General features: G+C 71.1%; 51 protein-coding genes (1 of these 51 cut by a window edge). 19 read left to right on the plus strand and 32 right to left on the minus strand.

All coding sequences use genetic code 11. From position 1 onward, the window contains the following. Positions 1 to 326: 326 nt before the first annotated feature. Entirely contained in the window at positions 327 to 1,424 is a 1,098-nt protein-coding gene (locus tag AB0O28_RS36765; protein WP_363647208.1) for an AI-2E family transporter, read from the plus strand. Between the two features lie 142 nt (positions 1,425 to 1,566). After that, positions 1,567 to 1,977, plus strand: a complete 411-nt coding sequence (locus AB0O28_RS36770; RefSeq protein ID WP_363647209.1) for a hypothetical protein — start codon at positions 1,567 to 1,569, stop codon at positions 1,975 to 1,977. A 33-nt stretch (positions 1,978 to 2,010) separates the two neighbouring features. Here the strand turns inward: AB0O28_RS36770 and AB0O28_RS36775 are convergent, their stop codons facing one another. From AB0O28_RS36775 to AB0O28_RS36790, 4 genes are all read right to left on the minus strand, one after another. After that, entirely contained in the window at positions 2,011 to 3,384 is a 1,374-nt protein-coding gene (locus AB0O28_RS36775; RefSeq protein WP_363647210.1) for a hypothetical protein, read from the minus strand. Between the two features lie 388 nt (positions 3,385 to 3,772). Further along, complete coding sequence (locus AB0O28_RS36780) at positions 3,773 to 5,245, minus strand: carbohydrate-binding protein (protein ID WP_363647211.1); 1,473 nt, start codon at positions 5,243 to 5,245, stop codon at positions 3,773 to 3,775. A gap of 49 nt (positions 5,246 to 5,294) precedes the next feature. Continuing rightward, complete coding sequence (locus tag AB0O28_RS36785) at positions 5,295 to 6,767, minus strand: carbohydrate binding domain-containing protein (RefSeq protein WP_363647212.1); 1,473 nt, start codon at positions 6,765 to 6,767, stop codon at positions 5,295 to 5,297. Between the two features lie 510 nt (positions 6,768 to 7,277). Then, positions 7,278 to 8,492 (minus strand): glycosyl hydrolase family 18 protein, encoded by a 1,215-nt coding sequence (locus tag AB0O28_RS36790; RefSeq protein ID WP_363647213.1) that lies wholly within the window; start codon positions 8,490 to 8,492, stop codon positions 7,278 to 7,280. A 354-nt stretch (positions 8,493 to 8,846) separates the two neighbouring features. On the opposite strand from AB0O28_RS36790, the gene AB0O28_RS36795 reads away from it, so the two are divergent. Genes AB0O28_RS36795 through AB0O28_RS36805 form a run of 3 tightly spaced genes read left to right on the plus strand, consistent with a single transcriptional unit; the run spans position 8,847 to position 12,345 of the window. Further along, positions 8,847 to 9,788, plus strand: coding sequence for an ATP-binding cassette domain-containing protein (locus AB0O28_RS36795; RefSeq protein ID WP_363647214.1), 942 nt, complete (start codon positions 8,847 to 8,849; stop codon positions 9,786 to 9,788). Positions 9,789 to 9,847: 59 nt separating this feature from the next. Continuing rightward, on the plus strand, positions 9,848 to 10,633 hold the full coding sequence (locus AB0O28_RS36800; protein WP_363647215.1) for an ABC transporter permease: 786 nt from the start codon (positions 9,848 to 9,850) through the stop codon (positions 10,631 to 10,633). Then, positions 10,630 to 12,345, plus strand: a complete 1,716-nt coding sequence (locus AB0O28_RS36805) for a CocE/NonD family hydrolase (RefSeq protein ID WP_363647216.1) — start codon at positions 10,630 to 10,632, stop codon at positions 12,343 to 12,345. Before AB0O28_RS36800 ends, AB0O28_RS36805 begins: the two co-directional genes overlap by 4 nt. Here the strand turns inward: AB0O28_RS36805 and AB0O28_RS36810 are convergent. The 3 genes from AB0O28_RS36810 to AB0O28_RS36820 all read right to left on the minus strand — a co-directional run bounded on the left by AB0O28_RS36810 (position 12,279) and on the right by AB0O28_RS36820 (position 18,138). Then, positions 12,279 to 15,710, minus strand: a complete 3,432-nt coding sequence (locus tag AB0O28_RS36810; protein WP_363647217.1) for a BTAD domain-containing putative transcriptional regulator — start codon at positions 15,708 to 15,710, stop codon at positions 12,279 to 12,281. The genes AB0O28_RS36805 and AB0O28_RS36810 overlap by 67 nt on opposite strands. 428 nt (positions 15,711 to 16,138) lie before the next feature. After that, a complete protein-coding gene (locus AB0O28_RS36815; RefSeq protein WP_363647218.1) occupies positions 16,139 to 16,738 on the minus strand; it encodes a hypothetical protein in 600 nt (199 codons plus the stop codon). Further along, the gene (locus AB0O28_RS36820; RefSeq protein WP_363647219.1) at positions 16,735 to 18,138 is read right to left on the minus strand and encodes a selenium-binding protein SBP56-related protein; all 1,404 of its coding nucleotides are present in this window, start codon (positions 18,136 to 18,138) and stop codon (positions 16,735 to 16,737) included. The genes AB0O28_RS36815 and AB0O28_RS36820 overlap by 4 nt, the downstream gene beginning before the upstream one ends. A 111-nt stretch (positions 18,139 to 18,249) precedes the next feature. Between AB0O28_RS36820 and leuE the strand changes: the two genes are divergently transcribed. Beyond that, a complete protein-coding gene (gene leuE / locus AB0O28_RS36825) occupies positions 18,250 to 18,921 on the plus strand; it encodes a leucine efflux protein LeuE (RefSeq protein ID WP_363647220.1) in 672 nt (223 codons plus the stop codon). 3 nt (positions 18,922 to 18,924) lie between these two features. Here the strand turns inward: leuE and AB0O28_RS36830 are convergent, their stop codons facing one another. Beyond that, positions 18,925 to 19,770 carry an LLM class F420-dependent oxidoreductase gene (locus tag AB0O28_RS36830; RefSeq protein WP_363647221.1) on the minus strand — a complete coding sequence of 282 codons (846 nt, stop codon included), beginning with the start codon at positions 19,768 to 19,770 and terminating at the stop codon, positions 18,925 to 18,927. 285 nt (positions 19,771 to 20,055) lie between these two features. Between AB0O28_RS36830 and AB0O28_RS36835 the strand changes: the two genes are divergently transcribed. Then, positions 20,056 to 20,697: a VC0807 family protein gene (locus AB0O28_RS36835; RefSeq protein ID WP_363647222.1), complete on the plus strand. Its 642-nt coding sequence runs from the start codon at positions 20,056 to 20,058 to the stop codon at positions 20,695 to 20,697. On the opposite strand, the gene AB0O28_RS36840 is transcribed toward AB0O28_RS36835, so the two are convergent. Further along, positions 20,694 to 21,155: a nuclear transport factor 2 family protein gene (locus AB0O28_RS36840; protein WP_363647223.1), complete on the minus strand. Its 462-nt coding sequence runs from the start codon at positions 21,153 to 21,155 to the stop codon at positions 20,694 to 20,696. The two genes, AB0O28_RS36835 and AB0O28_RS36840, sit on opposite strands and share 4 nt — an antisense overlap. Before the next feature lie 44 nt (positions 21,156 to 21,199). On the opposite strand from AB0O28_RS36840, the gene AB0O28_RS36845 reads away from it, so the two are divergent. Further along, positions 21,200 to 21,925 (plus strand): SDR family oxidoreductase, encoded by a 726-nt coding sequence (locus tag AB0O28_RS36845; protein WP_363647224.1) that lies wholly within the window; start codon positions 21,200 to 21,202, stop codon positions 21,923 to 21,925. 75 nt (positions 21,926 to 22,000) lie between these two features. Continuing rightward, on the plus strand, positions 22,001 to 22,873 hold the full coding sequence (locus AB0O28_RS36850; RefSeq protein ID WP_363647225.1) for an aryldialkylphosphatase: 873 nt from the start codon (positions 22,001 to 22,003) through the stop codon (positions 22,871 to 22,873). A gap of 24 nt (positions 22,874 to 22,897) precedes the next feature. On the opposite strand, the gene AB0O28_RS36855 is transcribed toward AB0O28_RS36850, so the two are convergent. The 10 genes from AB0O28_RS36855 to AB0O28_RS36900 form a co-directional block, all read right to left on the minus strand. Then, the gene (locus AB0O28_RS36855; RefSeq protein WP_363647226.1) at positions 22,898 to 24,274 is read right to left on the minus strand and encodes a GH1 family beta-glucosidase; all 1,377 of its coding nucleotides are present in this window, start codon (positions 24,272 to 24,274) and stop codon (positions 22,898 to 22,900) included. Next, a complete protein-coding gene (locus AB0O28_RS36860) occupies positions 24,271 to 25,122 on the minus strand; it encodes a carbohydrate ABC transporter permease (protein WP_363647227.1) in 852 nt (283 codons plus the stop codon). The genes AB0O28_RS36855 and AB0O28_RS36860 overlap by 4 nt, the downstream gene beginning before the upstream one ends. A gap of 1 nt (position 25,123) precedes the next feature. Next, a complete protein-coding gene (locus AB0O28_RS36865; RefSeq protein WP_363647228.1) occupies positions 25,124 to 26,050 on the minus strand; it encodes a sugar ABC transporter permease in 927 nt (308 codons plus the stop codon). An 80-nt stretch (positions 26,051 to 26,130) separates the two neighbouring features. Continuing rightward, positions 26,131 to 27,408: an ABC transporter substrate-binding protein gene (locus tag AB0O28_RS36870; protein WP_363647229.1), complete on the minus strand. Its 1,278-nt coding sequence runs from the start codon at positions 27,406 to 27,408 to the stop codon at positions 26,131 to 26,133. Positions 27,409 to 28,178: 770 nt separating this feature from the next. Further along, positions 28,179 to 29,573, minus strand: coding sequence for an FAD-dependent oxidoreductase (locus AB0O28_RS36875; protein WP_363647230.1), 1,395 nt, complete (start codon positions 29,571 to 29,573; stop codon positions 28,179 to 28,181). A 55-nt stretch (positions 29,574 to 29,628) separates the two neighbouring features. Continuing rightward, positions 29,629 to 30,414, minus strand: coding sequence for an ABC transporter permease (locus tag AB0O28_RS36880; protein ID WP_363647231.1), 786 nt, complete (start codon positions 30,412 to 30,414; stop codon positions 29,629 to 29,631). Then, a complete protein-coding gene (locus AB0O28_RS36885) occupies positions 30,411 to 31,274 on the minus strand; it encodes an ABC transporter permease (RefSeq protein ID WP_363647232.1) in 864 nt (287 codons plus the stop codon). The genes AB0O28_RS36880 and AB0O28_RS36885 overlap by 4 nt, the downstream gene beginning before the upstream one ends. Further along, entirely contained in the window at positions 31,271 to 32,530 is a 1,260-nt protein-coding gene (locus AB0O28_RS36890) for a spermidine/putrescine ABC transporter substrate-binding protein (RefSeq protein WP_363647234.1), read from the minus strand. Before AB0O28_RS36890 ends, AB0O28_RS36885 begins: the two co-directional genes overlap by 4 nt. 45 nt (positions 32,531 to 32,575) lie before the next feature. Then, complete coding sequence (locus AB0O28_RS36895; RefSeq protein WP_363647235.1) at positions 32,576 to 33,724, minus strand: ABC transporter ATP-binding protein; 1,149 nt, start codon at positions 33,722 to 33,724, stop codon at positions 32,576 to 32,578. 53 nt (positions 33,725 to 33,777) lie between these two features. Then, complete coding sequence (locus AB0O28_RS36900) at positions 33,778 to 35,211, minus strand: gamma-aminobutyraldehyde dehydrogenase (protein WP_363647236.1); 1,434 nt, start codon at positions 35,209 to 35,211, stop codon at positions 33,778 to 33,780. 224 nt (positions 35,212 to 35,435) lie between these two features. Here AB0O28_RS36900 and AB0O28_RS36905 point away from each other — a divergent pair, with 224 nt between their 5' ends. Continuing rightward, positions 35,436 to 35,927 carry an Lrp/AsnC family transcriptional regulator gene (locus AB0O28_RS36905; protein ID WP_363647237.1) on the plus strand — a complete coding sequence of 164 codons (492 nt, stop codon included), beginning with the start codon at positions 35,436 to 35,438 and terminating at the stop codon, positions 35,925 to 35,927. A gap of 19 nt (positions 35,928 to 35,946) precedes the next feature. Here the strand turns inward: AB0O28_RS36905 and AB0O28_RS36910 are convergent, their stop codons facing one another. From AB0O28_RS36910 to AB0O28_RS36925, 4 genes are all read right to left on the minus strand, one after another. Next, a complete protein-coding gene (locus AB0O28_RS36910; protein ID WP_363647238.1) occupies positions 35,947 to 37,116 on the minus strand; it encodes a GRAS family protein in 1,170 nt (389 codons plus the stop codon). A 113-nt stretch (positions 37,117 to 37,229) separates the two neighbouring features. Further along, a complete protein-coding gene (locus AB0O28_RS36915; RefSeq protein ID WP_363647239.1) occupies positions 37,230 to 37,961 on the minus strand; it encodes a cyclase family protein in 732 nt (243 codons plus the stop codon). Positions 37,962 to 38,049: 88 nt separating this feature from the next. Next, positions 38,050 to 38,316, minus strand: coding sequence for a hypothetical protein (locus AB0O28_RS36920; protein WP_363647240.1), 267 nt, complete (start codon positions 38,314 to 38,316; stop codon positions 38,050 to 38,052). Then, positions 38,276 to 38,563: a nitrilase-related carbon-nitrogen hydrolase gene (locus AB0O28_RS36925; protein ID WP_363647241.1), complete on the minus strand. Its 288-nt coding sequence runs from the start codon at positions 38,561 to 38,563 to the stop codon at positions 38,276 to 38,278. The genes AB0O28_RS36920 and AB0O28_RS36925 overlap by 41 nt, the downstream gene beginning before the upstream one ends. Positions 38,564 to 38,710: 147 nt before the next feature. Between AB0O28_RS36925 and AB0O28_RS36930 the strand changes: the two genes are divergently transcribed. After that, complete coding sequence (locus AB0O28_RS36930) at positions 38,711 to 40,234, plus strand: PucR family transcriptional regulator ligand-binding domain-containing protein (RefSeq protein WP_363647242.1); 1,524 nt, start codon at positions 38,711 to 38,713, stop codon at positions 40,232 to 40,234. 43 nt (positions 40,235 to 40,277) lie between these two features. Here AB0O28_RS36930 and AB0O28_RS36935 read toward each other — a convergent pair whose 3' ends face one another. After that, the gene (locus AB0O28_RS36935; protein ID WP_363647243.1) at positions 40,278 to 41,759 is read right to left on the minus strand and encodes an MFS transporter; all 1,482 of its coding nucleotides are present in this window, start codon (positions 41,757 to 41,759) and stop codon (positions 40,278 to 40,280) included. A 100-nt stretch (positions 41,760 to 41,859) separates the two neighbouring features. Here AB0O28_RS36935 and AB0O28_RS36940 point away from each other — a divergent pair, with 100 nt between their 5' ends. From AB0O28_RS36940 to AB0O28_RS36950, 3 genes are all read left to right on the plus strand, one after another. After that, positions 41,860 to 42,351, plus strand: coding sequence for a MarR family transcriptional regulator (locus AB0O28_RS36940; protein WP_363647244.1), 492 nt, complete (start codon positions 41,860 to 41,862; stop codon positions 42,349 to 42,351). Positions 42,352 to 42,434: 83 nt separating this feature from the next. After that, the gene (locus tag AB0O28_RS36945) at positions 42,435 to 43,193 is read left to right on the plus strand and encodes an ATP-binding cassette domain-containing protein (protein ID WP_363647245.1); all 759 of its coding nucleotides are present in this window, start codon (positions 42,435 to 42,437) and stop codon (positions 43,191 to 43,193) included. After that, complete coding sequence (locus AB0O28_RS36950; protein WP_363647246.1) at positions 43,190 to 43,861, plus strand: hypothetical protein; 672 nt, start codon at positions 43,190 to 43,192, stop codon at positions 43,859 to 43,861. Before AB0O28_RS36945 ends, AB0O28_RS36950 begins: the two co-directional genes overlap by 4 nt. Positions 43,862 to 43,898: 37 nt before the next feature. On the opposite strand, the gene rlmN is transcribed toward AB0O28_RS36950, so the two are convergent. Next, positions 43,899 to 45,014 carry a 23S rRNA (adenine(2503)-C(2))-methyltransferase RlmN gene (gene rlmN, locus AB0O28_RS36955; RefSeq protein WP_346229861.1) on the minus strand — a complete coding sequence of 372 codons (1,116 nt, stop codon included), beginning with the start codon at positions 45,012 to 45,014 and terminating at the stop codon, positions 43,899 to 43,901. Positions 45,015 to 45,118: 104 nt separating this feature from the next. Between rlmN and AB0O28_RS36960 the strand changes: the two genes are divergently transcribed. After that, positions 45,119 to 46,153, plus strand: a complete 1,035-nt coding sequence (locus tag AB0O28_RS36960; protein WP_363647247.1) for a suppressor of fused domain protein — start codon at positions 45,119 to 45,121, stop codon at positions 46,151 to 46,153. Between the two features lie 25 nt (positions 46,154 to 46,178). Here AB0O28_RS36960 and AB0O28_RS36965 read toward each other — a convergent pair whose 3' ends face one another. The 6 genes from AB0O28_RS36965 to AB0O28_RS36990 form a co-directional block, all read right to left on the minus strand. Next, positions 46,179 to 47,054: a phosphatidate cytidylyltransferase gene (locus AB0O28_RS36965; protein ID WP_363647248.1), complete on the minus strand. Its 876-nt coding sequence runs from the start codon at positions 47,052 to 47,054 to the stop codon at positions 46,179 to 46,181. 152 nt (positions 47,055 to 47,206) lie between these two features. Then, the gene (gene frr / locus AB0O28_RS36970; protein WP_079320643.1) at positions 47,207 to 47,764 is read right to left on the minus strand and encodes a ribosome recycling factor; all 558 of its coding nucleotides are present in this window, start codon (positions 47,762 to 47,764) and stop codon (positions 47,207 to 47,209) included. A 9-nt stretch (positions 47,765 to 47,773) separates the two neighbouring features. Beyond that, the gene (gene pyrH, locus AB0O28_RS36975; RefSeq protein WP_111701993.1) at positions 47,774 to 48,544 is read right to left on the minus strand and encodes a UMP kinase; all 771 of its coding nucleotides are present in this window, start codon (positions 48,542 to 48,544) and stop codon (positions 47,774 to 47,776) included. Positions 48,545 to 48,597: 53 nt separating this feature from the next. Further along, a complete protein-coding gene (tsf, locus tag AB0O28_RS36980) occupies positions 48,598 to 49,431 on the minus strand; it encodes a translation elongation factor Ts (protein WP_363647249.1) in 834 nt (277 codons plus the stop codon). A 193-nt stretch (positions 49,432 to 49,624) separates the two neighbouring features. Next, positions 49,625 to 50,524, minus strand: a complete 900-nt coding sequence (gene rpsB, locus AB0O28_RS36985) for a 30S ribosomal protein S2 (RefSeq protein WP_363647250.1) — start codon at positions 50,522 to 50,524, stop codon at positions 49,625 to 49,627. A 209-nt stretch (positions 50,525 to 50,733) separates the two neighbouring features. Next, positions 50,734 to 52,227, minus strand: coding sequence for a CoA transferase (locus AB0O28_RS36990; protein WP_363647251.1), 1,494 nt, complete (start codon positions 52,225 to 52,227; stop codon positions 50,734 to 50,736). 347 nt (positions 52,228 to 52,574) lie between these two features. On the opposite strand from AB0O28_RS36990, the gene AB0O28_RS36995 reads away from it, so the two are divergent. The 4 genes from AB0O28_RS36995 (at position 52,575) to AB0O28_RS37010 (ending at position 56,945) form a co-directional block, all read left to right on the plus strand. Next, positions 52,575 to 52,928: a YraN family protein gene (locus AB0O28_RS36995; protein WP_363647252.1), complete on the plus strand. Its 354-nt coding sequence runs from the start codon at positions 52,575 to 52,577 to the stop codon at positions 52,926 to 52,928. A gap of 1 nt (position 52,929) precedes the next feature. Next, on the plus strand, positions 52,930 to 54,504 hold the full coding sequence (locus tag AB0O28_RS37000; protein WP_363647253.1) for a YifB family Mg chelatase-like AAA ATPase: 1,575 nt from the start codon (positions 52,930 to 52,932) through the stop codon (positions 54,502 to 54,504). After that, positions 54,504 to 55,733 carry a DNA-processing protein DprA gene (gene dprA, locus AB0O28_RS37005; RefSeq protein WP_363647254.1) on the plus strand — a complete coding sequence of 410 codons (1,230 nt, stop codon included), beginning with the start codon at positions 54,504 to 54,506 and terminating at the stop codon, positions 55,731 to 55,733. Before AB0O28_RS37000 ends, dprA begins: the two co-directional genes overlap by 1 nt. Positions 55,734 to 56,024: 291 nt before the next feature. Beyond that, positions 56,025 to 56,945 (plus strand): tyrosine recombinase XerC, encoded by a 921-nt coding sequence (locus AB0O28_RS37010; RefSeq protein ID WP_363647255.1) that lies wholly within the window; start codon positions 56,025 to 56,027, stop codon positions 56,943 to 56,945. Between the two features lie 72 nt (positions 56,946 to 57,017). Here AB0O28_RS37010 and AB0O28_RS37015 read toward each other — a convergent pair whose 3' ends face one another. Continuing rightward, positions 57,018 to 57,028: the 3' end of a M23 family metallopeptidase gene (locus AB0O28_RS37015; RefSeq protein ID WP_363647256.1), read on the minus strand. 655 nt of this gene lie beyond the right edge of the window; the window shows 11 of its 666 coding nt (coding positions 656-666); its start codon lies off the right edge, out of view; it ends in the stop codon at positions 57,018 to 57,020.

The raw sequence follows: 57,028 nt of genomic DNA on the forward strand, positions 1-57,028 counted from the left end.
AGAAGCACCGGCGACCAGCCCGCACACACAACACAACCACCGAAGTGATCGAGAAGGAGTGCGCCGAACCGCGCCGACACCAGAAGATTACCAGGCCCTGCCGGCGGCTTGGCCCGGCTAAGCTCCAACGCATCCGCACGGAAACCTATTCCCCCAGGTCATCGACCAGATGGAAGTTCCGCGCGAGTGCCGGTCCGTCGTACGGCGCATGGCCCGGCTTCATTCCCGTCACGACTCGCCCGCGCGGACAAGGGTAGAGGCCGGAGGGTGTTAGGACTTGATCCAACTTGCGCAGCCTTTGTAGGGAGAAGGGGTAGGAACGGGACGTGACTCGACAGGGGTTCCCTCGCGCCCTGATCGTGCTGGTCGGTGCCGCCGCCGCAGTGATCACTCTCGCCGGCGTCCAGGCGGTCGGCTCGATCGTCGGCCCGGTCGTCCTGGCGCTGACCCTCGTCATCGCCGTCTCGCCGATACGCGGCTGGCTGGCCCGCCGCAGAGCGCCGATGTGGCTGCAGGTGGCCGTCCCCCTCGCCGTGGTGCTGCTGGTCCTGCTCGGCATGGTCGCGGTGCTCAGTCTCGCCGCCGCTCAGCTCGCCATCCTGGCCCCGACGTACTCGGTTCAGTTCAACGCGATGGTGGCCGACCTGCAGCACTGGGCGGCGGGCCTCGGATATGGGAGCGACCAGCTCAACAAGGCGCTGTCGTCGCTCGATCCCGGCAAGTTGATCGGCCTCGCCCAGAGCGTGTTGAGCAGTCTTCTGGGCGTGCTGTCGAGCCTGTTCCTGATCGCCGTACTGCTGCTGGCCATGAGTCTCGACGCCCCCGTGTTCGCCCGGGTCGTGGACGCCGCCTCGGCCGAACGGCCGGCGCTCGCCCGCGCTCTCAAGACTTTCACGTACAGGACCCGCCGCTACCTGATCGTCTCGACCGTCTTCGGCCTCATCTGTTCGGTCCTGGACGTCACCGCGTTGTACGTGCTGAGCGTTCCGCTGCCGCTGCTGTGGGGAGTGCTCGCCCTCATCACGAACTACATCCCGAACATCGGGTTCGTCCTGGGCCTCATTCCGCCGGCACTGCTCGGGCTGCTGGAGGGCGGCCCCAAGACCATGCTGCTGGTGATCGTGGCGTACATCGCGATCAACGTGGTCATCCAGTCGTTCATTCAGCCGAAGTTCCTGGGTGACGCCGTGGGGATGTCCACCACGGCCACGTTCCTCTCGCTGATCGTCTGGGCGTGGGTGCTCGGCCCGCTCGGCGCGCTGCTGGCGATCCCGCTGAGCCTGCTGGCCCGCGCCCTGCTGGTCGACAGCGATCCGGACGCCACCTGGGCCGCGGCGCTCATCTCCGGCCGGTTGCCGGAACGCGCCCCGGCGTCACGCCCCGAACCACAGCCGAAACAGTCCGAACAGTCCGAGCGCCGGTGAGGCTCTCCGGCCGTACGGCGCAGGGGAACCCCGACGGCCATGGGTGACATTCGGGACGAGGCGTGGCCAGGGCCGCCGGGACGGCCCTCGACACGGGACGTTTCGCGCGGTGAGGCGCGGCGCTCCGGCTTAGGGTCGGATCATGCGGCGATGGGACGACGACGAGCGGTTCACCGGGATCGCGGACGCCTCGGCGATGGAGCCGCAGGTCTCCGCCCTGCTCGAAGCGATGACGCGAGACGGGTGGGTGACGGAGCTGCCCGAGGCGCACCTGCTCCCCCATCTGCGCCGGGCATGCGGGTCGGAGTGGCTGCTGACCGGTGAGCGCCTGCTCGCCGACGGGGTCTACGAGGTGACGGTTTCGCTGGCGGGCGACAGGGAGGGCGTCCATGTGCACCGGGACGTGATCCGGCTGCTGTCGGCGATCGCCGAGAGCGTCTTCTTCGTACGGCAGGCCGCGCCCGGCGTGTTCGAGTGCGTGACCGGGATGCTCGACGGCGACCCGTCCGGCTACGCGAGCCACGGCCACATGGTCCGCCTCATCGTCACCTGAGCGCCCCTGTCCCTGACGGAAGGGGCAGCGGGCTCAGGTGGCGGGAACGGTCTCCTTCTCCCCCGGAACCGGCGCCGGTGCGGTCTCCGCGAGCCTGCGCCGCCACGGGATGGCCGCGATCAGCAGGGGGAACAGCACCAGCGAGCTGATCGCCCAGGGCGCGTGCAGCTCGCCCCATTCGGTCCCGTGAAACTGGGTGAGCACGATGTATCCGATCGCCGCCCAGAGCGAGCTCCCGAGGATCGCCGGCCAGGCCCAGCGGGTGGGCCGGGCGACCAGGAACGGCATGAACCACAGCAGATACTGCGCGCCGAGACGCGGCGTGAAGATCATGAAGGACAGCAGGATCGCGATCGTGACGTCGACCGGGTCGGCCCTGCGCCACCAGATCAGACAGGCGACGATCGCGGCGTAAATCATGTACTGGCCGATCCTCGCCGGGGTGGGGTCGAGGTTCCAGTTGCCGCCGCTGACCAGGGCCGTCCAGCCCCAGTCGCCCGTGATCGGGCGGACGTCGCTGGGCCGCAGACCGATGGTGTTGAGCACCTCGGGCAACTGCCGCCACTCGGTCCAGCCGCCGATGGGCAGCGTCAGCAGGAAGAAGACCGGCGAGACGCCGGTGGCGACCAGCGTGACCAGGCGGCTGCGCAGCCCCGGCAGGAACATCAGCAGAGCCGGCACGAGGATCACCGGCCAGCTCTTCGCACAGAGCGCGAGCCCCATGAGCAGCCCGGCCCACACCGCCCGGCCCGTCGCCGCGCGGTCCTCGTCCGACGGACGGACGATGCGCCGCACGATCTCGCCCGGCGGGATCCAGGGGAGCGGCAGGTCACGGTTCGCGAGCCGCAGACGGGCCCATGGCAGCGGCTCCGGCCGCCGCCAGTCGCCAGGGCCGCGCGCCACGACGTACGCCGCGACTCCGAAGACCAGGGAGACCGGCTCGACCTGACCGTGCACCGAGGCGACGAGGATGGCGAGGGGGTTGCAGGCGTACTGGAAGGCGCGCAGCTTCTCGGTCCGCCCCCCGGCCAGCTTGCCGACCAGCGGGATCAGCACGACGTCGGACACGACGGTGACGATGCGACCGGCGTACTCCCATGGGATGCCCAGCCACAGCAGCAGGCCGTACATGTACGGGACCGTCGGGAGGAAGTGCCATCCGCCGTTGCTCTCGAGCACCGGATCGCGGTGATCCAGGATCGCCACGCCGGCGGGCTGGAAGCTGTTGACGTAGTCGACCGGCTGCCACTGGGTGTCCCGGGCCGACAAGACCATGATCAGCACGCGTACGGCGATGCCGAGCGTGAGCGTGACGGCCAGGGACGGCCGCCAGCCCTTCCACTGGGCGACGAGCGCGAGCACGACGCCGGCGACGAGAACGATGCTGGTGGGGATCGCGTATTCCATGACGATGCCAAGCCTGCCCGACGAACGGCAAAACCGGCGACTCGATCGAGCATTCGGCGGACCGGCCGTCGCGGTCCGTTACGTTTCGGGGTATTGTGACCACGGAGCGTTATATTCAGGAGACTTCGATGAAAATTCGCCTGTGGATCACCCTTGCCGTGGCCATGATCGTCGGGATGCTGATCGGCCTGCTCGCCCCGACGCATGGGGGCGACCGGTCCGGCGGGTAGGGGGGTCGTCCCCGCCGGACCGGCCGCCTGCTCAGCACCGCCGCACGCTCAGCGGACGCCGTGTGCGGGCGTTCGCGCGGAAACGGCACGAAACGGCACGCAAACGGCGAGGGATCCGGCCCGGCGGGCCGTGCCGGATCCCTCTGGCCCTCGCCGGATCAGAAGCCCGCGGTGATCCTGGTGAAGTCCCAGTCGTTCTGCGCGATGCCGCTGCAGTTCGACACCACGCCGCCGCCGGGGCAGCCGCGGTCGCGGTTGACCGACCAGAAGGCGAGCCGGCCCAGGCCCTTCGACTTGGCCCAGTCGCGGATCTGTGTCCAGGTGGCCACGGAAGTCAGCTCCTGCTGGTCGGACAGGCCGTTCATGCCCGAGATGCCCATGTGCGCGTACGCCTGGGCGTCGCTCCAGCCCCAGGCCGCCTTGAGCGCGTTCTTCAGGCCCTCGGACGCGTTGACCGTGTTCTGGTACATGTTCGCGCCGCCGCCGAAGTCGAACGGCATGATCGTGTAGTTGTCGACGGCGACGCCGAGCGCCTTCGACTGGTTGATCAACCGGGTGCCCCACCAGCTCGGGCCGGTCGTGCTGGTGCCGAAGGTGACGACGACCTTGACGTTCGGATTGTTCTGCTTGACGATCTTCAGTCCGCCGAGGATGCGGTCCTGGACGGCCTCGTTCTCGAACTCGTCGGTGTTCTCGATGTCGAAGTCGACCGCGGCCGGGTTGTAGGCGTTGACGACCTGCTGGACGGCCGAGGCGAAGGCGGACGAGCTGGAGCAGTTGGGGCCGAGCTTGTTGCCCTGCCAGCCGCCGAAGGAGATCTGGACGTTTCCGCCGGCGGCCTTGATCTGCGAGATCGCCGTGGCGTCGGGGCTGCCGGACAACGGGCGGGAACCGTCCCACGCCGGGGTGCAGCCGCCGCCGGAGAGCATGAAGGCCATCGTGAACTGCCTGACCCCGGTGGCGTTCATGACCGTGGCCGGGTTCGGCGGGTTGCCCCAGCCCTCGTACAGATAGGGCGCGCCGGGGAGCTTGCCGCCGCTCGTGGGGCAGCCCGTGGTCGTGCCGGTCGCCGAGCCGCTCGCCGCCGACTCGCCGTTCGAGTTGTACGCCTTGACCGTGTAGGTGTGGGTGGTGCAGGTGCCGAGGCCGGAGATCGTGGCGCTGGTGCCGCCGACGGTCGCCTTGACCGAGGTGCCCTCATAGACGCGATACCCGGTCACCGTGCCGCTGGACGCGGACCAGGACAGCGAGATCGACGAGTTCGTGGTACCGGTGACGCCGGGGTTGCCCGGTTTGCCCGGCGCGCCCGAAGGAGGCGTCGGCGACGGGCTCGGGTTGCCTCCGCCGCTGACCGGCTTCCACAGAGCGGGCACGATCGGCGGCTCCCAGCCGGTCAGGGACGTGTGCGCCTGGATGCACTCGTAGTCGGTGCCGTTGTAGGTCACCCGGGCGCCGACGGCGTACCAGGTGTTCGGGGCCCAGGCCGGGTAGGCCAGCATGACCACGGTGTTCGGGGCCGCGGAGGCGGACGCGGCCGTTCCCGCGACCAGCCCGGCGGCGGCCAGGAGGATGGAGGCGAGCAGGGCGACCAGCGCCCTGACGCGCCGGTCCGTACCGAAGCGAAGCTGCATTCTTCCTCGCAAAGGTGGGTTGGAGGGTGAGTGGGGGGTCGAGGAGGTGTCAGCCCGTGAAGGCCTTGAGGATGTTCGTGAACTCGTAGGCGGACTGGGAGACGCCGCTGCAGGTGGGCGAGAGGGTGCCGTTCGGGCAGCCGCCGTTGTCCCGGCCCACCGACCAGAAGCCGATCCGTCCCACGTGGTTGGCCTGTGCGTACGACAGGAGCGTGCGGGCGTCGGCCTGGTAGGTCACCTGGCCCGTGTCGTTCTTCCCGATCATCGGGGTGAGGCCGAGCATCCGCTTGATCTGCGCGTCGGTCCTCGACGGCCAGATCTGCTTCATCTGGGCCACAGTGGCGTTCGCCGCTCCGACCATCGCGGCGCCCCAGGCACCGGAGTAGCCGAAGTCCATCAGCATCGGGTTGACCAGGACGTTCAGGCCCCTGGCCGCCGCGTCCTGGAGGATCTGCACCGAGAACGGGTCGACGCCGTAGTCCTGGCCCTGCACCCGCAGGGTGTAGCTGATCACGGTGCCCCTCTCGGCCTGCAACTGCCTGAGCGCCGTGTTGACCTTGGCGGCGTCGATGGACGCCTCGACGTCCACGTCGAGGTAGTTGGTGCCGACCGTGTCCAGCACCTTCTTGTACGCCGCGAGCAGCGCCGCCGAGGTGCCGCAGGTGTGCTCCAGGTAGGGCCCCACGGCGCCTCCGGTTGCCACGATCACCTGACCGCCCCTGGCCTGCAGGGCCTTGACGTCGCCGACGATCCGGGCGTCGCCGATCGGGATCGTGCCGCCCCAGGCCGGGGTGCAGCCCGTGCTGTCCCCCAGCGCGAAGGCGAGGGTGTAGTTCTTCACCCCCGTCGCGGTGTACGCGCTCACCAGCGACGGCGTGGTCATCGTGACGTCGACGTACGGCGCGAAGGTGATGGCGCCCGGGTCGGGCGGCGGCCCGGAGGGCGACGGGCTCGCGCTCGGCGAGGGTGAGGGTGAGGGCGACCGCGACGGACTGGCCGAGGCCGACGGGGACGGCGAAGGAGACGGCGAGGGCGTGGTGCCCGGTCCGTCGAGGACGAGGTCGTCCGCGTAGTAGGCGCCCTGGCCGTACCATCCGTTGACGTAGACCGTCACGCTCGTCGTGGCGGATCCGGTGGTGAAGGACGTGGCCAGTCGCGACCACGCCGACCCCGGCGATGCCCACGTCTGGACCTCGACCGCGGCGCCGGTCGCGCCGAGGAAGACGTAGTCGCCCCGCACCCAGGCCGACAACGCGTACGTCGTGGACGGTTTCACCGCGATCGTCTGCCGGCACCGGGCGTAGTCGTCGCCGGTCGGCGTCGCCGACAGCGCCTTCGACCCGCCGTGCACCGCACTCGACACCACCTGCGCCGTCGGTGCACACGTCCAGCCCGTCAGGCCCGACTCGAAGCCCGGGTTGGCGGCGATGTTCGCGGCCCGGGCCGTTCCGGTGAAGCCCCCGGTGAGCAGGGCGGCGCAGGCGAGGGACGCCGCCGTGCCGATGCCGATGAGCTTTCTCATGCGCGCCGTCCCGGGTGCGCGGCGAAGATCGCCGGGTACGCGTGGCGCCGATTCGTGATCTGCATGGTCACAACCTCTGTGGGGGGTGAACGGGAGGTTGGTGGATCTCCGTACGACCGGCGCCTGACGGAGGCGGCCGATCGGACGACACCGGCCGTACGGAAGCCGGGAGCGCGACGGGACGCGGGAGGAGGAGACGTCAGGGAGGGGAAGAGGCCATGTCGGCTCCCGGGTCGTTCTCTTTTAGGAAAGTTTCCTAAGAGTTATACGGATCGTAGCCTCGTGGTCGCGGGTCCACAAGACCCAATTCGACAGCGTTCCTAACGAAGGCTGTCAGGCCGCGGGTCGAGGCCGCGCACGCGTTATGCGGAGCCGCCCCGGCCACGGTCGACGCCGAGCGCTTCACGGATCTCGCCGCCCGCGGCCGGTGCGCGCTGGAGGACGGCCGGGCGGGTCTCGGGGGCCGGGCCGCAGAGGTCTCGGGGGGCCGCAGAGGTCTCGGGGGGCGGTTCAGCGCAGGATCGCGCCCTCGCGAAGGGCGTGCCTGCCGTTGCTCTGGACGTTGACGAAGTCGACGAGGCCGACCAGCTTCTCCAGGTCGAACCCGGACTCGATGCGGTCCGGGTCGGCGGGGAGATAGACCGTGAGCAGATAACGGCGGCCGGTGGCCGCGCCGAGCGCGTCGAGTTGCGCGCGGAACTCGGCCAGCAGGGCCGTCAGGTTCCGTCTGTCGTCGAGGCCGGAGTGGTTGCCCAGGTGCCCCTCGCCGCCGGGCCACTCCCAGTCGACGTCGACGCCGTCGAAGACGCCCGCCGCGCTGCCCGGCCCGCCCCTGCCGTCGACGCCCGGAAGGTCTCCCCTGATGTACGCGTCGAGACACGACTTCACGAACCTCTGCCGGGTGGCGGTGGTCCGCGCGACGTCGGAGAAGTACTTGGAATACGTCCAGCCGCCGATCGAGACCAGCGCCTTCAGGCCGGGGTGGCGGGCCTTGAGCTTCTTCAACTGGTTGAAGTTGCCGGCGAGCGGCGCGTCCGGAGGGTCGGCCACGCCGTCCAGCGACTCGGCGGCCGTGAAGCCGCGCTGGTAGTCGGCCCAGGCGTCCCCCGCGCCGTCGCCCTGGTCGGGGTCGTTCGGGTCGGGCGCGAGCGGCCGGGTGACCCCGGTGAGACAGGTCAGCGAGCCGGGGTCGATGTTCGCGAAGGCGTACAGGACGTGGGTCAGCCTGCCCGCCAGCCCACTGGTGTGGAGATCGCGCACCGTTGACGTGGCGCCGTACGCGCCGCGCTGCGGGACGTACCCGACCCTGATGCGGCCGCCCGGTGAGGAGGACGGCGAGGGGGACGGCGACGGTGTGACGGTCACGGTGACCGTCACCTCCGGCACGGGAACGGCGGCGGCCGCCTGCGCTGCGGCGACTCCCTGCGCGGGAGCGGCAGCCTGCACGGCGGCGGCTCCCTGTGCTACGGCTCCCTGCGCGGCGACGGCCGCTCGCGCGGGGGCGACCGCCTGCGCGGGAGCGACCGCCTGCGCGGGAGCGACCGCGGCCCGCGCCGGTGCGGCGGCGGCCCGCGGCACCACGATGCGTGACCTGGCCTGCGTCCGCCTGATGGCCGTGGTGTCGGTCTCGGTGGCGCGGGCCGGGTCGTACCAGGCGACGAACAACGAGGACAGCAGGGCGCTCAGGACCACGACGGTGAAGGCGCCACGCGTGATCGCTCCCATGTGGGCTCCGAACAAGGATGAGCCTCCGCGACGAGCCGCGGAGGACGGAAGAGGAATGCCGCGGGAGCGTAGTGAGGTCGTCGCGTCGCGGACAAGGAGCGGAGTCTTAAGCCGGGATTATCCGCGACTCATGTCGCAGGCGGGCACGTTCCAGCGGCACCACCTGCGGTTATCGATGACGCCGCGCTTCTTTGCAAGTTTCACCCCCGCTGCCGGGCCGCGAGTCCGCAGGGCACCCCGCCGGCGCGCGCCGGTTCCTCCTCGCCGGTCTCGTGCCGACCCGGTGCCGGGCCGGTGCCGGCGCCGCCAGCGCCGTGCCAGCGCCGTGCCAGTGCGGGCGGCGACCGTCGGAGCATGACGTACGCGATTGAGGCCCACGGTCTCGTGAAGAGATACGGCGACAAGGCCGCGCTGGCCGGGATCGACCTCGCCGCGCCGCCGGGTTCGGTGCTCGGCGTGCTCGGCCCCAACGGCGCGGGCAAGACCACCGCGGTGCGCATCCTCGCCACGCTCATGTCTCCCGACGGCGGCCGGGCGATGGTCGGCGGGCACGACGTGGTGAAGGCGCCGGCCGAGGTGCGGAAGCTGATCGGCCTGACCGGCCAGTACGCGTCAGTGGACGAGAAGCTGACCGGGCGGCAGAACCTGGTGATGATCGGGCGGCTCCTCGGCATGAGCCGGACCACGGCCCGGAGCAGGGCGGCCGCGCTGCTCGCGGAGTTCGGGCTGGAGGACGCCGCCGACCGGGCGGCGGGGTCCTACTCGGGCGGCATGCGGCGGCGGCTCGACCTCGCCGCCAGCCTGGTAGGCCGGCCGTCGATCATCTTCATGGACGAGCCGACGACGGGGCTCGACCCGCGCGCCAGGGCGGACCTGTGGCGCATCGTGCACGAGCAGGTGGCGGGCGGGGCGACCGTGCTGCTCACGACGCAGTACCTGGAGGAGGCCGACCAGCTCGCCGACGAGATCGTGCTCATCGACCACGGCCTGGTGGCCGCCAGGGGCACGCCACGCGAGCTGAAGGCCAGGGCGGGCGACCGGCGGCTGGAGATACGGCCCGAGCGCGACGCGGAGAAGGCGGAACTGATCCTCGCCGAGGTTTCCGGCCTCGCACCGCACCGCGGGGAGGACGGGCTGCTCAGCGTTCCACTGCTGGACCCAGCGGTGAGCCATGCCGTGTTCCGGCGGCTGGAGGAGGCCGATGTCCCCCTTTCCGAGCACGCCGTGCGCCGGCCCACGCTCGACGAAGCGTTCCTCGCCCTCACCGGCGCCGCGACCACGGGGAGGACGCGATGACCGCCGCACCCGTCACGAGATCACCACGACGGACCGATGACGTCCGCGGGGAGAACGTGATGACCGCCATGCCGTCCACGTACGGGCGCCGGAGCGCGCTCGCGCAGGGCATGACCCTCGCCTGGCGGAGCCTGGTGCCGCTGAGGAACGAACCCGGCCGGCTCGTCCAGTTCCTGCTTCAGCCGATCTTCATGGTCGTGGTCTTCGTCCTGATGTTCGGGGCGATGTCCGGCGACCCCGAGCACGCCGCGCGCTATCTGATGCCCGGCGTGCTCACGCAGGTGGCCCTCATCTCGACGAACACCACGGGGATGAACCTCGCCGAGGACATCGTGAACGGCGTGTTCGACCGGTTCCGGAGCATGCCGATCGCCCGCTCCGCCCCGCTCGCCGGGCGGGTGACCGCGGACGCGCTGACGACGGCCGTGACCATCTCGGTGGCCCTGCTCGCCGGGATCGCGGCCGGATTCCGGATCACCGCCACGCCCCTGGAGGCGCTGGGCGGCCTGACCCTGCTGCTGGTGTTCACGCTGGCGCTGAGCTGGGTGTCGGCCTGGCTCGGGCTGAAGGCCAGGTCCGTCGCCTCGATGCAGGGCACGGCGACCGCCGTCCTGCTGCCGCTGACGTTCGGCAGCAGCGCGTTCATCCCCCCGGCCAACCTGCCGGGCGTGCTGCGCTGGTGGTCGTCGGTCAACCCGGTCTCGCACCTGGCCGACGCCGTACGCGCCCTGCTCACCGGCGCGCCCGTGGGAGCGCACGTCTGGGTCACCCTGGCGTGGGCCGCCGCCGTCACCGCCTGCTTCGTCCCGCTCGCCGTACGCGCCTACACCCGGAGGATCCGATGAACGCCCCGGCGATGAGCCCCGCGATCCCCGTCCCCGCACCCGGCTGGGCGGCGCATCTACCGCCCGGCCGGGACGTGTGGACGCCCATGCGCGACGGCGTACGGCTCGCCGCGACCGTCTGGCTGCCCGAGCCCGGCGGGCGGTATCCCGTCCTGCTGGCCCGGACTCCGTACGGCAGGGCGCCCTACGGCCCCGGCCTGCGGCTCGACGTCACCCGGCTGCTGTCGGCGGGCTACGCGGTGCTGGTGCAGGACGTGCGCGGCACCGGCGAGTCGGAGGGCGACCTGCGGTTCATCACCGGGGAGGCCGCCGACGGGCACGACACGGTGACCTGGGCCGCGCGCCAGTCGTGGTGCGACGGGCAGGTCGGCATGTTCGGCGACTCCTACCTCGGGATCGCCCAGCTTCTGGCCGCGAGCGAGCGGCCGGACGGGCTGCGGGCCGTCGCGCCCTCCGCCTGCCCCGCCGGGCTGCACGACGTGGTGTACGCCGGCGGCGTCCTCCGGCTGGGCGTCGTCCTCCCGGTCCTGGCGACCGTCATCGCGCCCCTGCAACGGGCACGCCGCGCCCGGCTCGATCCGGGAGAAAACGGTCACCCGGCCGCCCCGGCGACCCGGCTCGACGAGATGCTCCGGCGCCTTCCCGTCGGGGACCAGCCAGAGATCGCGGACCTCTTACCCTTCTATTCCGACTGGCTCGCGCACCCCGGCCCCTCGCACGAGCTGTGGCGGGACGCCGACCTGGAGGCGCGCTACGACAGGATCGAGGCGCCGGCACTGCTGCCGACCGGCTGGTACGACTACTTCCGCGACAGCACCATCCGCACCTACCACGCTCTGTGCGGCAGAGCCCGCCTCGTCGTCGGCCCGTGGACCCACGCGGTCCGCGAGCGGAGACTGGCGGGACGCGACCACGGCGAACACGCGAGCGGCGAGGCCGTCGACTGGACCGGCCTCCACCTCGACTGGTTCGGCCACTGGATGCGCGGCACGCCGCTGAGGGACGACGCGAGGGTCCGGGTGTTCGTCACGGGCGCCTGCGAGTGGCGGGCGATGGCCGGCTGGCCGCCGGAGGGGGAGTCCGTCCGCTACCACCTGGGAGACGGCGGCGCTCTCGGGCCGGAGACGGCGCTGCGCGCCTCCTTCCATTCCGACCCCGGCGATCCCGTTCCGACCATGGGCGGCGACGTGGTGGAGTTTCTGCCCCCGGGGCCCGGGCCGGTGGACCAGCGGCCGCTCGCCGGCCGGGCCGACGTGCTCCGTCACACGACCGCGCCGCTGCCGGCGCCGCTTGAGGTCATGGGGGCGGCCGAACTGGTGGTCACCATCGGGGTCGACGCGGCGCACCCGCCGGCCGACCGCCCTGTGGCGGCGGGCCGCGACGCCGCAGGTTCCGGTGACGCGCATTTCACCGTCACCGGCAAACTCGTGGACGTGTGCCCGGACGGCCGGGAGGAGATCCTCGTGGACGGCATCGCCGGAGTCGCGGGTGGCGGCGCGGGACCGGAGAGGGTACGCGTCGTCCTCGGCAATCTGGCCCACGTCTTCGGTGCGGGACACCGGGTGCGGGTGGAGGTCGCGGGCTCGAACTTCCCCAAGTACGCCCGGCACCCCGGCGAGGCGCTGATCACGGTCAGCGCGCCGTCCTACCTGGTGCTGCCGGTGGCGGGCAGGCCGAGGTCCTCACGCGACGCCGTACGGCCGCGCTCGTAGGCGGCGTCGAAGGCCGGGCCCGTCGCCTCGCGCGCCGCCGTCAGCGCCTCGGCGGCCCCGGCATCCGCCCGCAGGCCCGCATGAGCGGCGTCGGCCGCGCCGAAGAGCGACGCGGACCGCTCCGCGTCGCCTTCGGCCAGAGCGATCATGGCGAGCCCGGCCAGCACGGTCCCGAGCACGGGCAGGTCGGGGGTGGCGCCGAGGGCGCGCAGCGCCTCGTGGTGACGCGCCAGTGCGCCGTCGAGGTCGCCCTTGTCCAGCAGCGCCCTGCCGTACTCGGCGTACGCCGTCGCGAGCTGCTGCGGGACGGCGGGGGTGGCCTCCAGCACGGCCAGGGCCTCCTCGTGCGCCGCGACCGCGCCGTCGAGGTCGCCCCTGCTCCGCGCCACCTTCGCCTCACCCATGCTCACCTGGACGAGCGCGTAGGGCGAGACACCGGCGGACACCTGGGACCGGGCGGCGGCGACGTCCGCCGCCGCACCCTCGGCGTCGCCCGCCTGAAGGCGCAGCTCGGCCAGGCGGGTCAGCGTGGAGATCGTGTCGTCCGCGCTGACCCATCCGGCGGTCAGCCCCGCGATCTCGCCGATCAGATCCGCCGTCGGCGCGCCCCGGCGGGCGCGGAGTGTGGCCAGCGTGAGCAGGGCCTCGCTGAGCCCCCAGCGCTCCCCCAGCGCCCGGAACCCGCGCACCGCCTCCTCGACGTCCCGTTCGCCGTCGCCCGGCAGGCCGAGCGACCCGCCTCTGATCATCAGTGCCGAGCCGGCCAGCCAGGGATCGTCCGAGCCGGCGTACGCGTCGAGCATCGCGGCCGCCTCCTCCCTTCGCCCGGCCATCGCCGTCACGACCGCCCGCAGGATCGGCAGCATCGGATGCACCGGGCCCTCACGCAGGCCGGCCTCGACGAGATCGCCGAGTTCCCGGCGAATGTCCTCCAGCCGGGCGGGCTCCATCCAGATCGTGCCGAGCCGGGTGACCGTGACCGCGAACCGGCATCCGGCGTAGGCGCGCACCAGCCCGGCGGGCGGGCCCTCGGGGACGAGATCGAGCACCTGCCCGGCCCAGACGGCCGCCTGACCGCGATGCCCGCGCAGCCACCAGTACCAGCCCAGCGTGCCGCACAGGCGCAGCGCGGTCTCGGTCTCGCGGGAATCGACGGCCCAGCGCAGGGCGGCGTTCAGGTTGTCCTGCTCTGCGGTCAGCCTGGCCATCCACTCCAGCTGCCCGGCTCCGCGCAGGCGCGGCTCGGCCTCCTCGGCGAGCCGCAGGAAGTGGGCCGCGTGCCGGCGCCGGTAGCGGTCGAGCTCACCCGTGTCCGTCAGCCGCCGGAGCGCGTACGCGCGGATCGTCTCCAGCATCCGGAACCGGCCGTCGCCCGTCGTCTCCAGCAAGGACTTGTCGACCAGGGACGGCAGCACCGCCACCACGTCGAGGCCGTCGCCTCCGCAGACCGGCTCCGCGTCGTCGAGCGTGGCGCCGCCGGCGAACACCGCGAGCCGCTCCGCCAGCGTCCGCTCCTCGGGCGTGAGCAGGTCCCAGCTCCACTCGACCACCGCGCTCAGCGTCCGGTGCCGCGGCAGGGCCGTACGGCTCCCGCCGGTCAGCAGCCGGAACCGGTCGTCGAGGCGGGCCGCGAGCCGTTCCGGGCCGAGCGCCCTGATCCGCGCCGCGGCCAGTTCGATGGCGAGCGGCATCCCGTCGAGACGGCGGCAGATCGTGACGACGTGCGGGGTCGTGTGCTCGTCGAGGGCGAAGCCGGGGCTCACCGCGCGGGCGCGGTCCACCAGAAGGCGTACGGCCGGGTGCTCCCTCGCCTCATCGGGGGCGACCCCCTCCGGAGGCAGGGCGAGGGGCGGGATCGGGGCGAGCGCCTCCCCCGGCACTCCGAGCGGCTCGCGGCTGGTCGCCAGCACGCGCACGCCCGCGCAGCGGCGCAGCACGAGCTCGGCCAGGCCCGCCGCGGCGTCGATCACGTGCTCGCAGTTGTCCAGGATGAGCAGCAGCTCGCGCCCGGCGAGGGAGGCGACCAGGCGCTCGGCCGGGTCCGGCGGGTCGCGCCGCCAGTCCCCGCCCACCCGCGGCTCGGCGTCGGCGCCCAGCGCCGCGAGCACGGACCGTACGACGTCCGCGGGATCCGTCAGGGGGGCCAGCTCGGCAAGCCACGCCCCCTCGCCGTACCCGTTCCCGCTGTACCTGTTCCCGCCGTGCCCGATCTCGTCGTGCCCGCTCCCGCCGTGCTCGCTCCCGCCGTGCTCGCCCGGCCCGGAGCCGCCCTCTCCGGATTCCCCCTCCCCGGCGACGCCGTTTCCGGTGAGGCGCAGAGCGGTCTCGACGGCCAGGCGCGTCTTGCCCGCCCCGCCCGGCCCGACGATCGTGACCAGCCGGGATTCGCGCAGAAGGGCCGACAGGTGCGCGACTTCCTGCTCGCGGCCGACGAAGGTCGTCGGCGGCGCCCACATCCTGCCCGCGCGCCGGCCCGTGCCGCCGGTGGCGCTCCTGGCGGTGCCGTGGACGACGCCACTGGCCGTGTCACCGCCGGTGCCGCCGGCGGTGACACTGGCGCTGCCGAGGGTGGGACCTTGGGCACCGCCAATCGGCCGGGCGGGCGCAGCCGGGACCTGCCCGCGCAGCACGTCGAGTTGGGCGGCCCGCAGCTCCGGGCCCGGATCGACGCCGAGCTCGTCCGCGAGCGCCCGCCGGACCCGCTCGAACAGGGCCAGCGCCGCGGCCTGCCTGCCCGAGCGCGCGAGCGCGCGCATCGTCAGGGCCGACAGCCGCTCACGCAGCGGATGGGCGGCCACCTCGGCGGACAGGTCCACCTCACGGCCCAGCGCGAGATACGCGGCGGCGCGGGCCTCGACCACGGCCAGCCTCCGCTCCTCGAGCCGGGTCGCCGCGGCCGCCAGAGCGGGCACCGCGCGCAGGCCGGCCAGGGCGGGCCCGCGCCACAACGCCAGCGCCTCGTCCAGTTCCGCGCACGCGTCATGAAGCACCGCGTTCGGGGCTGCGGCGCCCGCCGCCCGGTCCGGCAGCGTGCCCGTCGCGTAGCGAAAGGTCATCGTGGTGAACACGTGGGCGTCGACCCGCGCCGGCTCGACGCCGAGCAAATAGCCGCCGTCGCGCCACACCACCGCGCCGGGCCGCCCGAACGCCGCGCGCAGGCGTTTCACCAGCGTCTGCAGGGCGTTCGCGGCGTTGGCCGGTGGTCCGTCCTCCCACAGCGCGTCCACGAGCCGGTCGGCCGGGACGAGGCGGCCGGGCTCCAACGCGAGCAGGGCCAGCAGCGCGCGCACGCGCGTGCCCGCGACGGCGACCGCAGCCCCGTCGTCGTCGACGACCTCGAGCGCGCCGAGGAGACGAACCCGCACGTCGGTCAATCCTGCCATGCGCCCGGGGCCGGGGCCCACCTGCCGGGCGCCGCCGAGGTCCTGCGGCGGGCGGCCGAGGCCGCGACCGCCACCCAGTGGCCGGAGCCCCGCGACGACCAGTACCTCCACTACGAACGGATCGCGTACGCGCGCAGCGAGAGCGGGATCCCCAATGTCGGGCCGCGCCACATCAACGGCGAGATCTGGGCATCCGTCGACGGCTCCCGCTGGGCGACCTGGGCCCCGGGGGCGCCGTCTCCCGCGAATCCCTCATCTTTCGACAAGGCCTCCTACGTCCTGCTCGGCGGCCAGGAACGCGTGCCGGGGTACGGGCGTGAACTCTGGTCCATCACCCGTCCGCGGATCACCGACGTGCTCCCGGACTGGTCCGCGTCTGTGAAGCGGAGAGACTGCGCCTGAGCCTTCGCTCAGACGGCGCCGACCAGGGTGATGACGCCCGCCCCCACCAGGGCGAACGCCCACATCCTGTCCAGGTTGAACCAGGCCCGGCGCAAGACGGCCACGCCGAGGAACTCGTACACCACGACGGCGACGACGGTCGCCGTGAGGAACATCGCGAGCGTGTGCACGCCGGCGACGAGCATGCCGCCCGACAGGACGTGCCCGTGGTGACTCGCCGGCATGCGGGTCAGCACGGGCAGCAGCATCAGGCCCGCGCCGTGCACCGACGACATCAGGAACGACCAGGCGGCCAGTTGCGGCAGCGACAGCCGCATGCCCACCCAGCGGAAGTGCCGCCGGGCGAGCAGGTGCCACAGGCCGAACCCGACGAGCACGACGCCCGCCCCGATCGACAGGGCCGTGGCCGTCACGATCGACCCGGTCGCCGACACGGCGAGCACCACGAGGGCCACCGAGGCGAGGTGGCCCAGCGCGATGACCGGCAGGGACTGCAGCAGCAGGTCGCGGCTGCGCTCCTGCAGCCCCCTGGCGACGGCGAACAGCCAGCCCATCGCGGGGTTGATCCCGTGGAAGGCGCCGAGCAGGATGACGGCGGTCAGCGTCACGGGTAGCAGTAGGAGTCGGAGGACGCGTCGCCGCCCTGAAGCCGGGTCTGGTGCGGGCGCAGGCCGCGGAAGTCGCCGCCGTGCGGGAAGAACCGCTCGTCCAGGGTGAACGACTCGGTGTCGATCTTCGCCATCCAGGCGCCGACGCCGTCGGGGTAGAACTGGTCGTCCCAGGCTCCGTACAGGGAGTTGGTGACGTAGACCCGGCGGCCGTCGCGGCTCACCTCGACCATCTGCGGCCCACCGGCGAGCCGCTCGTCCGGCGCGGCGGGGTGCGCCTCGCGCCGCACGATGCCGCCGAGGCGGATCGACCCCAGCTCGACCGGCTTGAACGGGTCGGACACGTCGTACTGCTTGAGCTCGCCGGTGCCCCAGCACGACACGTACAGGCGCTGGTCGTCCACCGACAGGTCGATGTCGGTGACCAGCGGCGGCACCGCGCCGAACGGCTTGAGCACGTCGGGCAGGTCGTCCGGCGAGGCGGGCTCGGCCGGGATGGTGATCACCTTCCGCGCCGCCCAGCGGGAGCCGTCCCCGTGCCTGACATCTCTGTGCCAGACCCACACGGAGGCCGACAGGTCCTCGACGCTGACGACGACCCCGGCGAAGCCGTAGGTCTTGGTGGGGTCGTGCGCGGGCCGCAGCTCCAGCGCCATCTGGTGCTGGTCGCCGAGGTCCACCTCCTGGAGGTGCTTCCGCTTGCGCAGGTCCCAGAAGTGCAGCTTGTGGCCATACTTGCGGCCCAGCAGCAGCTCGCCGACGACGCCGTCCTCGATCATCGAGGGCGTGCCCCACTCCGAGGTGATCACCACGTCGTGGTTGATGTGCCACCAGAAGTCGTACGCCAGATACTGCGGGCCGCGGTCGACCTCCCACCGGCCGAGCACGTCGAACGAGTTGTGGTCGAGGATGGCGATGCCGCCGGGCCCGTCGTCGCCGTATCCGCCGAGCGCGCTGACGTACAGCCCCTCCGGGCCGCAGTGCACGGTGTGCGGACGGGAGTAGCCGGCCCGCTTACCCAGCTCCTCGGCCTCGACGACCTTCACGAGCTCCGGGCTGACCCGGTCCTTGGTGTCGTAGACGTAGATCCGCGACGACCGCAGGCCGGGGACGATGAGGTAGCGCCGCTCGACGTGGGGGTGCGGCGCGTAGGGGCACAGCGCGCTGCTGCACGCGTTCCAGCCGAAGTGGTGCAGCTCGTCCCCCGTGTACGGCAGGTCGGTCCAGCCGACCACGGTCCCGTACGACGAAGAGCCGGGGTCGGTGTCCAGCACGGCCAGCGCGTCGGGCCGCTCGGCCGACCGGTCGAAGGCCGCCACGTAGGCGAGCTTCTCCGGCGGCGCCTCGGCGGCGTCGCGCGGCGAGGGGTAGAAGGTCGGATCGGGCTTCCACAGCGTCATGCCGTTAAGGTTGTCCCTAATTTCCGCTAGGGTCAATAGGGATCTACCGAGCTGCGGCGGGGAACGGCGAGAGGCTATAACTAGACCATTCGGCCTTTTGCGGGAGCAGGGATGTTCTTCGGGATCACCAACATCTGGACCTACGTCGTGGGCTCGTTCCTGATCATCCTGCTGCCCGGGCCGAACTCGCTGTACGTGCTCTCGACCGCCGCCCAGCAGGGGGTGCGGCAGGGCTACCGCGCGGCGGCCGGGGTCTTCGCCGGCGACTCGGTGCTCATGTTCCTGTCGGCCGCGGGCGTCGCCTCGCTGCTGAAGTCCACGCCCGTCCTGTTCACGATCGTGAAGTACTCCGGCGCGGTCTACCTGGCGTGGATCGGCTTCGGCATGCTCCGCGGCGCCTGGCGCTCGCTGCGGTCCTCCCGCGGCGGGGCGCCGGCCCAGGCGGCGGAGGCGGCGGAGGCACCCGCCGCGGCTCCCGCGGGCCACCCGTTCCGCAAGGCGTTCACGATCAGCCTGCTCAATCCCAAGGCGATCCTGTTCTTCGTGGCGTTCTTCGTGCAGTTCGTGGACCCGTCGTACGGCGCGCCGGCGCTGTCGTTCCTGATCCTGGCGCTGATCGTGCAGATCTTCAGCGTGACCTACCTGAGCACGCTCATCTTCGGCGGCACGTTCCTCGCGACCCACTTCCGGCGCCGCCGCAAGCTGGCCGCCACACTCACCTCGGGGGTCGGCGCGCTCTTCCTCGGCTTCGGCGCCAAGCTGGCCACCGCCACGCTCAGCTGAGCCTCACTCCCCGTGCGACTCGGCGAGGGCGTTCTCGAAGGCGTCCATCGCCCGCCGGATCCCGTCGTATCCGGCCGACGGCAGCCAGGCCATGACCCGGGAGACCCCGGCCGCCTCACACCGCTCCAGGGCGGCGGGGTCCGCCGGCGCGGCCAGCATCACGACCTCGACGCGCCTGCCCGCCTCCTCGGCCCGCCGGAACAGCTCGGGGATACGCTCGACGATCCCCTCGCCGTAGTTGGGCAGCCACGCGTCGCCGTAGCCGAGCACCCGGTCGAAGACGCGCGGCCCCACGCCGCCCACCAGGATCGGCGGGTACGGCTTCTGGGCCGGTTTCGGCCATGACCAAATCGGGTCGAACGACACGAACTCCCCGTGATACTCGGCTTCGTCACGGGTCCAGATCGCCTGCATGGCCCGGATGCGCTCCCGCATGACGGCGAACCGGCGGGCAGGGTCGACGCCGTGGTGGCGCAACTCCTCGCGGTTCCAGCCCGCGCCGACGCCGAACTCGAACCGCCCGCCGGTCAGGTCGTCCACGCTCGCCACCGTCTTCGCGAGGCCGAGTGGCTCGTGCTCGGGCACCAGGCAGATGCCCGTTCCCACGCGCAGCCGGGTCGTCGCCGCGCCCGCGGCCATCGAGGCGACGAACGGATCGTAGGTGTGCCAGTAGCGCCGGGGCAGCTCGCCTCCCCACTCGTCCTTCGGCGTCCGGCCGCCGGGTGGCACCGGGATGTGCGTGTGCTCGGTGAACAGCAGCGCCGCGTGGCCGCGCTGCTCCACGAGCCGGGCCAGGGCATCAGGACGAACCGCATCATGTGTTGCGAAGTAGCCGAAACCTGAGTCCATGCCGTCAACGTAACCCGCGCCCTTCGCGCGCCGGGGAAAGTGCCCCGCGGCCACCGGTAAAGCGCTGACCAGGGGTTCGGCCGAACCCACCGGCCGGCCGCGGCCATGCCGTACCGTTATGACCCAGGAACCGGCCCGGCGCATTCGGCCCCCGCGTGGTCGGCCGTCGGGTACCGTGAGCCACCGACAAAGAGCCACCCTAAGGGCGTTTCCGCCCACGATGTCCGGGTAGGCGCGTTGCCCAACTACAGCGTCGGTCTCCCCTGCCGGCCCGTTGGAGTCACCATGAACCACGCACCCTTCGCACTGCCCAGGCTCACCGCACTGATCAAGCAGGCGGTGCCCCGGCTCCTCGAAGGCGTGGTGGCTCCCCTCGTGGTCTTCTACGCGGCCCTCGCGGTGCTCGGGCTGCGCGGCGCGCTGATGGCCGCCGTGTCATGGGTCTACCTGGGCGTTCTGTGGCGGATCATCCGGCGTCAGCCCGTGCCGGGCACGATGATCATGGCGACGATCGCGATCACCTTCCGCACCGTGATCGGGCTGTGGACCGGCAGCCCCGTCCTCTACTTCATCCAGCCGGAGCTCGGCACGATCTGCATCAGCATGGTGCTCCTGGCCTCGGTGCGGATGCGCCGCCCGCTGGTCCAGCGGCTCACGCTCGACTACATCCACCTGCCGTCGTTCGTGCTGCGGCACGAGCGCGTCCGCACCTTCTTCGCCCGGATCACCCTGCTGTGGGCGTTCGTCCTCCTGGCCAACTCGGCCATGAGCATCTGGCTGCTGCTGCACGAGTCCATCGGCGACTATCTGATCATCCGCACCGCCGCCGTCGCGGTCGTCACCGGCCTGGCCTTCGTGGCGTCCATCTGGGCGTTCCGCCGGGTCCTGCGGCGCCTGCACACCGAGGTCCCGGCGCTCACCCGTTAGTCCTCCAGCCTGTGCGTGCGCACCGCCTCGTCTCCGCGGGTGTGCCACGCGTCGAACGCGAAGGCCGTGACCTTCCACCCCTCGGCCCGCCGTACGAGCCTGAGCCGGTAGACGCCCCACACCTCGAACATGCCGCCGCCCAGCGCGGCGTCGAGCAGGTTGTAGGAGTATCCCTTGGTGGTCACGTGCGCCTCGGCGCCGTCGACGGTCACAGCGAAGTTGCTCACGGTGTGGAAGCTCTGCTTGCGGGCGTGCAGGCCGGTCCGCCACCCGTCCACGAGGGCCTCGGCGCCGATCCGGGCCGGCTCCCCGCCGTTGAGGCTGGTGAAGTCGACGTCCACCTCGTCGGCGAACAGCTCCCGGCACACCGGCCAGTTCTTGGCGTCCACGGTGTCGAAGACGGCGGTGACGACGTCCACGATCTCGGCCCGGTCCACCAGTGCGGCGATCTCATCCATGCGCCCCATCCTGCCCCACGCGATCTGTGATAGGCACATTCCTCATGGGTACCGCACTGGTCACGGGCGCCTCACGAGGTCTGGGCGCCGTCATCGCCGAACGGCTCGCCGCGGACGGCTGGCACGTCGCCGTCAACTACGCCAACGACACAGCCGGCGCCTCCGCCGTCGCCGAGCGCATCACCGCCGCCGGCGGCTCGGCCCGCCTGGCCCGGTTCGACGTCACCGACGAGGAGTCCGTACGGGAGGGCGTGGCCGCGATCGGACACGTCGACGTGGTTGTCAACAACGCCACCGGCCCGCAGCCGTTGATGCCGGTGGAGAAGCAGACCTGGGAGGACCACCTCGGCCAGCTCCGCTTCTTCGTCAAGGCCCCGCTGCTGATCCTGCAGGCTGTGCTGCCCGGCATGCGCGAGGCGGGGTCCGGCCGGATCGTCAACGTGGGCAGCGAGGTCGCCGACCTCGGCAATCCGGAGTTCGGGCACTACGTCTCCGCCAAGGCCGCCATGCACGGGCTCACCCGGTCGTGGGCCCGCGAGCTGGGGCCGTACGGAATCACGGTGAACACGGTCGAGCCGGGCTGGATCCCGGTGGAGCGCCACGCGGACGTCCCCCCGGAGGATTACACCGGCTACCTGCGCGATGTTCCGCTGGGGCACATGGGCGCGCCGACGGACATCGCCGAGACGGTGGCGTTCCTCGCCTCCCCCGGTGCCCGGTTCGTGACCGGGCAGCGGCTCGCCGTCAACGGCGGCAGGACGATGAGCTGACGCACTCACGCGCCAAAGGTAAAGAATCATGTGATTCAGGAGCGGTTTAGACAAAAAATCAGTTAATGTCCGTTCATGTCCGGCGCACTTTTTCCCCGAATCCAGACCGTCACGGGCGCCGTCCCCGTCGCCGAGATCAACGGGCCGGTGCTCCCGTACGAGCACCTGCGCACTGACACCCGCTGGGGCATCGGCGTCGACTCCGATCCCCGCCGGTGGCTGGACGAGGAGCGGTACGTGCTGGCCGAGATCAAGCATCTCGGCAGGGAGCAGGCGCTGGGCCTCGTCGTGGAGCACAGCTGCATTGGCATGGCGCGCGACCCGGCCGCGCTCGCCCGGATCTCGATGGCCGCGCGCGTCCCGATCGTGGCCGCCACCGGTTTCGCCGCGCAGCCGTTCGCGGGTGAGGCCATCACGCGGTACGGCGTGGAGGACCTGACCGCCGACCTGCTGCACGAGATCGGCGCCGGACTGGACGGGACGGGCGCGCGGCCGGGCGTCATCCTCACCGCCGCGTGGGACGAGACGCCCACCCCCGCCGAGGAGCGGGCCGTCGTCGCGGCCGCCCGCGCCTCGCTGCGCACCGACCTGCCGGTCGCGACGGGCGGCCTGGAACTGCTGGAGCTCCTGCTCTCGCAGAACGTTCCCGCCCGGCGTCTCAGCGCCCGCACCGGCGACCCGCTGGCTCAGCGCAAGATCGCCGAGACCGGCGCGTACGTGAGCGTGGACGACGCCGAGGACGTCCTCACCCTCCTCGACGCCGGGCACGCCGAGCGTGTCCTGCTCAGCAGCGGCGTACGCCTGCGGGAGCACCTGGACGGGTACGGCGGGCAGGGCTACGGCCGGCTGTTCTCATCGGTCGTCCCGGCCCTGCGGGAGGCCGGCGTGGACGACGGCACGCTGCGTCTCATCACGCACGAGAACCCCCTGCGCTGGCTCACCCCCTGACGGCTCGCCTGGGAGCCGCCCGACCTAGGTGCCAGGATCTTCACCCTGCTTCGCGATGAACTCGCGCAGCCAGTGGAAGCTCGCCTTCTCGGTGCGGGTCTGGGTCTCGTAGTCGACGTGGACGAGCCCGAACCGGGCGGCGTACCCGCGGGCCCACTCGAAGTTGTCGAGCAGCGACCAGCAGAAGTAGCCGCGCACGTCCACACCGTCGGCCATCGCCGCGCGGATGGCGGCCAGGTGGTCGCGCAGGAAGCCGATGCGACCGGTGTCGTCGAGAGTTCCGTCGTCGCCGTAGCCGTTCTCCGTGATGAAGATCGGCGGTAGCGCGGGGTAGCGCCGGGTCAGTCCGAGGAGAGTCTGGTGGAGCCCTTGCGGCTCCATCGGCCAGCCCAGCCCGCTGGTCTGCGCGCCGTCCGGGGTGACGCTGCGCACCCCGAGATCGAAGGCGGAGCGCAGCGCGGGGTCCGCCTGCTCGTACGGCGCCGCGGCGGCGTGGATGCGGTAGTAGTAGTTGACGCCCAGGAAGTCCAGCGGAGCACCGATGATCTCCAGGTCGCCCTCGCGGCGGAAGGAGAAGTCGCTGATCGCGCCGAAGGTTTCCGCCATGTCGGCCGCGTAGGCGCCGAGCAGCAGTGGGTCGGTGAACTGCCGGTTGACCAGCAGATCCTTTCTGCGCGCCGCGTCGGCGTCTGCCGCCGAGCCGGACGCGGGCACCGTGGGAGACATGTTGAGCGTGATGCCGACCTGTTGTCCCGGTCGCGACCGCGCCCTCAGCCTGGCCGTCGCGAGGCCGTGGCCCAGCAGCAGGTGGTGGGCGGCGGCGAGCGCGCCGTGACCCTCGCGTGCGCCGGGTGCGTGGCGGCCTTCGGCGTAGCCGACGATGGACGAGCAGTAGGGCTCGTTCAGCGTGATCCACCGTGACACCGTGTCGCCCAGCGCCTCGTGTGCGACCTCGGCGTAGTCGGCGAAACGCTCGGCGGTGTCGCGGTCGCGCCAGCCGCCGCGGTCCTCCAGCGCCTGGGGCAGGTCCCAGTGGTAGAGGGTGACGTACGGCTCGATGAGGTGCTCGCGCAGGGTGTCGGCGAGCCTCCGGTAGAAGTCGAGGCCGCGCTGGTTCACCTGGCCGTCGCCGTCGGGCATGATCCTGGGCCAGGCCAGAGAGAAGCGGTAGGCGCCGGCACCGAGCCGGTCCATCAGCTCCACGTCCTCCTGCCAGCGGTGGTAGTGATCGCAGGCGTGCTCGCCGCTCTCGCCCCCGGCCACCGCACCGGGGACCCGGCAGAACGTGTCCCAGATGGAGGGCCCGCGCCCGTCGGCGTCCACGGCGCCCTCGATCTGGTAGGCGGCGGTGGCCGTCCCCCACACGAATCCGGCGGGAAAGGCCGTGCGTTCCCGGGTCATCCCTTGATCGCTCCTGACATGATTCCCCCGATGATCTGACGGCCCAGTACGGCGAAGACCGCCACGACGGGCACGATCGCGAGCACGGTGCCGGTGAGCACGAGCGCGTAGTCGGTGGTGTAACCGCTGGCCAGGCTGGAGAGCGCGAGCTGGACGGTGGGGTTTTCCGGCGTGAGGACGACCAGCGGCCAGAAGAAGTCGTTCCAGGCATGCATGAAGGTGAACAGGCCGAGCACGGCGGCGGCCGGGCGGGCGGCGGGCAGCACGACGTGCCAGAACAGCCGCAGCGTGCTGCACCCGTCGATGCGGCCGGCCTCCAGCAGATCGTCGGGGATGGCGCTGGAGAGGTACTGGGTCATGAGGAACACGCCGAACGCGGTGACGAGGCCGGGCACGATCACCGCCTGGAGCCTGCCGGTCCACCCGAACTCCGCCATGAGGATGTACAGCGGGATGATGCCGAGCTGCTGCGGCACCGTGGTGGTGGCGATGGCCAGGAGGAGCAGCACATTGCGCCCGCGGAAGCGCAGCTTGGCGAAGGCGAAGCCGGCCAGCGTGGAGAACAGCACGACCGAGATGGTGACCGAGCCGGACACGAGGATGGAGTTGAGCATCGCCTTGCCGAACGGGGTGGTGTCGAAGACCCGGGCGATGTTCTCGAACAGGTGGCCGCCGGGGGTGAGGACCGGCGGAACGCTGGCGATGGCGTCGTTGTCGTTGGACGCCACGACCAGCGACCAGTAGATGGGAAACAGCGAGCCGAGCAGCACGGCGACGAGCGCGGCGTAGGTCCAGAACCCGGCTCCCCGGGGGTTCAGGCGGCGTTGGACGGCCGTGACGATTGCCATGTCAGTTGCTCCTGATCTTGCGCGTGATGGCGAAGTTGACGAGCGCCATGACCACGATGATCACGCAGAGGGCCCAGGCGATCGCCGAGGCGTAGCCGAACTTGTACAGGCCGAAGCCCTGCTCGTAGAGGTAGAGGCCGACGGTCTGGAACTGGCGGTCCGAGCCACCGGTCGGGTTGCCGGTGCCGGCCTGGAACAGCAGCGGCTCGGCGATGATCTGGAAGCCGCCGATGGTGGACACGACGGCGGTGAAGATGATCGTGGGGCGGAGCATCGGCACGGTGATCTTCCGGAACTGGGTGAACTGGCTCGCGCCGTCCAGCCGGGCGGCCTCGTACAGACCCTCGGGAATGGTCTGCATCGCGGCCAGGTAGATGAGGGCGTTGTAGCCGGTCCACCGCCAGATGACGATCAACGAGATCGCGACGTGCGAGGACAGTGTCCCGGCCTGCCAGTCGATCGGATCCAGGCCCACCAGGTCGAGGGCCCAGTTGACCATGCCGAAGTCGCGGCCGAAGAGCTGGGCGAAGATGATCGTGATCGCGACGATCGAGGTCACGTTGGGCAGCAGCACGCCCATCCGGAACAGGGTGCGGGCGCGCAGCCTGCGGTTGAGCATGTGCGCGATGAACAGCGCGGCCAGCAGCTGCGGCACGGTGGACAACAGCCAGATGCTGACGGTGTTGAACAGCGCGTTCCAGAAGTAGTCGTCGGCCAGCAGCTCGGCATAGTTGGTCAGCCCCACCCACTCATGGGTCGGCTCCAGCAGGTCCCAGTCGGTGAGCGAGACGTACGCGGTGTACAGCAGCGGGAACATGCCCACCACACCGAACAGCAGGAAGAACGGGGCGATGTAGAGGTACGGCGAGCCCTTGACGTCGAGCTGGTAGGCCCAGCGGCGCCGGGGCCCTGATCTGACGGAGGTCATGGTCGGCTCCTCGGGGGGTAAGGGTGGCGACGGCGGGCCCTGGCCGCCCGCCGTCACCGGCTCTCGCGGGTCGGCGCGCGTCACTTGCTGATGCGCTCGACGTCCCCGAGCATCTGCGTCCACGCCTCGTCGGCGTTCTGCTTGCCCTCCTCGACGCGGTTGATCGCGTCGCGAATGGCGGTCTGGATGTCGCCGGCCCTCGGGCCCTGGTGTTGCGGCTTGAGCTTGCGGGCGGCGGTGGTGAAGATCTGCCCGATCGGCGCTTTGTTGAAGAACTCGCTCTTGAGTTCGGTCACCTCGGGCTTGTCGTAGGTGGCGAGGGTGGAGGGCAGGATGCCGTGCTTGGAGAACACCTCGATCTGCTGTTCTGGCGCTGTCAGCCAGGCGATCAGGTCGACGGCCTCCTTCAGGTGCTTGCCCTGCGCGGGGACGGTCAGGTAGGAGCCGCCCCAGTTGCCGCCGCCCCCGGGGATGGCTGCCACGTCCCACTGCCCGGCGAAGGCCTTGGCCTGGTCCTGGATCTTGGCGAGCATCCAGGCGGGGCAGGCGATGGTGGCGAACTGGCTCTTGGCGAAGCCGGTGTTCCAGGCGGGCGAACTGCCGACGAGCTTGGCCGACTGACCGTCGGTCACGGCCTTGATCACCTGGTCGTAGGCGGAGCGCACAACCGGGTTGGTGGCGACCACGACGTTGTCCTGGCTGTCGTAGTAGCCGGTTTCGGCTTGACCGATCATCGCGTTGAACACCTGGGGGCCGCCGTCGAAGAATGCGGCGCCTTCGGGCTTCTTGGCGGTGTAGCGTTTACCGGTTTCGAAGTAGGACGTCCAGTCGGGCCAGAGCTTGGAGACCTCGTCACGGTCGGTGGGTAGCCCGGCCTTCTCGAACAGGTCGCGGCGGTAGCACATGGCCAGGCCGCCGACGTCGGTGCCGTAGCCGATCTGAGCCCCCGACTTGGCCAGCGACGCCTCCCATTTCCACGGCAGCCAGCGGTCCTTGAGCTGGTCGGCCCCGTACTTGCGTAAGTCGGCGAAGTGCTGGGGCTGGTTCCTGAACTGGGCGATGAAGCCGGTGTCGATCCCCTCGATGTCGGCGGTGCCGCTGCCGGTGGCCAGGTGCGCCGCGAGGTTGCGGTGGTGGTCGTTGTACGCCGACGTCCTCTCGATGATCTTGATGTTGGGGTGAGCGGCCTCGTACTTGGCGTAGAGCTCCTTGAAGCCCATGTTCCCGAACAGGTTGAGGGTCAATGTGATCTCGCCCTCGGCCGACCCGGATCCGGTGGAGGGTGAGCCGCCGCAGCCCGCGGCGAGTATGCCGGCGGCCAGCACTCCGGCGGCGAGACGGATTCGTCCAGCAGACACCTGGGACTCCTTCGAACGGAGAGGAAGGGTGACTGCGAGATGCGATGAGAAGGCCGGGCCCCGCGGCAACAGTGCGACATCGGCCTGTCAGTGGAAATCCCACAGAACGCCACCATTTCTGTCAAGTCACAGAAAAATAACGTGCAGAAAATCTGCGGTGGTCATTGACACTGATACGACGCCTCGCATAATTTCGTGCAACCGGTTACATGAAACCGGTTACAGCGAGATGCGCTGATGTACGACCGTGGCAACGATTTGAGAGCTGGCGCGCGCCTTTTGCGGGGGTATCGCCGGCGACTGTCTTCCGCGTGTTCAACAAGCCGGAGGTGGTGGACGTCCGGACCCGCGCGCTCGTTCATCGGCGCCTGCACACACGGCCGCTCTCTCAGTGGTGAGGCGAGTCCGGCACGCCTGTCCCTCGTGGTCAAGCGGACGGCGGGCACCTGGCTCATTCAGCACTGTCACGCTGCCCCCGTCCGCACTGACCGGTCAGGGGCCGGCTTCGCCTACGGACAGGCGTCCGCTACTCGAGTCCTTCGAGACGGCGGGCATCTTTGATCTCGCTGATCCTGGCAGCCGTCATCGGGGTCCACTCCCTCCTCTCTCCAGCGGCACGGAGGGCTTCTCCAACCTCGCTGAGCTTCGCGGAGGACAACACGCCCGCCCGCTCGATCAGGTCGTCCCGGGCCACGGTGGTCAGCCATGTGCACGGAGTAAAGCCCGGACGCGGGAACGGGACCTGAAGATCATGATCTACGGCTGGAGTACTAGGAGTCGAAGCCGACGCCGAAGGCGTCGAGGGTGCGCAGCCAGGCGTTGCGGCGGCCCTCGTGCTCGTCGGCCCGGGCGATGGCCCAGCGGGTGAGCTGGATGACGCCGGACCGCACCGGTTCGGGCGGGAAGGGCATCGGCTTGTCCCGCACCATGCGCAGCTCCGTACGCTCGGTCACCCGGCCCTGCAGCAGGTCGAGGATGACATTGGCCCCGAAGCGGGTGGCCCCCACGCCGAGGCCGGTGTATCCGGCGGCGTAGGCGAGGCGCGAGCCGTACGCCGTGCCGAAGAAGGCGCTGAACCGGCTGCAGGTGTCGATGACCCCGCCCCATCTGTGCGTGAAGCGCAGGCCGTGCAGCTGCGGGAACGTCTCGAAGAAGTGCGTGGCGAGCTTCTCGAACGTGGCGTCGCGCTGGTCGTACTCCGTCCTGACCAGGCCGCCGTTGTGATACACGGCGTCGTAGCCGCCCCACAGGATCCGGTTGTCGTCGGTCAGCCGGTAGTAGTGGAACTGGTTGGCCGAGTCGCCGATGCCCTGACGGTTGCGCCAGCCGATCTCCGCCATCAGGTCGTCCGGCACCGGCTCGGTCATCAGCGCGTAGTCGTACACCGGCACGAGGAAGTGCCTGAGCCGGCGCAGCAGCGGAGGGAAGGCGCCGGTGCCGAGCGCCACCCGCCCGGCCCGGACCCGGCCCTTCGGCGTGCCCAGTTCGAGCACGAGGCCGTCGTCGTGCAGGGAGCGCACCGGCGTGTGCTCGAAGACGCGCACGCCCAGCCGCACGCAGACGTCGCGCAGTCCCCACGCCATGCGCGCCGGGTCGACCATGGCGACGCCCTGCCGGTCCCACACCCCGCCGAGATACGCCGGGGAGTCCACCTCGGCCCGCACCTGCTCGCGGTCGAGCCGCTCCAGCCGCCCGCCGAGCGAGGCCGCCGCGCTGACCTCCTCGTCGAGCCCGGCGAGCTGCCACTCCTCGGTGGCCACCCGCAGCTCGCCGGTCCGCTCGAAGGAGCACTCGACGCCATATCGGGTGAGGGTGCGCTCGATCTCGTCGAGGTTCTCCCGGCCGAGCCGTTCCAGGGTCGCGATCTCCGCGGGCCAGCGGTCCTGGCCGTTGCCGAGCCCGTGGGTCAGGCTCGCCGCGCAGAAGCCGCCGTTGCGGCCGGAGGCGGCCCACCCGACCGCGCGGCCCTCCAGGAGGACCACGTCGAGCGAGGGGTCGCGCTCCTTGGCCATCAGGGCGGTCCACAGACCGGTGAAGCCGCCGCCGACCACCGCCAGGTCCGCCGTGACCTCCCCCGTCAGCGGGGGCAGCGGCTCGGGTGCGATCGACCGGTCCAGCCAGTACGGTTTGCGCTCCGCGTCAGCGAGAGCTTTCAGCGGACTCACACATTTCACTTCCCCTCGAGATCCCGGGGGATCTCACAGGTTCTTGCAGGGTCTGTCAGCTGCGGCGGCGGGCCATCAGGGCGTTGACCACGGCGATCAGCACGCCGGCCGCGAAGATCAGCGTGCCCATGACGTTCACCTGCGGCGGGAGGCCGACGCGGGTGGCGCCCCAGATCCACAGCGGGAACGTCATGGTGCCGCCGGAGTTGAAGTTGGTGATGACGAAGTCGTCGATCGACAGCGCGAAGGCCAGCATGGAGCCCGCCATCACGCCGGGGAAGATCATGGGCAGCGTGACCAGCCGGAACGTCGTCCACGGCCCCGCGCCGAGGTCGCGGGCCGCCTCCTCCAGGGAGGAGTCGAGCGTCATCACCCGGGCCCGCACGGTCACGGCCACGAACGAGATCGAGAACATGACGTGCGAGATCAGGATCGTCCAGAAGCCGAGCGGCACGGCGAGCGTGACGAACAGCGACAGCAGCGACGCGCCCATGACGATCTCGGCGCAGGAGATCGCCGCGAACATCACCAGGTTCATCGCCCCGGAGCCGCGGAAGCGGTAGCGGCCGAGCGCCAGCCCGATCAGCGACCCGAGCACCCCGGCGACCAGCATCGTCAGCACGGCGATGAGCAGCGAGTTCACCAGCGCCTGCGTGAGGTCGCCGATCTCGAACAACTTGCCGTACCACTTGAGCGTGAAGCCCTGCCAGGCCGTGTTGTACCGGCCGTGGGTGTCGTTGAAGCCGAACAGGATCATGACGGCGATCGGCAGCACGAGCCACGCGATCACCAGCCAGGTGTAGATCTGCAGACCGCGGCCCCGCAGCAGGCCACCCTTCATCGGGCCGCCACCTCCAGCACGTCCTCGGTGCCGAGCGCCTTGGCGTACGCGAAGATGCCCACCAGCAGCAGGGCCATCAGCGTGAACGACAGCGCCGAGGCGATCGGGTAGTCCTGGTTGACCAGGAACTGGTTCTGGATGACGTTGCCGATCATCGTGTTGCTGGTGCCGCCGAGCACGGAGGCGTTGACGTAGTCGGAGGTGGCCGGCACGAACGTCATCAGCACGCCGGCGAACACGCCCGGCAGCGACAGCGGCAGCACGACGCGCAGGAAGGTCTGCAGCTTGCTCGCGTAGAGGTCCTGCGCGGCCTCCAGGACGCGCGGGTCGATCCGCTCCAGCGCCACGTACATCGGCAGGATCATGAACGGCAGGAAGTTGTACGCCAGGCCGCCGATGACCGCCGCGCTCGTGGCCAGGATGTGGAAGTCCTGCGGCACCAGGCCCATCGACTTCAGCGGCCCGAGCAGCATGCCGTTGTCGGACAGGAAGAACTGCCAGGAGATGGTGCGCAGCACGAACGACACCAGGAAGGGCAGCAGCAGCAGGAACAGGTAGACCGACTTGCGGTTGCCGCCCTTGAAGGCGATCCAGTACGCCACCGGGAACCCGATGACGATCTGGAGCACCGTCGAGATCACGCCGTACACCAGCGACCGGATGATCTGGTCGTGGTAGGTGCTGATCCCGTCGACGTAGCTGTGCCAGTTGAACGTGAACGCGTAGCCGTTGACGACGTCGCCCGACTGCAGCGACAGCGACAGCATGACGACCGTCGGGATGACGAAGAAGATCGCCAGCCAGAGCGTGCCGGGGAAGAGCAGCAGGTACGGCGTCAGCGAAGCCTTGAGCCTGCTCATGACGTCGTGATCGCCTGGAAGATGGACTCGAACTTCTTCTGCTCCTGCGGCGTCTTGAACTTCACGTAGTTGCGCAGCCTGGCGGTGTCCTGCTCGCTCGGGAACACCAGCGGGCTGCTCGCCACTTCCTCCAGGAGCTTCTTCCTGTCCCCGGACGCCTTGGCCGCGTCGGCGGCGATGACGTCCTTGGCGGCCGGGACCGGCGTCACGTAGTTGATGTACTCCGCTAGGTGCGCCGCCACGTCCGGGCCGTAGAAGAAGTCCATCAACATGATCGCGTCGACCGGGTTCGTCGCGGTCTTCGGGATCGTCATGTTGTCGGTCCAGATGGTCCCGCCCTCCTGCGGCACCACGAACTTGAGGTCCGTGCCGTCGGAGACGTTCTTCTGGAAGACGTCGCCGGACCACGCCATGGTGAGCCAGATGTCGCCCTTGGCCAGCGGGTCCATGTACGCCTGGTCGTAGTACTTGCGGACGATGCCGCCGTCGCGCTGCTCCTGGAGCTTGGCCGCGGCCTTCTCCCAGTCCGCCTCGGTGGACTTGTCGGGGTCGGCGCCGATCGCGAACAGGCCGAAGTTGGCGATCTCCTGTGAGTCGGACATCATGCCGACCTTGCCCTTGTACTTGGGGTTCCACAGGTCGGCGATGCTGGTCGGCGGGGTGTCGACGTACTTCGGGTTGTACGCGATGCCGGTCATGCCGGAGGCCCACGGGACGCTGTATACGTTGCCCGGGTCGTACGACTCGTGCTTGTACTGCTCCGCCGCGTTGGCCGCGAAGTTCGGCAGCTTGGAGTGGTCGAGCGGCGCCAGGTAGCCGAGCTGGACGAGCTGCTCGAAGTGCAGGCCGTTGGTGACGATCATGAGGTCGTAGTCGATCGACTGCCCGGCGGCGAGCTGCGGCTGGATCTTGGCGAACCAGCTCGGCATCTCGAGGATGACCTCTTTGTAGTTCACCGTGATGCCGGTCTGCTGGGTGAACTGCTTGAGCTCGGGCTGCTTGGGGTCCATGTAGAGCGGCCAGCTGGCGAAGTCGACGTGGCCGTTCTTCGCCTTGCCCGACCAGAACTTCTCCACCTCGGACTGGGCCTGCGCGGAGGAGGTCGGCTTGGCCGTGCCCTTGCCCTGCACACCGCAGGCGGCGAGGGCGAGCCCGGCGGCCGACAGGCCCGCGAGCCGGAAGGCGTCGCGCCTGCCGAGCCGGCGCTGGGTCATGCCACGGAGGAAGGCGGGGTCCTGCCTGTAGGGGTGGTTCATTGGGGTTCGGTGCTCCGGGTTCTATGTACCGGGGGGTTCGGGGTGTTATCGCAAGGCGTAGGAGTGCCAGGGCTGCCAGGAGAGCCAGACCGAGTCGCCTCGCTCGGCGGTGATCGTGCTGTCGTTCGCGTTCTGCTCGAACACCGTGATCTCGGCGCCGTCGCCGAGCACCACGACGTAGCTGTTGGAGGTGCCGAGGTAGACGACCTCGGCCACCGTCCCCCGCACGACGCTGAGATCGCCCTCGGGCCGGTCCTTCGCGATCTTGATCTTCTCCGGCCGGACCGTGAGGTCGACGCTCTGGCCTGCCGAGAGCGTGCCGTGCGCAGGGATCAGGATCCGGTCGCTCTGGCCGATGGCGAGCACGGCGGTGTCTGCGCCCACCTGCTGCACGGTGCCGCTCAGCAGGTTCGACGTGCCGATGAACCCGGCCACGAACTTGCTGGCGGGCCGCTCGTAGATCTCGCGGGGATCGGCGAGCTGCTCCACGAGGCCGTCGTTCATGACGGCGATGCGGTCGCTCATCGTCAGCGCCTCGCTCTGGTCGTGCGTCACGTAGACGAACGTGATGCCGACCTCGCGCTGGATGCGCTTGAGCTCGATCTGCATGGCCTGGCGGAGCTTGAGGTCGAGCGCGCCGAGCGGCTCGTCGAGCAGGAGCGCCCGGGGCCGGTTGACCAGGGCGCGGGCGAGCGCGACGCGCTGCTGCTGGCCTCCCGACATCTCCTTCGGCCGGCGCTTCTCCCGGCCGACCAGGTCGACGACCTCGAGGATCTCACCGACGCGGCGCTTGATCTCCGCGTCGGGGACCTTCTTGCGCTTGAGCCCGAACGCGACGTTGTCCCAGACGTTCATGTGCGGGAACAGCGCGTAGGACTGGAACACCATGTTGATGTCACGCTTGTTCGGCGGGACGTTCGTGACGTCCTCCCCGTGGAGCCTGACAACCCCCTGTGTGGGGTCCTCGAACCCGGCGATCATTCGCATGCTGGTGGTCTTGCCGCACCCCGAGGGGCCCAGGAGGGAGAAGAACTCCCCCTCCGCGATGGCGAGGCTCACGCCCTTGACCGCCCGTACGACCTCGCCGTGCGAGACGTACTCCTTGACCACGTTGTCGAGTTCGATGGCGGGCACGTCTCCTGATACGGGGGCAGCCGCGACGGCTGCCCCCGGGCCCGCCTGGATCTCTGTCATTCCAGGCTTATCCCTCTTTTTCGATAGGGACGTCCGGCCGGAGCCGGACGCACCTATTCGCCGATGTAGTGCATGACGTGCTTGACACGGGTGTAGTCGTGCAGGCCGAAGACGGACAGGTCCTTGCCGTAGCCCGAGTGCTTGAAGCCGCCGTGCGGCATCTCGGACACGAACGGGATGTGGGTGTTGACCCAGACCACGCCGAAGTCGAGCCGCTTGGACATCCGCATCGCCCGGCCGTGGTCGGAGGTCCACACCGAGCCGGACAGGCCGTAGCGGACGCCGTTGGCCTTGGCCAGCGCGTCGGCCTCGTCGGTGAACGTCTGGATGGTCATGACAGGACCGAAGATCTCGTCCTGCACCATCTCGTCGTCCTGCTTCAGCCCGTCCACGACCGTGGGGGCGAAGAAGAACCCCTTGTCGCCGACGCGGGCGCCGCCGGTGAGGACCTTCGCGTGCTCGGGGAGCCGCTGGAAGAAGCCCTCGACCCGGTCGAGCTGGTTGGCGTTGTTCAGCGGCCCGAAGTAGGCGTCGTCCACGTCGAGACCGCCCACCTTGGTGGCGGCGGCGGCCTCCGCCAGCGCCGCGGCGAACTCGTCGTGGATGCTCTCCTGCACGAGCACCCGGCAGGCGGCCGTGCAGTCCTGGCCGGCGTTGTAGAGGCCCGCCCCCGCGACCGCCTCGGCGACGGCCTTGATGTCCTTGACGTCCTCGAAGACCACGACCGGGGCCTTGCCGCCCAGCTCCAGGTGGACCCGCTTGACGTCGTCGGCGGCGGTCCTGGCGACCGCCATGCCCGCGCCGACCGAGCCGGTGATCGCGACCATGCTCGCGGCCGGGTGCCCGACGACCATGGCGCCGGTCTCCCGGTCGCCGGTCACGACGTTGAAGACGCCGGCCGGCAGGACGTCGCCGAGGATCTCGGCCAGCTTCAGCGTGGAGACCGGGGTCGTGTCGGACGGCTTGAGCACGATCGTGTTGCCGGCCGCGAGAGCGGGGGCGATCTTCCACACCGCCATCATCATCGGGTAGTTCCACGGCGTGACCTGGCCGATGACGCCGATCGGCTCGTGCCGGATCACCGAGGTGTGGTCGGCGAGGAACTCTCCGGCGGTGGGGCCCTCCAGGGTGCGGGCCGCACCGGCGAAGAACCGGAAGTGGTCGGCGGCGATCGGGGTCTCGTCCTCGGCCATCCGGGCGCGGGGCTTGCCGGTGTTACGGCACTCGGCCTCGTTGATCTCGTCCGCGCGGGCCTCGATCGCGTCGGCGACCTTCAGCAGCAGCGCCGCGCGCTCGCCCGGCGTCGCCTGTCCCCACGTCTCGAAGGCGGCCGTCGCGGCGGCGTACGCGGCGTCGACGTCCTCCTGACCCGACACCGGCGCCTGGGCGTAGACCTCGCCCGTCGTAGGGTCTACGACGTCGGAGAAACGGCCGCTCGCGGCGTCGACGAACTTCCCGTTCACGAAGTTCTGGAGACGGGTGGTCACCGTTGACCTCCTGTTGAGGTGGCTGAGTTGTCGCGACTCTGACAGAGGAAAGAGCCTACGACAAGGGATTTCGTCGCTAAGATACCAAATTGCTACGAAATCGCTTGACGCAGGCGGTTGAGCTGACAACATGTCAGACCACGATCGCAACATGTCAACAACGGTGCTGTAACACGAGGTCGCTACGGCGGCCGAAGCCCGCCGAGAGAGGACACCCCCCGAGGATGACGACTCCGCCTAAGGCTCGCGCGGCTGCCGCGAAGGGTGGGCCGGTGGTGCTCGACGAGATCTCCAAGCAGATCATCGAGCAGCTTCAGATGGACGGGCGAAAGCCGTACGCCGCCATCGGCAAGGCGGTGGGGCTGTCGGAGGCCGCCGTGCGCCAGCGCGTGCAGCGCCTGCTCGACCTCGGCGTCATGCAGATCGTCGCCGTCACCGACCCGCTCACCCTGGGCTTCCCCCGCCAGGCCATGATCGGTATCAAGTGCGAGGGCGACCTGGAGCGGGTCGCCGACGAGCTGGCGCAGATTCCCGAGATCGACTACGTGGTGCTCACGGCCGGCTCGGTCGACATCATGGTCGAGGTGGTCTGCGAGGGCGACACCCACCTGCTGGAGATCCTCGGGAAGATCCGCGCGATCTCCAGCGTGCGGGCGACCGAGACGTTCGTCTACCTCAAGCTCCACAAGCAGACGTACTCGTGGGGGACGCGCTGACGTCCCCCACGCACGGCCGTCAGTCGGCGCCCGGCACGGCCGTCATCACGGCCAGCAGGGGCACGTCCCGGTAGCCGAGCCGGACGTGGTCCGGCTCCACGTCGAGGGTGAAGTCCGGCGGCGCCGTCAGCACCCGTGCCAGGTCCTCGCTGACCGCGGGCACGGTGGGCGTGAATCCGCAGCGCCGCAGGCGGCGCAGCCAGGTGGCGGTGGGCTCGTGCCGCTCGTACCGGCCGGCCTCGTCCACGGCGCCCACGATGTTCAGGATCTCCCTGCCGAAGAAGCTCTTCATCGCGTCCTGCTCGGCACGGCCGAGCGGCAGGCCGTCGATGGCCTGGAAGAGTGTGCCGAACATCTCCCAGGAGTTGGCGAACCGCTCGGCCAGGCCCACCTGGTGGTGGTCCGAGCCGGGCTCGCACAGCGCGACGGCGGCGGGCTCCAGGGAGCGCAACCGCCGCAGGAAGACGTCGCGCGCGTCGTGCCCGGGACGCGGGTTCAGCATGTGGTGCAGGGCGAAGGAGGCCACCGCGAGCAGCGGCCCCTGAGCCTGCCCGATCAGCTTCCAGTCGTCGTCGTCCAGGGCCTCCGTGGCGCGCGGCACCGCGTGGAAGGTCACCTCGATCCCGTGCTCCGCGCCGGCGCGCAGCAGGTTGGCCTCGGCGTCGGCCAGGGCCGCGGCCGCCGGGTCCACCCCGACGACCACGAGGCGGCGCAGCGGCAGGTTCCGTGCCGCTGCCTCGGCCAGCAGCGCGCTCTCCTGGTGGCCCTGCCCGATGCCGATCGACAGCAGGGTGGCGACGCGTACGTCCTCGCCCAGGTGGTCGAGCAGGTACGCGTTGGCGAGGTGCCCGGCGCGTACGAGCGGAAGGTGCCGCGCGAGGAGATAGAACAAATCGATCTGCGGACGCTGATAACGACGCAGGTAGAGGTTGACGCCCTCCTCCCCCTCCAGCCGGCCGGACAGGCCCGCCAGGTAGTACATGGCCAGCATGTCCCGGGGGTCGGCGTCGGGGTCGAGCCCGGCGCGCACCTCCCCGAGCAGGGCTCGCGCGTCGTGCTCCCGGCCGTCCTCCGCCGCCACCGCGGCCTGGAAGAGCAGCGCGTGGGCGCGCGTGCCGGCTCCCGTGCCGCCCGTCCCCGCCCGTGTCCCGATCGCTTTCCCGATCGCTTTCTCGGTGACACTGCTCACCGTGACCCCCGTCCCGACGTGTGTGGTTCCCCTGGAGCCCCAATCCTCCAGGGCCGCCGCGCCGGTGCGGATCTCCAGTAAGCGACCGCTTTCACTCGGGCAGTGGACAGGCCTCAGACTCCGCCGATCCGGGCGACGGCGCGGACGGGGGCGCCGTCCGCGCCGGCCAGGCGCAGCGGGAACAGCGAGACCTCGATGGGACGGCCGGCGGCCTGGGCCTCCAGCAGGGGATCCAGGTTGCGCAGATTCTCGGCGATCACGGCGTGCGCCCCGCACAGGGCCCGGTGCGCCGGCAGATCCCCGCCCGGTTCTCCGGCCGCCCCGATTGCTCCGGCCGCTCCGGTTGCTGAGGCCCCCGCCGCGTCGTCGCCGGCGGGCCGCGACGTCGGGTCGACGCTGAGCGCGTCGATGCCGACCGTACGCACGCCCGCGGCGGCGATCAGGCGTGCGGTCTCCGCCGCCAGGTACGGGTGGGCCAGGTACTCCGGCGTCCCCCAGTGCTCGTCCCAGCCGGTCGCGACGAGCAGGACGGTGCCCGGCCGCAGTCGTCCGGCCACCGTCTCGAGCATTCCGGCGGTGACCGGTGAGCGCGGCGGCAGGCCCCGGACGTCGAGGACCGCCGCAGGCCCGAGGAACCGCTCCAGCGGCAGGTCGTCCAGCGTCGGCAGCGCGTCGTCGATGTGGAACGGCGCGTCCACGTGGGTGCCGGACTGGGAGCCGAGGTGCAGGCCGAGGACGTTGACGCCCTCGGCCGCCACCGTGAGGGCGGGCGCGATCTCGACCTCCGGATCGCCGGGGTAGACGGGCATGCCGTTCACGACGGGCACCGACAGGTCGACGATCACGGCTTCTCCCCCTGGCGTCAGGCCTTCCCGGGCGCGAGCAGGCCGATCAGATCGTAGGCCACGTGGAAGGCGCGGACGGGGATCCGTTTCAGTAGAGATCCGTGCGCCGGTCGCGGTGGACGTGGTTGCGCGGGCCGGTGGCCTTGTCCCTCGCGCGGGCCGGGTCGCAGTCGGCGACCAGCACGGCCGGCCCGTCCCTGAACACGGGACCCGCCAGCGGGTATCCGTCCGGGCCGATCAGCGACGTGCCGCGGACCCAGTCGACGCCGCGCTCGGCCGCGCACCGGTCGGCGACGGCGACGGCGACGAACATGCTATTGGCCGCGGCGGCGACCTGGGCGTACGCGACCAGCACCGGGCGCTCGCCGGCCGGCACGGGCGAGGCGGGCCCAGCCGGTGACGGTCGGGCCGTCGGCGGGCTCGGCGAGGCTCCTGGCCTCATCGGCGCCGGTGAAGACATAGCCGCTGTTGACGAGCTCGGGCAGCACCACCAGCCGAGCACCGGCCCCGGCCGCCTCCAGGATCGCCGCCTCGGCGGCGGCGCGGTTCGCCTCCGGCTCGCCGACCCGCAGCGCGAGCTGCGCGGCCGCGACCCGCGTCACGGCCGCACCCCCGGCTCCACCACCGTACGAAGCCCGGCCGAGGCGGAGGGAGCTGCCGTCGTCATGAGTTCCTCCAGGTCAAGGGAGACCGTGTGCGTCTGCCTAATCGCCCACGTCAGGACAATTAGGGTAATCATGGGAAATAGGGTGACCGTTGTGGACGGGCACAACACCGTGGAGGACCTGCTGCGCTCCCCCGCGCTCCAGCTGCGGGTGCTGGCGGGCGAGCGCGGCCTCGGCAGGTCGGTCTCCTGGGCCCACGTCAGCGAACTGGAGGACCCCACGCCCTGGCTGCTCGGGGCCGAGGTCATCATGACGACCGGCATCGGAGTCCCCCGCGCCGCCGCGGCGCAGCGCGCGTACCTGGAGCGGCTCGACGACGCGGGGGTGGCCGCGCTCGCGCTCAGCGCGGGCCTGCACGTCCCGCCGCTGCGCCGGTCCTTCCTCGACACCGCCGAGGAGCGGGGATTCCCCGTGCTGGAGGTGCCGCTGGCCGTGCCGTTCATCGCGATCGCGCAGGAGGTCGCGGCGGCCGTTCAGGAGGACGCGCACCAGCGGCTGGGGGCCCAGCTCCAGGTGTTCGGCGCGCTGCGCTGGCTCGCGTTCGAGGGACTGGACACGGCCGGGCTGTTCCGCCGGCTCGAACGGCTGTCGGGCTACGAGATCTACCTGAGCACGCCGCAGGGCCGCCCGCTGCTGCCGGGCGTGCCGGCGCCCCCGCCGTCGGTACGGCTGCCCGCGTCCGCGGACGCGCCGCCGACGATCCCCGGCGGCTTCGCCCTCCCGGTCCCCGCGCCCGGCGGGCCGGCCGGATTTCTGGTCGCCTTCGAGCGGGAGGGCGCCCGTCCGGCCGGGCTGGCCGTGGTCCAGCACATCGCGACCGTCGCCGCCCTCCGGGTGACGATGGTGCGCAGCGAACGCGAGACGCTGCGCCGTCAGGGCGCGGAGACACTGGCCGAACTGCTGCAGGACGTGCTCGACCCGGAGACCGCCCGGCGCAGGCTCGCCCTGATGGGCCTGCCGCCGGACCGCGACGTCGTGCTGCTCGTGGTGCGCGACGCCGTCGACGACGCCGTCGTCCAGGCCCTCGGCGAGCACCCGCACCTCATGCTCCGCCGGCACCGGGACCTGTACGTGCTGACGGCGGCGGGCGTCGTCGCCGCGGAGGCGAAGGCGCCGACCGTCGATTCCGGCGGAGACGGAGCGTCCCGGGCGGGGGCGGCGCTGCGCGAGATCCCGGGAATCGCGGCCGGCGTCAGCCGCCCCCTGCCGCCCGGGTCGTCGCTGCGCGTCGCCCAGCGCGAGGCGTTGTGGGCGGCCTCCCGCGCCGCCGAGGCGGGCAGGCCGCTGGTCGCCTACGGCGAGGACAGGATGGGCCGGTGGCTGCCGGACGACGTGGGCGTGCTGGCCGCCCTGGTCGAGCACGTGCTCGGCGACGTCCTGCGATACGACGCCGAGCACGGGTCGGACCTGATCGCGTCGGTCCGGACGTGGATGGAGCGCGACCGGCGCGTCGACGACGCCGCGCGGGCCCTGCACATCCACCCCAACACGCTGTCGTACCGGCTGCGCCGCTTCGGCGCGCTGACCGGGCGTGACCTGTCGGCGACCGGCGACTTCGCCGAGGTGTGGCTGGCCATCCGGGCGGCGGCGCAGCTCGGCGGCCTGTGAGGGCGGGCTCACCGGTCCTTCGCGCCGGCAGCGCGGGAGCATCTCAGGGGGCGATGGCCTCGCCGGCTTCTGCCGCGCCGGGCGTCACGGGAGTCGTCTTCCCCAGCCGCGTGTCGATCAGGAGCAGAGCGGCCACCGCGGCCGCGAGCAGAATCGCCGCCGCCCACCCGGTCGCGCTGGTGTATCCGTGAACCCGGCTCTGCACGGGGGAACCGTGAGCGGCGAGATAGGCCGCCGCGCCGTTGGCCGCGACCGTGTTCAGCAATGCGGTGTCGAGCGACGCGCCGGTCTGCTGGGAGACGTTGAACATGGCGCCGGCCACACCCGCCTCGCCGGGCGGCAGGCCGAACGTCGACAGGTCGAGTGCGGCCGGCAGGACGAGACCCATCCCGACGCCGATCAGGATGAAGGAGGGAAGGACTCCGGACGCGTATCCGCTGCCGGCGTTGAGGCGTGTCAGCAGCGCCATCCCCACGGCTCCCAGGAGGAGGCCGCCTCCCATGACGAACCGTGGTGCGATGGTCGTCGTCAGCCGGCTGCCGAGGCCCACGGCCAGCATGACGCCGAGGGTCAGCGGCAGGAAGGCCAGCCCCGTCCGCAGGGCGGAGTAGTGCTTGATGTCCTGCAGGAACAATCCCATGAAAAGGTACGCCCCGAACGGCCCGGCCATCATCAGCACGATGACGAGGTAGGAGCCGCCGCGTCCGCGGTGACGGAGGATCGACGGCGGAAGAAGCGGATCGCTCACCCGGGACTCCGCCAGCAGGAAGAGGGCCAGCAGGACGACGCCCGCGGCGAGCGACGCGATGGTGGAGCTCTGGGCCCAGCCGGCCTGCGTCGCCCTGGTGAATCCCCAGACGATCGCCACCAGACCGGCCGTGGCCGACACCGCCCCGAGGAAGTCGTAGCCGGTCGCCGCCGCCGTCCGGGACTCCCGCAGGAACACCACGACGCCGAGAGCGGCGACGAGGGCGATGGGAACGTTCACGTAGAACACCCAGTGCCAGCTCAGCGACGTCGTGAGGGTTCCACCGAGGATCAGCCCGATCGGTGATCCCGCGGCGACGACCCCGCCGAAGACGCCGAACGCGGCGGTCCGCTCCTTGGGATCGACGAAGGTCGTGGCCACCAGGGAGAGGGACGCGGGCGCGAGCAGTGCGCCGAACGCTCCCTGGGCCGCCCGGGCGACCAGCAGCGTCGTCACGTTCGTCGCCGCGCCGCCGGCCACCGATGCGGCGGCGAAGCCGGCCAGCCCGACGAGAAGCGCCCGCTTGCGGCCGGTGCGGTCGCTGACCCGCCCGCCCAGCAGGAGGAGCCCCGCGAAGGGGAGTGTGTACGCGGTGACGACCCACTGCCGGTCGGCCGTCGTGATCGCCAGATCGGCGGTGATGGAGGGCAACGCCACGTTGATGATCGTCATGTCGACGACGATCATCAACTGGGCGAGTGCGACCGAAGCCAGCCCCAACCATCGCCGGCGATTGAGCTGCGGCGACCCGCGCCTCTGCTCGGTGCTCTCCGTCATTCGGCTGATCCTTTCGTGCGGAGCCGGGATTCGCCGGAAGTGTAACAGTGCAACTGACAATCAGCGCAACGGTATATCCGCGCCGCTGTAATCTCTCGGCATGACCACCGAGGTGCCTCGAGCTCTGTCCGGCCGTCTCAGCTTTCTGCTCGGCAGGCTCTACATGCGCGCCCTCGATCTGGAGGCTCGGGAACTCGACACGCTGGGAGTCTCCGTCAAGCAGCACGCCGTCCTCGCGCTGCTGGCGGAGGAGGGCCCGATGACGCAGCAGCACCTGGGCCGGCGTCTCGGCATCGACCGCACCACGGTCGTCACGGTCGTCGACGGTCTCGAACAGGCCAATCTCGTCGAGCGTCGCCGGAGTCCCGCGGACCGGCGCGCCTATCTGCTGACGCTGACGCCGGACGGCGTACGGGCGGGTGAACAGGGGCACGAGCTCGTGAGCGGGGCGGAGGACGAGCTCCTCGGCGCGCTCGACGAGGACGAACGGCGGACGCTCACCGACCTGCTCGGCCGTGCCGTCCGGAGCCAGAACTCCGGCGACGCCGACGCCGACGCCGACGCCCCGCCCCGCCCCGGTAGCGAACGGTAGCCGCCAGCATCGGCCGGCGTCGCGCCGAAGATCGCCCGATATTCCGGCGCCGGGGAGGAACATCCCGATAGGCTCGGAAAACTATGCGGATCGCCAGCCTCTCCTTCCGATACGGACGGCGAGCCCCTTGGGTCCTGTCCGACGCCGGCCTGGTCCTCGATCCGGGAGACGTGGTCGAGGTCACCGGGCCCAACGGCACCGGCAAGTCGACCCTCCTACGACTGATCGCCGGGCTGCTCAGGCCCGTACGCGGTAGCGTCCAGGACCGCCCCCGGGTCGTCGGGTACGCCCCCGAGCGGTTCCCCGCGGACCAGCCGTTCACCGTGGCGTCCTACCTGCGGCACATGGCGGCGGTCCGGAGGGTGAGCACGGACGCGATCGGCCGATGGAGCGAACGACTCGGCATGGACCACCTGCTCGGGCAGCGCCTGCCCGACCTGTCCAAGGGCAGCGCGCACAAGGTGGGCCTCGCGCAGGCGCTGCTCGCCGAGCCGGGACTGCTCGTGCTCGACGAGCCCTTCGCCGGTCTCGACGCCGCCACCCGGGCCGAACTCCCCAGGATCATCGGGGAGATCGGCGCGCGCGGCGGGATCGTCGTCGTGAGCGACCACCAGGGCGATCTGCGGGCCTTTCCCGGCCTGCGCCGCTGTGAGGTCCGCGACCGCGCCGTGCGGGAACTCGAGCCGGCCGAGGAGGCCGGCGAGACGGCCCTGACCGTGCTGGAGGTGGCGGTGGACGCGTCGAGGGCGGCCGACCTGGCCGACCGCCTGCGTGCCGAGGGCTGCACGGTGAACATCACGGGCCGCACCTCGGCTCACGTCGCCGGGGAGGCCGCCGGATGATCTCCGTGCTCGCACTGGCGCGGTTCCGCGTCGCCGGCTACGTCGCCTCCCACCGGGCCCTGCAACCGCTCATCGGACTGCTGGCGCTGCTCGCGGTCCTCTACGCCGGCCCCATCCCCGCCGGTCAGGAGATCGGGGCCACCGCGGACTCGGCGGCCATGCTCGTGCCGGTGCTCGCCTGGGCCGCGCGTGGCCTGCTCGACACCGAGCCCGACGAGCAGCGCAGTGTCGCCCTGTCCGCGCTGGGACCGAGGGAACTGGTGGGCGGCCTCCTGGCGGCGTTCGCGTCGCTGCTGGCGCTGGCCGCGATCGCCGAGGCCGCGCTGCTCTTCCGCCTCGCCGCCTCCCCCACGCTCGCCGTGCTCCTGACCGGGGTGTGGCTGCATCTGCTGTCCGCGACCGCGGGGCTCGCGCTCGGGGCGCTGACCAGCCGCCCGATCCTGCCCTCCCCGGCGGTCTCCACGATCGCTCTGATCCTCGGCTACCTGTCGATGCTGGTGATCAGCCTGGCCGGGGCCCGCTGGCTCACCGTGCCGGTCATGGGCTGGATGCGCGACGCCCACCACGGCGAGCTGCAGGCGAACCTGCCTCTGCTCACCGTGCAGTCGCTGCTGTGGCCCGCGGTCGGCCTGGCGGCCTACACGCGGCTGCGCCGCACCCGGCCGTGAACGGCGCTACGGCCGGGGCGCGGCGCCGTGGGCGGCGTTACGGCTGAGGCGCGGCGGCGAGCTGCCCGCACGCCCCGTCGATCTCCCGTCCCCGGGTGTCCCGTACGGTGACGGCGACGCCGTGGGACTCCAGGCGGCGGACGAACGCCCGCTCGTCCTCGGGGCGCGAGGCGGTCCACTTCGAGCCGGGCGTGGGGTTGAGCGGGATCAGGTTGACGTGCACGAGCTTGTTCTTGAGCAGGCGGCCGAGCAGGTCGGCCCGCCACTCCTGGTCGTTGATGTCCTTGATCAGGGCGTACTCGATGGACACGCGCCGTTTCGTCCTGGCCGCGTAGTCCCACGCCGCGTCGAGCACCTCGGCGACCTTCCACCGCGTGTTGATCGGCACGAGCGTGTCCCTGAGCTCGTCGTCCGGCGCGTGCAGGGAGACGGCGAGCGTCACCGGCAGGCCCTCGTCGGCGAGCTTGCCGATCGCCGGCACCAGGCCGACCGTCGAGACCGTGACCCCGCGCGCCGAGATGCCGAGGCCCTCCGGCGCCGGATCGACCAGGCGGCGGACGGCGCCGATCACGGCCTTGTAGTTGGCCATCGGCTCGCCCATGCCCATGAAGACCACGTTGGTCACCCGGCCGGGGCCGCCCGGGACCTCGCCGCGCGCCAGCGCCCGCGCGCCAGCGACGACCTGCTCGACGATCTCGGCGGTGGACATGTTGCGGGTGAGGCCGGCCTGGCCGGTCGCGCAGAACGGGCAGTTCATGCCGCACCCGGCCTGCGAGGAGACGCACATGGTGACCCGGTCGGGGTAACGCATCAGAACCGACTCGACCAGCGACCCGTCGAACAGCTTCCACAGCGTCTTGCGCGTCATGCCGCCGTCACAGGTGATCTCGCGTACGGACGTCAGCAGCGGGGGCATGAGCTGTTCGACCAGCCGCTCGCGCAGCGCGCCCGGCAGGTCGGTCATCTGCTCGGGAGAGCCGGTCAGCCGGGTGAAGTAGTGGCGGGAGAGCTGGTCGGCGCGGAACGGCTTCTCGCCGAGCTCCGCCACGGCCGCCCTGCGTTCGGCCATCGTCAGGTCGGCGAGATGGCGCTGCGGTTTGGCCCGGCGGGGCGCCACGAAGGTCAGCTGCCCGGTCTTCGGCTGCTCGCTCACGCAAAACCCTTTCCATATCCCGCGGCCGTGGTCTTAACGACTGGCGCACGCGGCTTTACATTCTGTCTGGCGGTCGAATCCCGGAGGCGTACGAGAGGTGAGGTGTGGACACCACTGTCGTGCTCACCAGCCCCAACCCCTACGGGAGCCGCACACTGACGATCGAAGCCGACCGGACCTCCTCCGTAGCTTACCTTCGCGACGCGAAGGGGATCGTCCACGGAGCGGTCTGGCTGGCCAATCACGTCCCCGCGCCCGCCGAGGCCGATGTCGCCAGGGCCAACGCGGGGCTGCCGCCGGTGATGCCCGAGGCGCGCACCGCGCATCCCTCCGGCCGGCCGCCCCTCGACCCGGAGTCGCTGTCGGTGCTGTGGTTCGAGGAGGGCGACGGCGTCGCCCTGTACGAGAACGACACGCTTCTGGCGGTCATTCCGGCGTGGGCCGACATGGAGCGCGGCCTGCCCGGGTACGCGCGGGACGCCGTCGGGGAGTCGCCGTTCGCCTGGCCGCTCGGCGAGGCGCTGGAGGGCCTGTCCCCCCGGGTGGCCAAGGCCCGCGCGTACTGGCAGTGGCGGCAGGCTGAGGGCAGCTGGGCCACCTACCAGCAGTTCGTGCTCGGCCATCTCGACGGCAGGCTCGGGCCGCCCGGCCGCTACTGGGACGTCGGCGGCGACCGGTTCCCCCTGGTCGGCGTCAGCGAGCGCCCGCCCACGTTCACCCGCGACTACACGGTCCTGTCCACCGTCGGCATGAGCTGCCAGCGGATGCCCGCCGCGGAGATGTACGACACGGCGTGCCGGGTGGAACTCGCGCTCGCGACGCGGCAGGATCCGAGGACCGCCGCACGGCTGTTCGCCTGGCTCGGGCAGTATCCCTGGCGGTCGGTGACGTGGCTGGGGCACGGGCACACGGCCCGCTGGTTCCAGGACCCGCTCACGTTCCCGTTGGACGGCGGGCACCAGGGGGTGCTCATGCTGGGGGACCCGCCCGGCCTGCCAGACATGTCGGGATTCGTGTTCGGCGGCGATGCCGTACGGTGGCTGTGGCTGTTCCCGCTCACCGAGCCCGAGCTGCGCCTCGTGGCCGATCACGGCCACCGGGCGATCAGCGAGCGGCTGGCGATGACCAGCCGGATCTGACGCCCGCAGGGACCGGACTGCTCTGTCAGGCGACCGGGACCAGGAGCGTGAGCAGCAGCCACACGGGGACGAGCGTGAACAACAGGGAGTCGAGGCGGTCCATGGCTCCGCCGTGCCCCGGCAGCAGCGTGCCCATGTCCTTGATGCCGATGTCGCGCTTGATCACCGATTCGATCAGGTCGCCGAGCGTCGCGCACACGACTCCCGCGAGGCCGACGACGGCGCCCTCCCAGTACTCACCCTGCAACAGGAAGTGAACCAGTAACGCACCGCCCACGACGCAGGCGAGGGTGGACCCGGCGAAGCCCTCCCAGGTCTTCTTCGGACTGATGAGCGGCGACATCCGGTGCTTGCCGAGGAAGATCCCGGCGAAGTATCCACCGATGTCGCTGCACACGGTGACCGCGATGAAGACGATCACCCGGTCCGGCCCGTCCTCGGGAGCCAGCAGCAGCGGCACGAACCCCGCGAGCAGCGCCGGATAGACCGCGACGAACACCGCGGCGGTCGCGTCCCTGACGAATCCCTCCGCGCCCTGGAACATGCGCCAGGCCAGCAGCACCATCACGGTCACGGCGAACGCGCCCACAAGGAACGACGTCCCGCCCCAATAGGGCCCGACCACCATCGCGGCCATGCCGGCCAGCAGGGGCGGCAGCGGCACCCGGATGCCGAATCCGCCGAACGCCTTGACGATCTCGTGGATGCCGACGCCGACGGCCACGAGGACGACGGCGAGGAAGCTGGCCTTTACAAAGTAGAGCGAGCCGATGACCACCGCGCCCAGCGCGACGCCGACCCCCACCGCCGCGGGGAGGTTGCGGCCGGTGCGTCCCGATGTCTTCTTGGCGCCGGCGCGGTCTCCCCTCTCGGGACCGTGTCCGGCACCGGAAGAGCCCACAGGGCCCCCCGCCGGGTTCCGGTCGCCGGCGGCAGCAGTTCCGTCCACAGCGTCCCACTCTCTATATACGCGTAATCCTTGTGCCGCCCGCTCTCGCGGTGCGGCACAAGGATCACGGTCATGCCGTACGGCCCGCGTCCCGGGCCGAGACGTCAGACCTCGAGCAGCTCGGCTTCCTTGTGCTTCAGCAGCTCGTCGATCTTCGCGACGTGCTTCTGGGTGAGGTCGTCGAGCTCCTTGACGGCGCGATGGACCTCGTCCTCGCCGGCCTCGCCGTCCTTGACGAGTTTGTCGAGGATCTCCTTGGCGTGCCGCCGGATGTTCCGTACGGACACCCGGCCGTGCTCCGCCTTGTTGCGGGCGACCTTGATGTACTCCTTGCGGCGCTCCTCCGAGAGCTCGGGGAACACCACGCGGATCACGGTGCCGTCGTTGCTCGGGTTGACGCCGAGGTCGCTGTCGCGGATGGCCCTCTCGACCGCGTTCAGCGAGCCCTTGTCGTACGGCTGCACGAGCACCATGCGCGCCTCGGGGACATGGAACGACGCGAGCTGCTGGATCGGCGTCGGTGACCCGTAGTAGTCAACGTTGATCTTGTTGAACATCGAGGGCGTCACACGGCCGGTGCGGATGCTCGCGAAGTCGTCCTTGGCGACCGTCACCGCCTTGTCCATCTTCTCCTCGGCCTCGAGGAGGGTTTCGTCGATCACTGCGGCTCCCTACTTCCCTGCCGGACTCACCAGCGTGCCGATCTTCTCACCACGGACCGCCCGGAGGATGTTGCCCTCGCCCATGAGGTCGAAGACCACGATGGGCAGGCCGTTGTCCATGCACAGGCTGATCGCGGTGGCGTCCATGACCCCGAGACCCCGCGTCAGCACCTCACCGTACTCAAGCTGATCGAACCGGACCGCGTCGGGGTTCTTGCGCGGATCCGAGTCGTACACGCCGTCGACCTGAGTGCCCTTGAGCAACGCCTCGGCGCCGATCTCCAGCGCCCGCTGCGCGGCGCAGGTGTCGGTCGAGAAGAACGGCGAGCCGAGCCCCGCGCCGAAAATGACCACGCGCCCCTTCTCCAGGTGTCGGATCGCCCGGCGCGGCAGGAACGGCTCGGCCACCTGCTGCATCGTGATCGCGGTCTGCACGCGGGTGTCGATGCCGCGCTTCTCCAGGAAGTCCTGCAGGGCGAGACAGTTGATGACGGTCCCGAGCATGCCCATGTAGTCGGCCCGCGCGCGGTCCATGCCACCCTGCGACAGCGCCGCGCCGCGGAACATGTTCCCGCCGCCGACGACGACCGCCACCTGCACGCCCTCACGGACCGCTTCGGCGACCGAGTCCGCCAGCTGGGCGACGACGCGCGGGTCGATCCCGAGCGACTCGCCGCCGGCGAACGCCTCGCCCGACAGCTTCAGCATCACCCGCTTCCAGCGCAGCGGCCCGTCGTACGACGAAGCCGCCGGCGTGGCGGGTCTGGTGTTCTCCTGCACGGCGGCGGCCTCCTCGGATGTCGGCTTTGGTCGAAAAGCTCCTGGCAGTAAGCCTAAGCCTGGCCGACCTTGTAGCGGGTGAAGGCCAGGACCTTGACGCCGGCCTCGTCCGCGACCTTCTCGATCGTCTTCTTGTTGTCCTTCACGAACGCCTGCTGGAGCAGGGTGAAGTCCTTGTACCAGCCGTTGACCCGGCCATCGACGATCTTCGGGATGGCGGCCTCGGGCTTGCCCTCCTCGCGGGTCATCTGCTCGAACAGCGACCGCTCCTTCTCGATGACGTCGGCGGGAACGTCGGCGGGGCTGACGTACTTCGGCGCCATCGCGGCGGTGTGCTGGGCGATGTCCTTGGCGACCTCGGCGTTCGGCTTGTCGAGCTGCACGAGCACACCGACGGCCGGCGGGAGCTGCGGGTCGGTCTTGTGCATGTAGGAGGCGATGTAGCCGCCCTCCAGCAGCGAGAACCGGCGGATCTCGATCTTCTCGCCGAGCGCCGCGTTGGCCTCGTCGAGCAGCTCCTTGACCGTCTTGCCGTTCACCTGGGACTCGAGCAGGGTCGGCACGTCGTTGGGCTTGGTCGCGACGATGTGCGCGACGATCTCGCCCGCGAGCTCCTGGAAGCGCTCGTTCTTGGCGACGAAGTCGGTCTCGCAGTTGAGCTCCAGCAGCGCGGCGAGGGAGTCGCCCTCGTGCTTGACGGCGACCAGACCGTTCGACGCGGTGCGGGCCTCGCGCTTGCCGACGTCCTTGGCGCCCTTCAGGCGCAGGATGTCGACGGCCTTGTCGAAGTCGCCCTCGGACTCCTCGAGCGCCTTCTTGCAGTCCATCATGCCGGCGGCGGTCAGCTCACGAAGGCGCTTGACGTCGGCCATGTTTACGGAAGCCATTGTCCAATTTCCTCTTCGGGACCCGGATGCGAATCGTCTGGGGGCGGGCGCCGGTACCGGGCGCCCGCCCGGTGAAACCCTCAGCACGGCGGGCGTCGCCCTACCGCACCGGAACCAGGTCGCTGCCTGGGGGATCCCCGCCTGTCGCGGCCGCCCGGAGGCGACGCGCCCGACGGGGACCCGTGGTCGTTCCTCAGGCCTGCTCGTCCTGCGCGGGCTGCTCGGCGGCCGGAGCCTCAGCGGCCTCGGCGGCCGGAGCCTCAGCGGCCTCGGTGGCCGGAGCCTCGGCGGTCTCGGCGGCCGGAGCGGCCTCGCCACCCTCGAGGAGCTCGCGCTCCCACTCGGCCAGCGGCTCGGCGGCGGCGACGCCCGCGGGCTTCTCGTCACCGCGGCCGGCGCCCGCACGGGTCATGAGGCCGTCGGCGACGGCGTCGGCGATCACGCGAGTGAGGAGGCTGACGGCGCGGATCGCGTCGTCGTTGCCCGGGATCGGGTAGTCGACCTCGTCCGGGTCGCAGTTGGTGTCCAGAATCGCGACGACCGGGATGCCGAGCTTCTTGGCCTCGTTGATCGCGATGTGCTCCTTCTTGGTGTCCACGACCCAGACCGCGCTCGGGACGCGGGCCATGTCACGGATACCGCCGAGGGTGCGCTCCAGCTTCTCCTTCTCGCGGCGGCGCATCAGGAGCTCCTTCTTGGTGAGCCCGGAGCCGGCCACGTTGTCGAAGTCGAGCTCCTCGAGCTCCTTCAGGCGCTGGAGCCTCTTGTGCACGGTGGAGAAGTTGGTGAGCATGCCGCCCAGCCAGCGCTGGTTCACGTACGGCATGCCGACGCGCGACGCCTGCTCGACGATCGACTCCTGCGCCTGCTTCTTCGTGCCGATGAACATGATGGTGCCGCCGTGCGCGACGGTCTCCTTCACGAAGTCGTAGGCACGGTCGATGAACGACAGCGACTTCTGCAGGTCGATGATGTAGATGCCGTTGCGCTCGGTGAAGATGAAGCGCTTCATCTTCGGGTTCCACCGGCGGGTCTGGTGGCCGAAGTGAACGCCGCTCTCCAGCAGCTGCCGCATGGTGACGACAGGGGCCATGGTGATGGTCCTCCATGGTCGTGTGCCCTCGGGCACGGTCTCGGTTGGACACGCGGACGTCTTGCCCGCGCCCTGACGCCCCGGGCCGCCTCCACCGGACGGGGTCCGGACCGAGAATGCGGCTCGTGAGTGGGCGTGCGAATTCGGCCCGCCTAGCAGGCCGCCGAACAGTCTACCCGGATCCGCCTCTTCAGTTGACCCTCGCCGGGTCAGCGCGGGGCCCATGCCGCGGGGTGCTCCCCCCGCCGGGGCGGCGGGGTCGTCCAGCGCGGCCGCGCCCCGTCGACGGCGCCGGGCGGCGTCACATAGGTGAGCGTGCCGAAGGGGCTGTCCATCGTCGCCAGCAGGTCGTCCACCCGGGGCCGCCCCACACCCGCCGGGTCGATCCTGCCGAGATCGTCGAGCCACGCCGCGGTCCTGGCCAACGACACCTCGACGTGCCAGGAGCCGCCCTCGGCCACCCGCCGGAGCAGCGCGGCGACCGCGCCGAACGCCGCCAGGTAGCCGGTGCCGTGGTCGAGGGCCTGCGCGGGCAGCGGACTGGGCCGCCGGCCGTCGCCGTTCTCATGGGCGATCCCGCAGGCCATCTGGACGAGGCTGTCGAACCCCCTTCTCGAGGCCCACGGCCCACGCGTGCCGTACGCGGAGATGTCGACGCAGACGATGCCCGGCCTCAGGGCGGCGAGGTCGTCAGGTCCGAAGCCCCTGGCACGCAGGGCCCCGGGCCGGTACGCCTGGACGACCACGTCGGCCCGGCGGACCAGCTCCCGCAGGGTGTCCGCCTCGGATCGCAGGTCGATATGGCACGACCGCTTGCCGAACGCCGTCTCCACCACGAGCCCCGGCACCTCGGGCAGGTGTGCGGCGCCCACACGCAGGACGTCCGCGCCGTAGCCCGCGAGCGCCCGCGCGGCCACCGGCCCGGCGATCACGCGGGTCAGGTCGAGCACGCGTATGCCGCCGAGCGGGCGCTGCGGCCCGGCCGCCGGGCCCTCGGGGAGGCCGCCCGGCACATGCCCGGCCGGGATACGGGCGTTGCCGTCACCGCCGTTCCCGTCGCCGCCGTTCCCGCCCCGGCTCACCCGGCCGTTTCCGCCGGGCAGCCGGGAGACGCCGACGAGAGGAAGGCCGGCCAGCGCCCGCGCCTGGGGGTGCGCGAGCCACTCGGCCCTGGTCCGCATCGCCGCAGCGCAGCCTCCCTCGCCGATCACCGTCTCCTCGATCTCCACCGCCGTACGGCCCGCACAGGCCCTGCCGACGTCGTCACCGTCCGAGCCGGGGGGCAGCCCGAGCGCGCGCAGGGCCGCGTCACGGTGGTGGTCGAAGTTGCAGTGCAGCCGGACCCAGCCGTCCGACGTGCGGTAGTCGCCGGACAGCGCGGCCCAGACGTCCATGCCCTTCCCCTCGGCGCGGAAATGCCGCTCGCTCTGGAAGGCCACGGCGGCGTGGCGGACATCGATCGTCACCTGCGGATCGCGGTGCGCGGTGCGCGACGCCTCCCTGCCGCCGGTCCCTTTCTCCGCCCTCCCCCGAGTTCGGGCGGCGTAGGCGGCCACGGCCGCGGTCAGGGCGCCGGCCGAGGCCGCGGCCATCGTGCCGAGGGGGAAGACGGACGGCAGCACGGGGTCGTCGCCGACGACCTGGACCTCGGGCAGGGCGACCCCGGCGCTCGCGCCCAGATCCCTGATCAGTTTCGCGATCACCGCCGACTCCTCACTTCCGATGCCCACGGGCGCCGATGCCCGGCGGCGTGCTCCTCACGAGCGGTCTTGGTCACTCGCTTGCCGCGTCACCCGCCCTCCGGACCCGGCAAGTATCCACGCCGGTCCCAGCCTGCCCGCGACCGCCCCTCCCGCTTCCGCTCCCCGCCCCTCCCGCTTCCGCTCCCCGCCTCGCCTGTGGACGGCGGGAGCGTTCTCCCGATGCCCACCTGCGCTTACCTCCGCTCGTCCACAGCCGCGGAATCGCGCGGCGACCTTTTCCACAGAAAGCGGTTCGGTGGCACGGGCAGGTGACCGCTTCGGCGAGTGTCTGCGCCGGAGGTGGTCCCATGGCGGCGAAGGATCGGCTGGGCAGACAGGGCGAGCAGCTCGCCGTGACCTTTCTGACGGCGAAGGGCATGCGCGTGATCGACCGCAATTGGCGCTGTGCGGAGGGCGAGATCGACATCGTCGCCCGTGAGGGGAACGCGCTGGTGATCGTGGAGGTCAAGACCCGCTCCGGGCGCCGCCACGGCACCGCTTTCGAGGCGGTGACCGGTGAGAAGCTGCTGCGCCTGCGGACACTGGCCCGCAGGTGGCTGGCCACGCACACCGAGCGCTTCGACACGATACGGGTCGACGTGATCGCGATCGAGCGGTTCGCCGGCGACTTCTCGCTCAGGCACGAACGCGGGGTGGTCTGAGATGCCCGTCGCCCGGACGCACTGTGTCGCTCTCGTGGGCGTCACCGGACGCCTCGTGGAGGTCGAGGCCGACGTGGGCCCCGGCATCGCCGGAACCCATTTCATCGGGCTTCTCGACACCGCGATCAGCGAAGCCCGGGACCGTGTGCGGTCCGCGTTGATCAACAGCAGGTTCGCCTGGCCCGACGCACGGGTCACCGTGAGCCTGTCTCCCGCCACCCTGCCCAAGCGGGGATCGATCTTCGACCTGGCCATCGCGATCGCGGTGCTCGGCGCGGCCGGTGCCGTGCCCGCACAGCGAATCGCGGCACCGATGTTCTTCGGCGAGCTCGGGCTCGACGGGCGGGTCCGGCCGGTCAGAGGCGTGCTGCCGGCCGCGCTCGCCGCCGCCGGGGCGGGGGTGCGCACGGTCGTGGTGCCCGCGCTCAACGCGGCCGAGGCCGCTCTCGTGCCCGATCTCACCGTGGTGCCCGTGGCCTCTCTCGGCGAACTGGTGGGGTGGCTGCGCTCGGGCGACCTGCACCGGCTTCCGGTGGTGGCCGACGCCGCCTCACTGTCGCAGGACGCCGATCACATCGAGCACGCCGAGCACAGCGAGCACGCCGAAGGCACGCAGAGGCCGGACCTGTGCGACGTCGCGGGGCAGCCGATGGGCCGCAAGGCGCTGGAGGTGTGCGCGGCGGGAGGGCACAACCTCTGGATGCTGGGCCCGCCGGGAAGCGGCAAGACCATGCTCGCCGAGCGCCTGCCGACCCTCCTGCCACCGCTCGACCAGGAGAAGGCCCTGGAGGCCTCGGCCATCCACTCGGTGGCGGGAACGCTACCGCCGGGGCGTCCGCTGCTCGCCCGGCCTCCCTTCGTCGCCCCGCATCACAGCGCGACGATGGCCGCCGTCGTCGGCGGCGGCAGCGGAGGCGTCGTGCGGCCCGGGGCGGTGTCGCTCGCGCACCGGGGTGTGCTCTTTCTCGACGAGGCGCCCGAGTTCGCGATGACCGTGCTCGACTCCCTGCGGCAGCCCCTCGAGTCGGGAACGGTGACGATCGCGCGTGCGGTCGGCACCGTCACCTTTCCCGCGCGGTTCATGCTGGTCCTGGCCGCCAATCCGTGTCCCTGCGGCCTGCAGGGAACGGTCGGGCACCCCTGCAGGTGCACCCCCGCGGGCCGGCGCCGCTATCTCGACCGGCTGTCGGGGCCGCTGCTGGACCGTGTCGACGTGAAGGTGAAGATCGGCCGGGCCACCCGTGCCGAGTTGCTCGCGGACCGGCACTTCGTGGAGACCAGCGCGACCGTGGCCGCGCGGGTGAGGCTGGCGCGCGAACGAGCCGTCAGGCGACTGGCCGGCACCCCCTGGCGCACGAACGCCGAGGTGTCCTCATCCGCGTTACACCGTGATCTCCGCCTGCCCGACGCCGCGATGGCCCCGCTGCGTCGAGGTCTCGACGTGGGCACGCTCAGCGCGCGCGGCCTGGATCGCGTGCTCCGTATCTCCTGGACGCTCGCGGACCTCGCGGGCGAGGACCGTCCGGGCCAGGCCGAGACGTCGGCGGCCCTCGCACTGTGGCTCGGAGTGGACTGATGGAAGCGACCGAACTGCCCACCCCCGGCGGCGCCCCGGCCGGTGACGTCGGTGACGCGGCCGGGCTGGGCGATGCCGAACGGCCGGCCCGCGTGGCGATCATGCGGATGGCCGAGGCGGGCGACGCGGTGATGGGGCGCTTGATCGCCCGTTTTGGCGCGGTGGACGCGATGAAGCAGGCGAGACGCGGCGTGCTGGACCCCGGCTTCGCACGTGACGAGAAGGACCGCGCAGAGGCGTCCAGGCGTCACCTGGATCTCGGCCAGCACGCGGCCGCCTGGGCCGCCCGTTACATCGATCCGGCGGATGACCTGGAACAGGGCACGCGGCGAGGATCGCGTCTCGTCGTTCCTGGTGACGTCGAATGGCCGACCCAGCTCGACGATCTCGGCGACGCCCGGCCGTTCGGACTGTGGGTGGACGGACGGGCGAACCTGCGGTTCTCCTGCCTGCGCTCGGTCTCCGTCGTCGGGGCCAGGGCCGCGACCGCGTACGGCACGACCGTGGCGGCGGAGTTCGCCATCAGTCTCGGCGGACGAGGATGGACGGTGATCAGCGGCGGTGCCTACGGAATCGACGGTGCCGCGCACCGGGGGGCGCTGGCCTCCGGAGCGCCGACGGTCGTCGTGCTCGCCTGCGGAACGGACGTGTGTTATCCGAGCGCGCACGAGGACCTCTTCCGGGCCGTGCGCGAGCGGGGCGTGGTGATCAGCGAGTGGCCTCCGGGCGCTCACCCCACCCGGCTGCGTTTCCTCATCCGCAACCGGGTGATCGCCGCCCTGTCCCGGGGGACGGTCGTCATCCAGGCAGCCGCGCGCAGCGGCGCGCTCAACACGGCCACGCACGCCTGGAGCCTGAACAGGCACCTGATGGCCGTGCCCGGTCCCATCACCACCGAGGTCTCCACGGGCTGCCACGTCCTGATCCGTCAGGGCAAGGCCGTCTGCGTCACCTCGCCAGACGAGATCATCGAGCTCGTCGGCTCCATCGGCGACGATCTCGCGCCGGAACAACGCGGCCCCGTGCGGCCTCGTGACGGGCTGAACGACGAGACCAGGCGCGTGCTGGAGGCGATTCCCGCACGGGGTGCCACCGGTCCCGCCGCGATCGCCGTGGCCGCCGGGGTCGACATCGGGACGGCGCTCGCCTGCCTCGGCGCTCTGGCCGCCGCGGGGTTCGTCGAGAACGTGGACCGGGGGTGGCGGCTGCGGCCCGCCGCGCGCCTCTGACGGACGCCTTTGATAGGCGCCTCGACGGGCGCCTTCGACGGGCGGCGGACGCCGGATTCCCGGCCGTCACGGCGAATAGCATGCGATCGTGACCGTGTCTCCTTCTCCACTTGAGCCCACGGAAACGGACCGCGTACGTCGGGTGCGGCCCGAGGGGAAGTGGAAAGGGGCAAAGGACACGACCGGTCGCGACGTCGCGTGGCGCCCGGGACGACGAGAGCCACCGGGCTCCGGCTCGGCGCGGGGCGGCGGCGGCCCCGGGGCGAGCCGGGAGCGAGGAGGAAGGACATCGTGGCAGCGGGTGAAGAGCGGGCACTCGGGGAGTTCGGCACCGCCCTGGAGCAGTTCGAGCGACATCTGCGTCTTGAGCGAGACCTGTCGCCGCACACGCTCAGGGCGTATCTCGGGGACATCTCCTCGCTGTTCGCGCACATGAGGAACGCGGGGCACGAGGATGTGTCCGCTCTCGACGTCACCGTCCTGCGCGACTGGCTGGGCGACCAGCACCAGAGCGGCCGGTCGCGGGCGACGCTGGCCCGCCGCTCCGCCTGTGCCCGGGTCTTCACCGCCTTCTGCCACCGGCGCGGGTGGCTGGCGAGTGACCCCGGGTTGCTCCTCGGCACGGCCAAGGCCGAACGCCGGCTGCCGAAAGTGCTGGACCAGGCCGAAGCCGAGGCGGTCCTCGGCACACAGGGGCCGGGCGACCCCAAGGACCTGCGCGACCGGGCGATGCTGGAGCTGCTGTACGCGACCGGCGTGCGGGTGAGCGAGTTGTGCGGCCTCGACGTGGACGACGTGGATCGGGACCGCCGCACGGTCCGCGTGCTGGGCAAGGGACGCAGGGAGCGGACCGTGCCCTTCGGGCTGCCCGCCCTGCACGCCCTGGACGCGTGGTGCGTGCGGGGCAGGCCCCTGTGGCTTCGCGAGGGAAGCGGCCCCGCGCTCTTCCTCGGCACCCGGGGAGGCCGGATCGACCAGGGCACCGTCCGGCGCGTCGTGCACGCCCGCTTGGCGCGGGTCGAGGGAACCCCCGACATGGGCCCGCACGGGCTGCGGCATACCGCCGCCACTCACCTGCTCGAAGGTGGAGCCGACCTACGATCCGTGCAGGAGATGCTCGGGCACGCCTCCCTGGCCACCACGCAGATCTACACGCACGTGTCGATCGAGCGGCTGCGTGCCGCCTACCGTCAGGCCCATCCCCGCGCCTGAGCACGGCGGACGCGGGACGCCCGTCAGCGGCGCCCCGGTCGTCGGTCGGCCCGGTGGTCACGCGCCTTCCGCTCATCGTGTCG

Origin of the sequence: Microbispora sp. NPDC088329, from assembly GCF_040685655.1 — a bacterium.
In the GTDB taxonomy this organism is placed as follows: domain Bacteria; phylum Actinomycetota; class Actinomycetes; order Streptosporangiales; family Streptosporangiaceae; genus Microbispora.

Coding starts and splice junctions, on each gene's coding strand:
- AB0O28_RS36835 (WP_363647222.1), top strand. CDS start 20,056: ATGAACCACGCACCCTTCGCACTGCCCAGGCTCACCGCACTGATCAAG.
- leuE (WP_363647220.1), top strand. CDS start 18,250: ATGTTCTTCGGGATCACCAACATCTGGACCTACGTCGTGGGCTCGTTC.
- AB0O28_RS36885 (WP_363647232.1), bottom strand. CDS start 31,274: ATGAGCAGGCTCAAGGCTTCGCTGACGCCGTACCTGCTGCTCTTCCCC.
- rpsB (WP_363647250.1), bottom strand. CDS start 50,524: ATGGCCCCTGTCGTCACCATGCGGCAGCTGCTGGAGAGCGGCGTTCAC.
- AB0O28_RS36775 (WP_363647210.1), bottom strand. CDS start 3,384: ATGGAATACGCGATCCCCACCAGCATCGTTCTCGTCGCCGGCGTCGTG.
- AB0O28_RS36790 (WP_363647213.1), bottom strand. CDS start 8,492: ATGGGAGCGATCACGCGTGGCGCCTTCACCGTCGTGGTCCTGAGCGCC.
- AB0O28_RS36935 (WP_363647243.1), bottom strand. CDS start 41,759: ATGACGGAGAGCACCGAGCAGAGGCGCGGGTCGCCGCAGCTCAATCGC.
- AB0O28_RS36820 (WP_363647219.1), bottom strand. CDS start 18,138: ATGACGCTGTGGAAGCCCGATCCGACCTTCTACCCCTCGCCGCGCGAC.
- AB0O28_RS36945 (WP_363647245.1), top strand. CDS start 42,435: ATGCGGATCGCCAGCCTCTCCTTCCGATACGGACGGCGAGCCCCTTGG.
- AB0O28_RS36770 (WP_363647209.1), top strand. CDS start 1,567: ATGCGGCGATGGGACGACGACGAGCGGTTCACCGGGATCGCGGACGCC.
- AB0O28_RS36880 (WP_363647231.1), bottom strand. CDS start 30,414: ATGAAGGGTGGCCTGCTGCGGGGCCGCGGTCTGCAGATCTACACCTGG.
- AB0O28_RS36805 (WP_363647216.1), top strand. CDS start 10,630: ATGAACGCCCCGGCGATGAGCCCCGCGATCCCCGTCCCCGCACCCGGC.
- AB0O28_RS36845 (WP_363647224.1), top strand. CDS start 21,200: ATGGGTACCGCACTGGTCACGGGCGCCTCACGAGGTCTGGGCGCCGTC.
- AB0O28_RS36905 (WP_363647237.1), top strand. CDS start 35,436: ATGACGACTCCGCCTAAGGCTCGCGCGGCTGCCGCGAAGGGTGGGCCG.
- AB0O28_RS36950 (WP_363647246.1), top strand. CDS start 43,190: ATGATCTCCGTGCTCGCACTGGCGCGGTTCCGCGTCGCCGGCTACGTC.
- AB0O28_RS36800 (WP_363647215.1), top strand. CDS start 9,848: ATGACCGCCATGCCGTCCACGTACGGGCGCCGGAGCGCGCTCGCGCAG.
- AB0O28_RS36785 (WP_363647212.1), bottom strand. CDS start 6,767: ATGAGAAAGCTCATCGGCATCGGCACGGCGGCGTCCCTCGCCTGCGCC.
- AB0O28_RS36890 (WP_363647234.1), bottom strand. CDS start 32,530: ATGAACCACCCCTACAGGCAGGACCCCGCCTTCCTCCGTGGCATGACC.
- AB0O28_RS36850 (WP_363647225.1), top strand. CDS start 22,001: ATGTCCGGCGCACTTTTTCCCCGAATCCAGACCGTCACGGGCGCCGTC.
- AB0O28_RS36860 (WP_363647227.1), bottom strand. CDS start 25,122: ATGGCAATCGTCACGGCCGTCCAACGCCGCCTGAACCCCCGGGGAGCC.
- AB0O28_RS36995 (WP_363647252.1), top strand. CDS start 52,575: ATGGCGGCGAAGGATCGGCTGGGCAGACAGGGCGAGCAGCTCGCCGTG.
- AB0O28_RS36830 (WP_363647221.1), bottom strand. CDS start 19,770: ATGGACTCAGGTTTCGGCTACTTCGCAACACATGATGCGGTTCGTCCT.
- AB0O28_RS36855 (WP_363647226.1), bottom strand. CDS start 24,274: ATGACCCGGGAACGCACGGCCTTTCCCGCCGGATTCGTGTGGGGGACG.
- dprA (WP_363647254.1), top strand. CDS start 54,504: ATGGAAGCGACCGAACTGCCCACCCCCGGCGGCGCCCCGGCCGGTGAC.
- AB0O28_RS36795 (WP_363647214.1), top strand. CDS start 8,847: ATGACGTACGCGATTGAGGCCCACGGTCTCGTGAAGAGATACGGCGAC.
- AB0O28_RS37000 (WP_363647253.1), top strand. CDS start 52,930: ATGCCCGTCGCCCGGACGCACTGTGTCGCTCTCGTGGGCGTCACCGGA.
- AB0O28_RS36780 (WP_363647211.1), bottom strand. CDS start 5,245: ATGCAGCTTCGCTTCGGTACGGACCGGCGCGTCAGGGCGCTGGTCGCC.
- tsf (WP_363647249.1), bottom strand. CDS start 49,431: ATGGCTTCCGTAAACATGGCCGACGTCAAGCGCCTTCGTGAGCTGACC.
- AB0O28_RS36895 (WP_363647235.1), bottom strand. CDS start 33,724: ATGACAGAGATCCAGGCGGGCCCGGGGGCAGCCGTCGCGGCTGCCCCC.
- AB0O28_RS36840 (WP_363647223.1), bottom strand. CDS start 21,155: ATGGATGAGATCGCCGCACTGGTGGACCGGGCCGAGATCGTGGACGTC.
- AB0O28_RS36865 (WP_363647228.1), bottom strand. CDS start 26,050: ATGACCTCCGTCAGATCAGGGCCCCGGCGCCGCTGGGCCTACCAGCTC.
- AB0O28_RS36940 (WP_363647244.1), top strand. CDS start 41,860: ATGACCACCGAGGTGCCTCGAGCTCTGTCCGGCCGTCTCAGCTTTCTG.